This is a genomic window from Thalassospira australica, assembly GCF_000763295.1.
In the GTDB taxonomy this organism is placed as follows: Bacteria; Pseudomonadota; Alphaproteobacteria; order Rhodospirillales; family Thalassospiraceae; genus Thalassospira; species Thalassospira australica.
The window spans coordinates 230,687-288,357 of record NZ_JRJE01000031.1 but is presented as its reverse complement, the minus strand read 5'-3'; the positions used below and the strand labels follow the sequence as shown (position 1 = coordinate 288,357).

The following is a 57,671-nucleotide window of genomic DNA, read 5'->3' as shown; positions in this document are numbered from 1 at the left end:
TTTTGCTCGGCGCGAGTTCATATAGCCGATTACGAAGGTTAAGCGCGTTGTCATAGATTGAAAAGGCACCCGCTTGAACATAGATCGATGACGGGGCAACTGGCGTTACTTCGACAACAGCCGCCTCCTCAACCACACCATCAAGCGGCTCTGCCTTGACACTGGCTGAAGATGAGGGTGGTGCTAGCTTGACCTGCGAGGTTGTTGGTGTGCTACTTTCGGTCGGGGGTGCATCATCGAGACGAACCGTTTCAACGACATCACGCGGTGCGGCACTGACCGTGTTTTGTTCCGCAACAGTTACTGCCGGTGCGGCCTTGCCCTGAGCGATAGCGGCAATCTGGCGACTTTCGGCCTCAATAACTTCGACCAGAACCTTGGCGGTTCCTTTGCGTTCAAACCCTAAAAGCTGAGCTGCACGGCGTGACATATCGATGATACGGCCATGTGCAAATGGTCCACGATCATTGACGCGGACCTTAAGCGATTTGCCATTTTCCAGATTGGTTACCCGAACGATGCTGGGCAGTGGCAAGGTACGGTGCGCCGCAGATACTTCATACTGGTCGAAAATCTCGCCATTTGCGGTTTTCTTGCCGTGGAACTTCGGACCATACCAAGACGCGATGCCGGTTTCGGTATATTCGTAATCGACCGCCGGGTAATACCACTGACCGGCGATTTCGTATGGATTGCCGATCTTGTAGTTTCCGATTTGGGTCGGCTGGGCCTGACCGCCCAGCCGTTTAACGCCATGGACTGCAAGCTGCGTTTCCGCACAACCCGCCAGCAGCAACCCCAAGGTTGCGACCACCATTGCAAGGCGACCTTTGGTCTGCAAATGTGCGAACGCACTTTTTCGTGGTTTGGGCATCAAGGTGTCCCCGTTGCTAGATGCTCTGTCCATGCCGGTTCAGGTTAACGGACCCTTTCCGAACTTTCTTGTTTAACGGCCCGCAATCGCATCTGCCAGTGTGCCAACGGCAATCGCGAAATAGGTCGACCGGTTCCAATGCATGATGGTGTGGAAGTTCTTATAAACCATATACGCAGGACCTTCACCGTCATTTACGATGACAATTGATGCATCCATATCAGCCGATGGCAAATCAGCACCGTTTGGCATCCGAATACCAATCTTTTGCCATTCAGAGATTGGTTTGCGGATATCGCGACCTTCCAGTTCGGAGTCAAACCCATCCGGAAGGCTGACTTTGCGGCCCCAACGCTCATCCGCATGCCACCCAACGGAGGACAGATAATTTGCCGCGGATGCAAACACGTCTTCCTTAGCCCCCCACAGGTCAATTTTACCGTCGCCATTCCCATCGTGGGCATAATTCAGGAAAGTGGACGGCATAAATTGCGCTTGTCCCATTGCCCCGGCCCAGGACCCGGACATCTTTTCCGGCGCAATATGACCGGCATCAATAATGGTCAACGCGTTCATCAGCTCTTTGCGGAAATATTCTGCGCGGCGGCCCTCAAATGCCAGGGTGGCCAGCGAATCAACAACGGAATAGCCGCCGGTAAAGCGGCCAAATCCGGTTTCAATCCCCCAGAAAGCTGTCAGATAGTGGCCGGGCACACCGAACTTCTTGGCCGCCGCGTCGATGATGTCGCGGTTTTCAGCGTATTTGCGGCGACCCTCATTGATGCGTGATTGCGGAACAACACGCTGCAGGTATTCCTCAAAGGTCAGTTTGAATTCTGGTTGGCTGCGATCGTATTCGATGACCTTCGGGATGGGTTTTGTATTGGCAAAGGCAACGTCCAGCGTTGCTTCGGAAATGCCTTTGGTTGCGGCTTCTTTCTTGAATTCAACGAGCCATTCGTCAAACCCTTCAGTCGTGAACTCTGGAAGTTTCTCGTCAGTTTGGGCGAAGGCCGGTGCATTTGCCGACATCACGGCAACTACAGAGGCAGCGGCAAGCAATTTCCAGAATTTCATCAAAGCCTCATCCAATTAACTATTCAATTTTCAGTCCCCGGCGCACTTGGCCCAGGAAACCATGCATCTGTTCGGCCAGTCCAATAATAGGCTGTCAAACCAACCCATTCTCGCAAAGCACGACCTAAACCTTTGATACCGCCAGAGACGTTAAGACTTGCTAAATGGAGGGTGTCTCGGGTGAATCTGTCGACAGGATATGGAACCACATTCCAGCCCGCTTGTCGGAAAGCGCCAACGGCGCGTGGCATATGATGGGCAGAAGTGATTAGAACCCAAGGCTTTTGTGCAAGAGCAGGCCAATCACGATAGACCATCTCCATCGACTTGACGGCATTCTCGTGCGTGTTGCGTGATGCCTTCTCGAAATACATATTCGACGTTAGAAGGGCCGAATCGTTAAGCCATTCTTCCAGAACGGCGGCTTCGCTAAAACCGCGTTCAGTCAAATTGCCATCTCCGCCAGTGAAAAGAACCGGTTTTTCTGGGAATTTGTTGGCAAAACTTAGCATCGTGAAGATCCTGTCAGCTGATGCGCCAACATGCATTTCACCCCGTTTCAGGTAACTGTAGGGATCAAGGCTGCCCGCCAAGGTCACTGCACCAACAAATTCTGTGATATCAAGGTCCGGTTTCTCAAATCGGGTTTCAAGTGTTTGGGACAGCATCGCACCCACCGGAACGACCGTTATCAACAGGGATGCAGCAGTTACAAATACAAGTCCGCCCAGCGCGAATTTACGTGTCCTTTTCAGAATCAGCAGCCCAAACAGGATTGCAAGAAGAAGGCCATGCATGAAAGCTGTATTGATCAGAACGCCAAGTGTTTTTGATAAAAAATAGAACACGCTTGAAATGCCCGAAAATGAGAGAAACTGTGACTGTCATAACCATACTGAATTCACTTAAATTCACCAGCATTCACTGAGATAGTGGATTGCCCTATTGACAGGTTGTCATCGCCAATTTATTGAAGGCGCCCAGAGCAAAGAGCTCCAACCACATTTGCGGAGAGGTGGCAGAGTGGTTGAATGCAACGGTCTTGAAAACCGTCGTGCCTTTACGGGTACCGTGGGTTCGAATCCCACCCTCTCCGCCACGCCTTCTTATCATCACAGCAGCCGTTCTATTCTCGCGAATTAGCCTGATTGTGGCGCGTAAATCGTATCCGCTGTGAGCTATCAATTCGCAGAAAGAACCGTGATATGAGCGAACTACCGCCTTGCCCCAAATGTGAATCGCCCTATAGCTACGAAGATGGTGAATTGTTGATTTGCCCGGAATGTGCACACGAATGGTCTCCTTCGGGAAATCAATCGGATGAACGCACCATCTGCGATTCCAATGGCACGCCTCTTTCTGATGGCGACACGGTTTCTGTGATCAAGGACCTTAAGGTCAAAGGATCATCGTCAGTAGTAAAAGTGGGAACCAAGGTCAAAGGCATTCGCCTTGTTGACAGCGATCACGATATTGATTGTAAAATCCCCGGCATTGGTCAAATGGGCCTCAAATCCGAGTTTGTTAAAAAGGTTGCTGAATAAGCAACCGGACTAACGATGGAAAAGAAAAAAGCGCACCAGATCAGATCGGTGCGCTTTTGTCATTTCGGGTCTGCGAGGTACGCTTAGTCAGCGCCCCCGGTACGGAAGGTTGATCCCGGCTTAGGTTTAAGGACGCGTTGGATAAACAGCGTACCAACCGCGACGCCAATGCCGATCAAATCGGTAATCAGCCCGCCAGAGATCATGAACAGGGCCGCAACGATTAGCAAAGCGCGCAGGAACCAGACAGCCGCACGGCCAAGGAACCAGCCCTGTACGCCCGATGAAAGCAGGAATACCCCGACAACCGCTGTGACAAGTGCCTGTCCAATCTGCAGATATGTCCCATCCATCAAGATGGAAGAATTGTAGAAGAACATGAATGGCACGATGAAGGCTGCAATCCCGATTTTGAACGATGCAACCGATGTTTCCATCGGGTTGGCCCCGGAAATCCCGGCAGCGGCATATGATGCCAGTGCCACCGGCGGTGTGATCGCCGAAACAACGGCAAAGTAAAACACGAAGAAGTGGGCCGTAAGCGGTTCAATTCCAAGGTCAATCAGACCCGGCGCAACCACAGACGCCGCTACGGCGTAAGCTGCGGTCGTTGGCATCCCCATCCCCAGAAGGATGGCAATCAACATCGCAAAGACCAGTGCAAGAAGTTGCGATGCCTCTGCCAGTCCCAACAGCAAGTTGGAGAAACGAGCACCTACGCCGGTCAATGCAATCACACCAACAATAATGCCGGCACAGGCACAGACCGCGATAATCTGGATCGACATGCCACCGGCCAGTTCAAATGCCTTGGCAACCGAACGCGCCCCAACACGGTTGGGGGTTAGCCAGCTGACGACAACGGCAGCGACCGTTGCAAGCGTCCCGGCGCGGATCACAGAATAGCCCATGAACAGCGCAATGATCAGAATGATGATCGGTAAAAACAGGAAAACCTTTTTGATCATCACATCAAAGCGCGGCAGTTCATCTTCGCGCATGCCGCGCATACCAAGTTTTGCCGCTTCGAAATCAACCATGAAATAGATCGATACGAAATACAGGATCGCCGGAATAACGGCCGCAATCGCAATATCGGTATAAGGAATGCCTGTGATTTCAGCCATGATGAAGGCACCCGCCCCCATGATCGGCGGCATGATCTGACCACCCGTGGACGCTGCAGCTTCAATCGCGCCGGCAGTTTTTTTGTGATAGCCAACCTTTTTCATCAGTGGAATGGTCAGCGACCCGGTGGCAACAACGTTGCCTGCCGAGGTGCCATTAATCATGCCCATCAGGCCGGATGCGAAAATCGCCACCTTTGCCGGCCCGCCGCGGGCACGGCCTGCGACCGAGAAGGCAAAGTTAACAAAATAATCGCCAACTTTTGAAGCCTGCAGGAAGGCTGCGAAAATGATGAACAGGATGATATAGGTCGAGGATACGGCCGTCGTCGGGCCGAGGATACCGGCATCGGTGTAAACTTGGCTAAAGAAGCGCTGCCAGGTGATGGCCGGTGACTGAAGGAATCCTGGCAGGAATTCACCAACGAAGACATAAATGAGAAAGATCGTTGCGATGATAACCAGTGCCAAGCCTGCGACCCTGCGGGTCAATTCCATGATCAGCAAAGTACCGGCAACGGCGGCAATCGAAATCCCGATCGGCGCAAACGGCGTCCCGGTTGAGTTGCGCATCAGTGTGCCGTAAATCGTGATCAGATAGACCGCAACCGCAAAGCCGCACACGCAAAGGACAAAGTCCGGGGCGGAATATTGATTGCGCGCCGTCTTGTGGAACCAGGACAGGACGATACCGCCAACGGTCGCGACCATAAGCGGTGCACCAAACAGCCAAGTTTCATTGAACTTCATGGTGGCATCAATGCCGTTCCACATGACACCGCCCTGGATGTCAAAGGCAAAGCTGATCGCCATGCCCGTTGCGACAAAGGCCGGAACCAGAAGGATATAAGACAGATACCCAAGGAGCGGTGTTGCCGTACCGGGTTCATCGTTAAATTTATTGGCCGAATACCACAAAAAACCAAGTGCAAGCGCACCTGCAACGTGGACAATTCGGAAGTTCCAGGTTTCGAGCGGAAAGTCAGGGAGAAGCGGCAGATCAACGATCCCGAACGTCATGCCCGACAGGGAAACACCATTGAGTGCCAGCATATGGAAGGCTGCGTAAATTGCCGCAGAAATTGTGATGAAGGTCAGTCCCCTGCCCTCAAACATGCGCCGGTTATGTTCGACGGGTTCTTCGTCGACACCATCGGCAATAAGGTGTGCGTCTTCCACCTGGCTCTTATCGGTCATGTTTTTCCCCACACTCACGCAAGTTTGTTATTGGCCTTATTAGGGTCAGTTTATAAGCAAGCTGGCAATCAAAATATGGCGGATCGTCCATAAGAACGATCCGCCCTCTTGGATTTTTTGCAGAACGATATTAGTTGATCATGTCTGCCGGAATGGATGCACCATTCTCGTTAAACCATTTGGCAGCACCCGGGTGCCACTTCATGACTTTGTTCTTGTCCCAGTTTGCCGGAACAGTCGAACGTGCTGCACGATGGATCGAAACCATCCGGTCATTGTCAGACATCACAACATCGGTCGCTGCGTAGACAAAGCTTTCGGGCAGATCACAGTTGGCAATAGCGAAGTTCCACATCGAAACCGAACGCGCCGGTTCCGTCAGCGTGGTGTATGTGTCGGCCGCAATGTCAAACTGGGATACCGGGAAGGCATCCATGATTTGCGCCTGCTCTTCTTCGGTAAACTCGATGATGTTCACGTCAGTCTGGACTTCAAGCTGGCTAACAGCGGGAACCGGAACACCTGCTGCGAAGGCAATAACGTCAAGCAAGCCGTCCTGCAACTGACCACCAAGGTCGGACCAACCACCGTTACGACGTTCAAAATCGACACCGAGCTCTTCAAGCATACGCGGGAAGTAGGTATCGGACGTTGAACCTGCCGGGCCAAAGCCGATTTTGGCACCAGCTGGAATGTCAGCAACAGAACCGATGCCCGAAGACGACAGCGCCGTGATCGAGAACGGCGTCTGATACATCGGGAACATTGCACAGGCATTGGTCATTTGAAGACCCGGTGCAATCGGGTTTGTCCCAGCAAGGGATTCCGCAGCCGGACCCATTGTGGTCATGCCAAAGGCAGCTTCACCCGTGTGAACGAGTGCCATGTTCTGCATCGGGCCACCGGTGACTTCGCCGCCGCCCGAAATGCCAAGTTCTTCAGCAACAAGGTTTGCCCAGCCTGAACCGTATGCGAAATAGGTGCCGCCCTGTGATGCCGTGCCAACGGTGAAGCTTTCCGGCCAACCGCTGCGATCCTGTGCTACAGCAGCCGTGCTCCCAAACGCGAACGCGACAGCCATCCCTGCAAATAATGCACGTTTCATCAATTTCCTCCGTTTATCGGTATTTTGAGAATTCGCCACAAATTCTTCCCTCATATGGGAAAAGTAGAGGTTGATGGCAATGTGGTACTTAATCAATAGCGAAAACGGAAATAAATCATAGTGATGTCGTTCTCTTATGTTCTTCAACTTTAGTTGTAGTGCGTGCAGAAATATTCCGTTTGGAAATGCTTGGTTGTACCGTAAGCCACTTATCGACAAGGCCAATCAAGTAACGGGTTGTAAAAGCCGAAATGGAACACACTTGTAATAGTTAGTTCATTGTTTTCGGGGGGATGCGTGGATGTCGTTGAATATCGGTAGTCGGATACTGCTTGCTGCGGCAATGATCGTTGTCGCAACTTTTTTAGCTTTCATCTTGTATTTTGATTTTCAACAGCGGAACTCAATCCAATCGGCCCTGCAGTCAAAGTTGACAGAAAGCGGGGCTCTTGCCACAGCCGGGATTTCCAACTGGCTTGACGGTCGCCGCCTTTTGGTCGAGAGCCTGGCAAACAACATCGCACGCGACAGTTCACCAGCCACTGTTGCTGAAGTGGCAAGCGGCGAAGCTTTGGCTGAGTCATTCATCTTCTCGTATTTTGGCAGTGCTGACGGCGTGATGACGATGTATCCGTCAGAAGAGCTTCCGGCAGACTACGATCCACGCAAACGCCCATGGTATTCTGATGCCGTATCAGTTGGCGATAGCACGCTGACTGAACCATATACCGATGCATCCACCGGCCAACTGATCGTCACCGCGACCACACCTGTTTTTGATGGTTCAAACCTTCTTGGCGTTGTTGGGGGCGATATCGACATCGGTATTCTGGGCGATCTTGTACGCAGTATTGATCTTGGCGGCATCGGGTACGGTTTTCTTGTGAATGATCAAGGGACTGTCCTTATTCATCCAAATGCCGACTTCACCCTGAAGCCCATGGCAGAAGTTTTTCCTGACAACACACCAACCGTTGCCGAAGGCATGGAAAATGTAATGTCAGGTGATGGTGAGCAGCTCTTTACCTTCTTTAAGGTGAACGGCCTGCCTTCCGTTAACTGGTATCTGGGATTTGCGCTTGATCGGGATGCGGCCTACGCATCCCTTAGCGAATTTCGTTATACCGCGATCATTACGGCAGTGATCGCTGTATTGGCGATTATGGGGTTAATGGGAATTCTGGTTCGGACGTGGGTTTCCCGCCCTGTTTTGAGCATGACATCGGCAATGACGCGCCTTGCCAAGGGTGAGAAAGACGTCGAAGTCCCGGGCACAGAACTTAAGGACGAAATTGGTTCAATGGCAGCGGCAGTGTTGGTGTTTAAAAACAATGCAGCTGAGGTCGACCGACTTGCCCGCGAAAACGAGGAAGCGACAAAACGCGCCGCCGATGAACGCAAACACGCGCTGGATCAGATGGCCGATAACTTTGAAAAAAGTGTCCTGTCGATTGTAGAAACCGTTGCCGACGCTGCTGAAAAAACGCAGACAGTTGCAACACAGCTCTCGGCCAATGCCGAAGAATCAACGACCCGTGCGGCGGCCGTTTCTAGTGCTGCCAACCTGACGACAGAGAACGTACAAGCCGTTGCCTCCGCGACTGAGGAGCTTTCTGCGGCAATTCGTGAAATCGGCGCGCAAGTCACGCAATCCATCGAAGTTGCCACCGAGGCAGTTGACGGTGTCAACAATACAACCGCCACTGTTACCGAGCTTGCAGAAGCCGCAGAACGGATTGGAAAGGTCGTTGGTCTTATTCAGGATATCGCCGGGCAAACAAACCTTTTGGCCCTGAACGCTACCATCGAAGCCGCCCGTGCAGGCGATGCCGGTAAAGGCTTTGCTGTGGTGGCAGGCGAAGTAAAGTCACTTGCCAACCAGACAGACAAGGCAACGGGCGATATTCAGATTCAGGTAGACGGCATTCAGGGATCATCAACCCGTTCCGTTTCGGAAATAGGGTCGATCTCCGGCACGATCGAACGGATCAATGAGTTCTGCAATGCGATTGCAGCGGCCGTTGAGCAACAAGGTGCTGCAACACAGGAAATTGCAGACAGCGTTCAACGCGCCGCATCAGGAACCCAGGAAGTGTCCCAAAACGTTTCAGCTGTTTCGGATGCTTCCAACATGGTCAGTCAAGAAGCCAATTCACTTTTGACGTCATCGCGTGAAATGCGGGAACTTGCACAACGCCTTCGTGAGGAGGTGTTGGGCTTCCTGAGATCCGTGCGCGATAACGATTAACCGTCCATAAGAATGCAGGGCAAAGCCAAAATTGGCGACGCCCTGCACTGCTTTGGAGGGAATCAGAAATACGTCTGAACCAGTCCTGTGTCGGTATTTCGTAAATACCGAAATTTCCAAGTAGTTTTTTATTGCGTAAAATCCCTTACTGCTGCACGATTTGTGCGATGCGGTCGCAAACGATGACGTGTAACCACCTGAAACCGCAGGTTTCTTCATAAAACTGCAAAATATCAGTGGAAATACTCCTGTTTGACAGGCAATTATTGACGCCATGAGAGGCGCTTTCGGCGTGTCTTGTGGGGGAGCATTCACATTTTGGATGCTAAGGCGAAGAAAAGTTACTGACTCTCAACAGGGAAATTTTTAACTCGATATGAGCAAAAACATACCCGCCCTGGAAGTCGAAGGGATGTTCAAAAGCTTTGGGGATCATGAAGTCCTCAAAGGCATTGATCTTACGGCGAATACCGGGGACGTTATTTCGATTATTGGCTCGTCCGGTTCTGGTAAGAGTACGTTTCTGAGATGTATCAACCTGCTTGAAACGCCAAACGCAGGAAAAGTTCACGTCAAGGGTGAGCTTATCAAGATGCAGACGCTTAAGGACGGATCACAAGAACCTGCTGACAAAAAGCAACTGCGGCGGATCCGAACCAAACTGGCCATGGTTTTTCAGAGCTTCAATCTCTGGAGCCATCTGACCATTCTGGAAAACGTCATTGAAGCGCCGATCCATGTTCTTGGTGTTCCCAGGAAAGAGGCGATAGAGCGCGCAGACGCATTGCTGCAAAAAGTCGGCATGTTTGAAAGACGGGATTATTACCCCGGTCATGTATCCGGAGGACAGCAACAGCGTGCTGCGATCGCCCGGGCGCTTGCGATTGAGCCGGATGTTCTTTTGTTCGACGAACCGACTTCAGCACTGGACCCGGAATTGGTCGGTGAAGTGCTTAAAGTGATGACAGACCTTGCAGAAGAAGGTCGCACGATGCTGGTGGTGACCCACGAAATGGGATTCGCCAAGGGCGTATCAAGCCACGTAATGTATTTGCATCAGGGCCGGGTTGAGGAATTTGGCAATCCGACTGATGTATTTGAGAATCCAAAATCGGATCGTATGAAGCAATTTCTTCAGCGCGATTTCTGATTTCGGCAGATCAGGGCGTGGTGTGTCCTGATCGCAAGAATGGCAGCACGTCGTTGCTCGCCATTCCAATCAACAAGGGAGACTATGAATGAAAAACTGGATCAAGGTTGCATCTGCCGCAGCAGTTGGCATTGCACTGAGCGCATCGGCAGCAAATGCTGCATGGGATAAAGTTGTTATTGCGACCGAAGGCGCCTACCCTCCGTTTAACGAAATTGATGCCAATGGCAACCCTGTCGGGTTTGACGTTGATATCGCAAATGCGCTTTGCGAAACGGCGGAATTGAACTGCGAAATCGTTACACAAGACTGGGATGGCATGATTCCGGGTCTTCTGGCGAAGAAATATGATGCGATCATCGCCCAGATGTCGATCACCGAAGAACGCAAACGCTCCATCGACTTCACCAATTATTACAGCGCAAGCCCGGCCGTCTTCGTCGGCAAGGAAGGCATGGAAGTAAGCGCCTATTCCGATGGCGAAGTTGTTGATGGTGCCCTTGATGGCATGGTTGTTGGTGTTCAACGTTCGACCACGCACTCTTCGTTCCTTGAAGATAACTTTATGGACACCGAAATCCGTCTTTATGACACCCAGGACAATGCACTTCTTGACCTGGTTGCTGGTCGTATCGACGTAACGCTTGCTGATTCCGGCGTTTTGCTGAAATGGGTTCAGTCGGAAGACGGCAAAGGCTTTGCTTTCGTATCTGACGCATTCGCTCCGGAAGAATGGTTCGGTGCAGGCGAAGGTATTGGTATTCGTCAGGAAGATCAGGACCTTAAAGAAATCTTGAATACGGCGCTGGCAGAAATCATTGCCAATGGCACCTATGAAGAGATCAATAAAAAGTACTTCCCGACCATTGATCTGCATTCGCGTTGATCAAAGTGCTTTCGGGGGCGGCATTTGGTTGCCGCCCCTTCCTTTTTCTGCTGGTCCCGGTCATGGCATCACGGAATGCGAATGACCTAAAGGCTTGCTGGAGACACCATGTTTGATTTGTATGGTCGCGGTTGGCAAATGCTTGAAGGCGGACTGGTTACAATCCAGCTTTGCCTGACCGTTCTGCCGTTGATGATTGTTATCGGGCTTTTGGGGGCATCGGCGAAATTATCGCAGTTCCGCAGCCTTAGAATTATTGGGGAAAGCTATACGGTTATCATCCGTGGCATTCCCGAACTTTTGATTATTTTGTTGATCTATTTTGGCGGCACGATAGCCGTGCAGAACTTTGTGAGCTGGTTTTCCGGCGAAGAAGTGCGTGTCGATATTCCAGCCTTCTGGTCTGGTGTTGCTGCCCTTGCACTCGTTCAGGGGGCGTTTGCGTCAGAAGTATTCCGGGCTGCAATGCAATCCATCCCGGTTGGTCAGATTGAAGCCGCAACAGCTTGCGGTATGACACCCGCCCAGATTTTCTTGCGCATTAAATTGCCGCAGCTTTGGCGTTTTGCACTGCCGGGGCTGAACAACCTGTTTCAGGTTCTGATCAAGGATACGGCACTTATTTCTGTCGTCGGTGTTGAGGAAATCATGCGTAAAGCAGCCATTGGTGCAGGGACCGAGAAGGCACCGTTTACCTTCTATCTGGTTGCGATGCTGATGTTCCTTGCGTTTACCACGGTCTCTCTTTTTGTGTTCAACCGGTTGGAAAAGCGGGCAGCCCGCGGGATCGCGAGGGCATAAAACATGTTTGAAGATTTCATCTATGTCCTGACAAAATACGACGTGTGGCTGTGGCGTGGTTTTCTTTTGACCATACAGCTTCTGGCGATATCGGTTGTGCTTGGCACGATACTGGCTATCCCGCTTGCTGTGGCCCGTGTTTCTAAAAATGTCTGGGTGCAAGCCGTTCCCTTTGGTTTTATCTATCTTTTTCGTGGAACGCCGCTGATCGGCCAGCTGTTCATGATGTACTATGGTGTTGGTCAACTTGTTGCCGATATTGATGGTATTCAAGATCACTGGTCTTGGGCATATCTGCGCGACCCATATTGGTATTGTCTTTTAACGTTTGTTTTGAACACCGCGGCCTATGTTGCTGAAATCATGCGAGGTGGCATTCAGAACGTTCCAAATGGCGAAGTGGAAGCCGCACGCGCATGCGGCATGAGCCCGTTTACGACATATCGCAGGATCATTTTCCCGCGCATGTGGCAAATGATCTGGCCTGCGTATACCAACGATGTCATTTTCACACTCAAGGCAACATCGCTTGCATCGACCGTAACCTTGATTGAATTGACCGGCGCAGCCCGCAAAATTGTCGCAAGAACCGCCCTGCCCTATGAAGCCTTCATCTCGGCGGCAGTGATTTATCTGATCATTGTCTACAGCCTGACACTGGCCTTCAAGGCAATCGAAAAGTACCTTCGTCGAAGCGACAAGCGTGCTGACAACGTGCAAACAAAGGCCAAACCTGTTGTTCCCTGACCCGCGAAAAATTCCATAGACGACAAATTGGGGAATGGTGCCGCGACCAAAACACACGGTTGCAAGCAACAGTCCGTTTGGAAGTTTCCATATTCTGATTGAAACTGTGTTTTGAGACGGATCGATTGATTGCGGGAACAAGGTTGGATACCTTTCTGTGCGATTGATTGATCCGTTTTATTTTCAGTGCCACTTGTTGTCACCGCATTGGCTTGATGACCTACCGACCCTAACTGCGCACCGCGCATTGCAAGGAATGCTTGATGTTTGATCCGAAATCCGTCTCCGAGATTATTTCTGCTGCCAAGGATAAGGCTGTGGCAGATGCGGATACCGCGCGCCGCGCCATTTCTGTTCTGGATTTGACCAGTTTGAACGATGATGACACGCAAGAGGTCATTGAAGCCCTTTGCAAGCGGGCACAAACCCCGGCGGGAAACACTGCTGCTGTATGTGTTTATGGCCCGTTCATTGAAACGTCCTGGCGTGCGCTTGGGCAATCGGGCGTGAAGACGGCGACGGTCGTGAACTTCCCTGACGGTGGCACGAACGCGCAGCGTGTTGGTGACGAGACCGCCAACTTCGTCTCCAAAGGTGCTGATGAGATTGACGTTGTTTTGCCCTACAAGGATTTTATTGCTGGTGACACGGCCATCGCAGCAGACGTTCTGGACGCCACGCGTATGGCATGTGGTTCAATGACCACCATGAAAGTAATCCTTGAAAGTGGCGCGTTTGATGATCTGACAAAGGTTTATGAAGCTGCCCGCCTTGCCATCAAACATGGTGCGAACTTTGTGAAGACATCGACAGGAAAAGTTCCCGTCGGCGCGACACCGGAAGCCGCCGTTGCAATGTTAACCGCCATTCGCGACGCACGCGATGAAGATGGCATTGAGGCCGGGTTCAAGGCATCGGGCGGCGTTAAAACCACCGAAGATGCGGCCCTGTATATCGCACTTGCCGACCACATCATGGGTGATGGCTGGGCCAAACCGGAAACCTTCCGCTTTGGCGCAAGTGGTGTTTTGACAGCATTGCTTGAAACATGCGGTGTTTCATCTGATGGCACTGCCGGTCCGACTGGCAACTACTAGAATTTGTGACTATCTGCGGGTAAGGCGAGTACCCGAGATCAGGTTTGAAGGATTACATTAATGGCACGTGCCATCATCATCGTTGCAGACAGTTTTGGAATTGGATCGGCACCGGATGCCGCGAAGTTTGGCGATCAGGGTTCAGATACACTGGGCCATATCGCGGAGCATTGCGCGAAGGGATTGGCGGATAGCGATATACGCAGCGGGCCGCTTAATGTGCCGAACATGGTCGCACTTGGCCTAGGCGAAGCTGCAAGGGATGCAACGGGGCGTGTCCCACCCGGGCTTGATCACGGCGGGGCAATGGTCGGTGCATTCGGCCATGCCAAGGAGATATCGCGCGGCAAGGACACCCCAAGCGGCCATTGGGAAATTGCTGGTGTGCCGGTTGATTTCGATTGGGGATATTTTCCTCAGACCGTGCCAACCTTCCCGGCAGAACTCACCGATGCCCTGATTGAACAGGCCAAATTGCCCGGTATCCTGGCCAACTGTCACGCATCAGGTACAACGATCATTGCTGAGCTTGGGGAAGAACATATCAAAACCGGCAAGCCGATTTGCTATACCTCGGCCGACAGCGTTTTTCAGATTGCTGCACACGAAGAACATTTTGGGCTGGATCGACTTTACGAGGTTTGCGAGATCGCCTTCAAACTGGTTGAGCCATACAATATCGGTCGCGTGATTGCCCGTCCATTTGTGGGTGAAACCCCTGCTGAGTTCAAACGGACGTCCAACCGGCGCGATATTGCCGTTCCGCCGCATAAACCAACGCTGCTTGATCAGTTTAGCGGAGCCGGCGGTACTGTGATTTCTGTTGGTAAGATTGCAGATATCTATGCCCATCGCGGGATCGCAAAAAAGGTCAAGGCATCTGGTAACATGGCGTTATTTGACGCGATGATGAACGAAATCGCCGAAGCACCTGATAACAGTATTGTGTTCACCAACCTGGTGGACTTCGACATGGAATACGGTCACCGTCGTGATGTCGTTGGTTATGCCAATGCGCTTGAGGAATTCGACAAACGTATCCCCGAGTTGCGCGAAGCACTTAAACCCGGTGATCTGGTGATTATCACTGCTGATCACGGGTGTGATCCAACTTGGCGCGGGAATGACCATACGCGCGAGTTCGTGCCCATTCTCGCCTTTGGGCCGGCGATTGCGCCGGGCCCGTTTGGTTTGCGTGATACCTTTGCCGATATCGGACAAACGGTTGCCGATCACCTTGGGATCGTGCCATTGGCAGTTGGTACGTCTTTTTTGAATGGATAATCGAATGAATTGGCCGTTAGGACAAAGTGAACCTTCCATGTCCCCCATCAGGATCGAGGCAATCGTCGATACGATTTGTCCGTGGTGCTATATCGGCAAGAAGCGGCTGGAAAAGGCTTTGTCGCGCGAAAAGCTCGACAACATGATCATCCATTGGCGCCCGTTCCTGCTGAACCCCGATATGCCCAGTGGCGGTATTGACCGCAAATTGTATCTGTCAGCCAAGTTCGGTGGATCAGAAAGTGCTGAGCGGGTCTACAAGGCCATTGAAGACGCGGGTGCGGCTGTTGGCATTCCGTTTAAGTTCGATCAGATCAAGGTTACACCGGATTCAACTGACTCACATCGGTTGATCTATAAGGTTTGTGCGGAGCGCCCGGCTGTTGGCAACGCATTGGTTGAAGATTTGTTTGTTGCCTACTTCCTTGAAGGTCAGGATATCGGCGACTTGGAACTTCTGGCTGAAATTGCTGTGCGGCACGGAGAAGACCGAACCGAAATTCTTGAATATCTGGCCGGTGATATGGACCGTGATTTTGTCGGACAGGAAAACCGTGTTGCTCATCAGATGGGTGTTACCGGTGTGCCGTGCTTCCTGTTTAACAGTCGTCATGCCCTGTCGGGGGCGCAGGAACCTGATATTTTACAACGCATGATCCGTCTTGCACGGCAGGAAGAAACTCCGGCTTGATCTGCGATGCATGGGAATCCAAAAAAGGCGGGATAACAATTTGTTACCCGCCTTTTCTTTATGTTTTGACTGCAATATCAGACAGTCTTTTTATAAGCCGCTTAAGCCCTTCAAGACGGTCTGTTGGGCCATCCCAGCCTGCAGCATAGACGATTTTGTGATCCGGGCGCAGGCGGGCCACGCCAACCTGTTGCTGGATAAATCCGATCAAGCCTCCCGGGTTCGGAAACTCGTTGTTTCGAAGCGTAATCAGCGCACCTTTCGGTCCGGCATCAAGCTTCTCGATATTGGCGACACGACACCATTGTTTGATCGTGACCACATCAAGCAGGTTTTCAACTTCCTTGGGTAGCTTGCCAAACCGGTCAATCATTTCAGCGGCAAACTGGTCAACTTCTTCGCGCGATCGCAATTCGGAAATACGGCGATACAGGCCAAGGCGCACCCCAAGATCAGGCACATAACGATCCGGAATCAAAACCGGCATGCCAATATTAATTTGCGGAACGAAGCTTGCTTCTTCAGATGCATCGATTTCGCCTTTGGCTTCTGCCACGGCCTCTTCGATCATCTGTTGATACAGTTCAATCCCGACTTCCTTGATATGGCCTGATTGCTCTTCACCCAGCAGATTGCCTGCCCCGCGAATATCAAGATCATGACTGGCAAGATTGAACCCGGCGCCAAGACTGTCGAGTGTCTGCATGACTTCAAGGCGCTTGAGCGCGGTTGCCGTCAATTTCTTGCCGTTCGGCAACGTCATATAAGCATAGGCGCGCTGCTTTGACCGCCCGATACGACCGCGCAACTGATAAAGCTGCGCCAAACCAAACATATCGGCACGGTGAATGATCATTGTATTGGCATTGGGTACATCGATACCCGATTCAATGATGTTCGTCGCCAGCAACAGGTCAAACTTGCGATCGGTAAAGTCAGTCATCACCTGTTCAAGGTCACGCGCACCCATTTGACCGTGTGCCACGTCAAACTTGATTTCCGGCACAAGCGCTTCGAGTTCTTTGGCAACCCGGCCAAGTTCATTGACACGTGGGCAGACATAGAAAATCTGTCCGCCACGATGGCGTTCGCGCAAAATGGCTTCGCGGACAACAACCGGATCATATGGCGTGATGTAGGTGCGCACGGCCAAACGGTCGACCGGCGGTGTCGCAATGATCGACAGTTCCTTGACCCCGGTCAGCGCCAGTTGCAACGTTCGTGGGATCGGCGTGGCGGTCAGGGTCAAGACGTGAACGTCTGATTTCAGCTCTTTCAAACGTTCCTTGTGTTTGACGCCGAAATGCTGCTCTTCATCAACAATCAGCAGGCCCAGATCCTTGAAATGGACCCCGTTCCCCAGAAGCGCATGCGTGCCACAAACGATATCAACATGACCGCTTTCAATGTTCTCTTTTACCAGCTTGGCATTCTTGCCCGTCACCAGACGTGACAATTGTTCAACCCGAACTGGCAAACCTTCAAACCGTTCCTTGAAATTCAGGTAATGCTGGCGGCACAACAATGTGGTTGGCGCAACAACAGCCACCTGTTTGCCCGACATCACGGCAGCAAAGGCCGCCCGCATGGCGACTTCAGTCTTGCCAAACCCGACATCACCGCAAACAAGCCGATCCATTGGCTTGCCTGCTGCCAAATCATCAAGCGTGTCACGAATGGCACGTGCCTGGTCCTCTGTCTCGGCGAATGGGAAACCGGCGCAGAATTCATCATAGCTGCCTTCCGGTGCCTGAAGCGTAGCACCTTTGCGTAAGTGACGCTGGGCGGCAACCTTGATCAGCTTGCCTGCCATATCGCGGATACGTTCACGCAGCTTGGCCTTCCGGGCCTGCCAGGCAACACCGCCAAGCTTATCAAGGATCGATATGCCCTCGTCCGAGCCATAGCGCGACAGAACTTCAATATTCTCGACTGGAACAAACAGTTTGTCACCGCCGTCATATTCAAGTTCAAGGCAGTCATGGGGCGCATCCCCGGCGGTCACCGTTTTCAGGCCCAGATAACGGCCAATCCCATGTTCCAGATGAACGACAAGATCGCCGTCAGAAATTTCGGATGCTTCGCGCAGGAAATTATCCGCCTTGCGGCGGCGTCCACCCGGGCGGCTCATCCGGTCGCCGAGAATATCCTGTTCAGTAACGAACCAAAGACCTTCGCGGCGAAAGCCACGTTCGATGTCAAGGATAACGACACCGACATGCTGATGGGTCAGGTCATCAGTGATGTCTTCCCAACATTCACAGGTAACGACCTTGCCAACGCCATGTTCACGCAGAAGCGATACCATCCGGTCACGAGATCCATCGGAATAGGCCGCAATGACGACCTGGTTTTCCTTGCCACGCTGGGTCGTGATGAAATCGCGTAATTCTTCGTAAAGGTTGGTGTCAGCCCGTGCACGCACATCGCCAAAATCACGCCCTGCCCGCGCCCCAAGATCATAAATCCCGCGTTCCGGGTTCTCGTCATCATAATAGGGCGAGAATTCCAGAACCGGTCGGTCTGACAACATGCGGTCAAATTCCGCTTGATCCAGATAAAGCCGCTCCGGTGGGACCGGCTTATAAACGTTGTCGCCGGAAAGCCCGCCACCCTTGATATTAAGGCGCGCCTGATAGTAATCGTCGATCATCTCAAGACGATTTTCAATCACCTCGCCATATTGATGATCAAGACTGACCACGGTTTCCGGCAAATAGGCAAAGATCGTATCAAGCCCGTCATGGAACAAGGGCAACCAATGTTCCATGCCACCATATTTCAGGCCGTTCGAGATCGACTCATAAAGCGGATCAGTTTGCGACACTGCGCCAAACAGTTCACGGTAACTGCCGCGGAACCGCGAAATGCTGTCCGGATCCAGATAGACTTCCCCCACCGGCAGAAGGGAGATTTCCTTTACCTTGCCGACCGTGCGCTGGGTTTCGACATCAAAACGGCGGATGCTTTCGATTTCGTCACCAAAGAAGTCAAGCCTGACAGGCTCTTTCATGCCCGGCGCAAAGATATCAACGATATCGCCCCGCACCGCGTAGTCACCCGGTTCCATAACCTGTTCAGCACGGTTATAACCCATGCGCTCAAAATACGCGGTCAGGTCTGCACGGTCGTATTCGCTACCGGCTTTGAACGCCAGTTTCCCTTTGCGCATGACCTCGACTGTTGGCACACGCTGCATCGCCGCCGCGGCAGTCGTCAGAACAATCCGGCCGTTTCCGAGGCGTGAGTCTTTACCATCTGCCAACGTCGTCAGCGTTTCAACGCGACGGGACGTGACTTCTGTAATTGGCGAGACCCGGTCATACGGAAGGCAATCCCACGCAGGCAGGGTGAGGACTTCTATTTCACCTGCAAAGAATTGCAGAGCCTCGGCAAGTTGTGCCATGCGCTTGTCATCACGTGCGATATGCAGCACGGTCTGGTTTTTACCAGCGGCTTCGAGAAGTTCACGTAAAATAAGCGCATCTGCCCCTTCCGGAACACCGCCGACCCGTTTTCGACCATTGGTCGATATGATTGTTTTGATTTTGTTCAATGTCTTATCAGGCGTTGCTGAGTTCCCGGATCATGCGCAGAACGTCACTGTCATACTGCGCAGGCGCGGCTTCCTTACCCGTTGCCCATTTAAAGAAATCGGCATCAGGCACTTCGTTGATAAGGGTTTCGAATGTATCAAGCTGTTCTTCGGTCAGGGTTGCCAGATGCTTGTCCATGAAGCGGCCCATCAGGATATCATTTTCCTTTGTGCCACGATGACTGCCGCGGAAAAGCAGTTTCTTGCGGCGCATTTCAATATCCGAAGGTGTATCGGTCATTCTACGATCTCCTGACTTCCTTTGCAGCACCCGGCGGGATGGGTGCAACAGCCTGTTCTGTGGCATGGTTTGTACGGCAAAACACCTTACGGGTCCATGATGTGATCGGGTCATTTTGCATCAAATGATGACTTGATGGTTGTCGCACGATACTTTTGTTGTATACCCACGCCATAAACGCAATTGTTCTATTAACGTTCTCATCAAAAGTTTCAACGAAAACCGACATGCGCCCGGAAATCCTGTTCCCGCTTTTTGCTGAAATTGATACTTTGACCGGCATCGGACCGCGTTTAAAGCCGCTGGTTGCGCGTCTGATCGGTGGCGAACATGTTGCGGATCTGCTGTGGCATTTGCCATCCGGCATCATCGACCGCCGCTTTTCGCCCGATCTTTCGGAAACCATTGATGGATCTGTCGTGACGATGGATGTCTGGGTCGAACGACACGATCCGCCTCCAAATCGCCGGCGACCCTATCGCGTAGTCTGTAAAACGGAAAGTGGGACGCTTGTGCTGGCGTTTTTCAATGCGCGCGCCAAATACCTTAATGATGTTCTGCCGGTTGGCGAGAAGCGCATTGTTTCAGGCAAGATTGATCATTATCGCGGCGAATATCAGATCACCCATCCTGATCGCATCGGCACAGAGGCGGAACGCACAGAAATCCAAACAGTTGAGCCGATCTATCCCATGTCGGCCGGTGTCACCGGCAAGACATTGACCAAGGCAACGCGCGCAGCCCTTGCGACACTTCCGGACCTGCCGGAATGGCATGACCCTGCCCTGATGGCGCGCCATAAATGGCCCAGTCTTTCCCAAGCTCTGCACACAGTTCACAACCCACAAGATGAAGCTGACCTGTCACCGGATCATCCGGCACGCAAACGGCTTGCATATGATGAACTTCTTGCCAATCAGCTTGCCCTGACATTGATACGCGCCAAAGTGCGCACGCTTGGGGGGCGCATTACACAGGGTGACGGACACCTTCGCAAAGCATTGGCCGCAAACCTGCCCTTTGCCATGACAGGGGCACAGGAACGCGCACTTTCTGAAATCTATGACGATATGGCCAGCGAAGGTCGGATGCTGCGCCTGCTGCAAGGCGATGTCGGATCGGGCAAAACCGTTGTGGCCTTGATGGCGATGCTTAATGCCATTGAATGCGGTCGTCAGGCGGCCTTGATGGCGCCAACCGAAATCTTGGCCCGGCAGCATTTTGAAACCATTTCCCCACTGTTGGAACAGATCGGCATTAGTTGCGCGATCCTGACTGGCCGGGACAAGGGCAAGTCACGCAAAACGGCCCTTGAAGGTTTTGCCAGTGGCGAAATTCAAATCGCGGTAGGCACCCATGCGCTGTTTCAGGATGATGTCGTCTTCAAGGACCTTGCCTTTGCCGTTGTTGACGAACAGCACCGTTTTGGCGTGCACCAAAGATTGATGTTGGCGGGCAAAGGTCAGGCTGTTGATGTGCTGGTGATGACAGCAACCCCTATTCCACGCACACTGACACTGACAGCATTCGGGGATATGGAAGTTTCCCGCCTTGATGAAAAGCCACCCGGTCGTAAACCTGTCGATACCCGCGTTCTCCCGATCGACAAGGTAGATGATGTCATTTCAGGCATTGGTCGCGCGATGCGCAGCGGCACCAAGATTTATTGGGTTTGTCCGCTGGTCGAAGATTCCGAAGTTCTTGATCTGCAAGCCGCCGAGGAACGCTATCGCGTGCTGGTCGAATTGTTCGGCGATGCCCGCGTTGGCCTTGTTCATGGCAAGATGAAGGGCAAGGAAAAAGACGACGTCATGGAAAAGTTCGCCCATGGTGACACGTCGATCCTTGTCGCAACCACGGTGATCGAGGTTGGCGTGAACGTGCCAGAAGCCACCATTATGGTGATCGAACATTCCGAACGGTTTGGATTGGCTCAACTTCACCAGCTCCGCGGCAGGATCGGCCGGGGGGACGCTGCTTCGACCTGTTTGCTGTTATACGGCAATCCGCTTGGGCAGATATCAAAAGCCCGCCTTAAAATCATGCGTGAAACCGAAGACGGGTTCGTGATTGCAGAAGAAGACCTGAAGCTGCGCGGTGCCGGCGAAGTTCTTGGCACGCGTCAAAGTGGCCTTCAGGAATACCGGCTGGCCAACCTTGAACTACACGGCGATTTGCTTGCGATTGCCCGTGATGATGCGCGCCTGATCGTGGAACGTGACCCGGACCTTAGAAAGGCGCGCGGGGATGCCTTGCGATTATTGCTTTATCTTTTTGAACGCGATGAAGCGGTTCGCTATTTCCGATCAGGATAAACAACCAAGGGCGCACCATAATGATGCGCCCTTTTTATCTGCGGGATCACGAAGACGATAACGCTTATGCGTCTTCGTGTGCTTTGCCGTCTTTTTCCTGTGGATCTGTCGGCTCCATACGTGCCGGAATGTCGCGCGAAACAAGGATCGGTACGTTTTCCTTTTCACGCAGCGTATCGACGTCTTCGTAAGTTTTTGCAGAAACCTTTGGCTGCTTCTGTTCCTCGACCGGGCGACGATCCGGTGGCGTCACAATACCGCCTGACATCACCATCTTGATCGCTTCCTCGACGGTCATATCAAGGATCACCAGGTCCCGTCGGGGAACAAACAGCAAAAATCCCGATGTTGGGTTTGGCGTTGTTGGCAGGAAGATATTGATCACCGTATCTTCGGTAAGATGTTGAACTTCACCTTTTGTATCACCGGTGATAAAGCCGATCGCCCACATCCCGCGGCGCGGATATTCCAGTAATACAGCCTGACGAAAGGCATTTGACTGATTGGCCAGGACGGTCTCAAGAATTTGCTTGATAGCGCTATAGATGCTGCGAACCGCCGGAATGCGACCCAGAATGCGTTCATAAAGCTTGATCAGCGCACGGCCGGCAAAGTTGGTTGTAAACCAGCCAACAATGGTGATGAAGACAAGCACAACCAAAAGACCAAATCCCGGTATGCCATACTCTTCATAACCGACCGGGAGATAGGATTCCGGGTTGTAATGAGCCGGTATCAGCGGGATGACCTTGCTGTCGACAAAATCGATGAACCACCAAGCGAGGCCGAATGTGATGGCAAGAGGCGCACTGACAAGCACGCCGGTCAGAAAATAGGCTCGCGTGCGGGCAAAAAGGCCCGGTTTTGATATTACGTGGCTCGAACCCTGGTCTTCCGAATTATCGCTGTCGTCGCGCTTGGCGTTCATTGATCACCTGTGTTGAAAAACCATATCTCAAAGCCATTGCATATTATTAGGCTTTAGCTTTTAGTCATTGTACGTGAGAATATGGCAAAGCTGGGACTTAAGGTTGGGTTCTTTCCCCTGGTCAAAGTGATAGCAGCATTCAAGTTTGCGGTGCAACCAACAAACCGTAATTCGCAAATTCGAATTAGTTTGGAGATGTTTTGCAGGTCTGGATTGTTGAATATATCTACGATGATGATGGCTCTGTCGGAATTAAGACCGCCAAAGTCCGTGCACCGGATTATGAGACCGCGCGTCAGTTTGCAATCGGTGATGCGCCAAGCAGTGATTTTGTAATGTCATTGCATCCCGAATCTGAAGATCAGTTTCTAGGAACGCCAAGTATTCGCGCCCGTGAAATGACCGGCAAGGTTGTTCATGACGTCCCCGACCCCGATGATGATTTGGAAAATGATGATGACGATATCTGAACTTGACGAACGAAGCTTCCTGCCACGACCACTTGTTGGCGTGGGGGCTGTTGTTTGGCATACGGATCATGTTCTTTTGATCCAACGGGGCAAGGAACCACATGCAGGCAGCTGGAGCTTGCCCGGCGGTGCACAGGAACTTGGTGAAACCGTTCGCGAAGCGGTCTGCCGGGAGGTCCTTGAAGAAACCGGGGTGAAAATTTCAAGCCCGATCCTTGTCGATACCGTGGACATGATTTCCAGGACTGAAGATGACAAGGTCGAATACCACTACACCCTGATCGATTTTGTTGCCGTCGCCCTTAATCCCGACATTACGCTTGGTGGTGATGCGGCTGATGCCAAATGGGTAAATGTCAAGGAAGTCACGCAATACAACCTTTGGAATAAAACGGTCGAGATGATCGCCAAGTCACGGGATGTTTTGGCAAAAACCTAAGTTCCTGACCAACATTGCAGAATCCAAAAAGGCGGCCCGCATGGAGCCGCCTTTTCATTTGGTGGATTAAAGCGTGTCAAGCCGCAGAATGTTGGGTCAGGACGCTTTCCTGAATTTTCTTGAACGCACGGGCTTCAAGCTGACGAACACGTTCACGACTGACACCAAAACGCTCGCCCAGTTTTTCAAGCGTAATCGGGTCATCGCTCAGGAAGCGGGCCTTGATGATTTCCTGTTCGCGTTCTGGTAGTTCACCCAAAGCGTTTTTCAGCATACCATTGTGCAAGACACGTTCTTCCGCATCGGCAACAAGTGCTTCCGGGCTTGGCGCCTCGGACGACAGGGTATCAAGATATTCCATCCCATCGTCTTTTGGCATCGGTGTGTTGAGCGAAAAATCACGCGCTGCAAGGCGACGGTTCATTTCAAGCGCTTCCCGGCCGGTTACACCAAGCTTCTCGGCAACCTGATCAGCTTCATCTGGCGATAGTTCGCCATTGTCATAAATATTAAGCTGACGCTTGGCTTTGCGCAGGCTGAAGAAAAGCTTCTTCTGTGCTGCCATCGTGCCAAGTTTGACCATCGACCAGCTTTGCAGAATGTATTCCGTAACAGCTGCACGGATCCACCACATTGCATAGGTCGACAGACGGAATCCGCGTTCAGGGTCAAATTTCTGTACCGCACGCATCAAACCCGTATTGCCCTCGGCAACAAGGTCCGCCATCGGCAGGCCGTAGCCGCGATAACCAAATGCAATCTTTGCAACGAGGCGCAAGTGGCTGGTAACGAGTTTATGGGCTGCCGCAGTGTCATCATGATCCTGATAACGGTGGGCAAGCATGTATTCCTCATCCGCTGTAAGCATGGGGAATTTCCAGACTTCACGGAGATAGCCGGAAAAGCCTTCTTCCTGGGAAACAGCAGGTAATTTAATGGCGCTCATTTCATGTCCTCCTGAGAGGTCTACGCGTGGACATCTGATGTTGGTACGGAGTCCGTCACAGAACAGATGACGCGCAAACACTATCGGTTGTGAATTAATTCACTGGACGACCGGAACCCTTCCGGAGAAGCAATTGAATTCCGGTCGTATCTCGTTCCAAAGTCACCTATGGAAGAGGACAGCAGACGCTAATAAGAAGTTCATTCATGGTGTCTCATCCTTACATGAAGCAAATCGACAATTTACATGTCCGCCAATTGGCCGGACGTTGATCCGGCGGTGCCTTTGGGCCCCCACCCGCATTTATTAATATATCTAAACCCGACCAAATTCGTCAAGAACTTCTGACCCGTGTTTCAGTTATATTAATCTTCCAGCATCAGCATTTTACAAAGCATAGCCGACAAAAACAGTCAGGTACTCCAAATGCTGATAATTCACGCTAAAATCGATATGCGGCAAAACAAAGGCAGCTCAACCATTTTGGGGAATTTTGATGACTAAAGGTCATATAGGCGCAGCCAAGGTGCGGAAAAGGTATCTGTCAACGGTCGCAAGATGGCATCCGCAAAGGGTATGCTATATGTTCACTCCATTCTGACAATTGATTGAAGTAACCATGACTGCCGTGACTGCACCTGCAACATCCCCCTGCCCATGTGGCAGCAGCAATACCTATCATACCTGTTGTGGAAAATATCATTCCGGCACAGCACACGCCGAAACGGCCGAAAAGCTGATGCGTTCGCGGTATTGTGCCTTTGTGTTGCGAGATAGCGCTTATTTGACGACAACACTCGCAGAAGAGAAGCGCATCGAATTTAACGCAGAAAGCATTTCGAGCGATCCAACGGAGTGGACGGGGCTTGAAATCGTCGAATGCGTTGCTGGTGGTGTTCTTGATCAAACCGGCAAGGTCGAGTTTATCGCGCGCTTCATCGAAAATGGTGAAACACATCAACTCCATGAGCGATCAAACTTTGAACGCCGGAATGGAAAATGGGTCTATGTCGATGGGGTGTTTCCCGGATCGAAGCATTCCACGTCTTCCGCCCGAAATGATAGCAAAGAACACATCGCGGTGGTCAAGGTCGGCAGAAACGATCCCTGCCCTTGCGGATCGGGGAAGAAATTCAAGAAGTGTTGCGGTTAATTAGCGGACGAATTCAAGCGCCCAGCGATGAAACTGTCGCAAGAGGCTGTTGTGGGCTTCATCAAGCGGGATCCAGATCAGTTCATGATCATCGTCAATTGGTGGGCCCAGTTTTTCGGTCAACTCGCAGGCAAAGAAGGTCGCACGTTTCAGGCGATAGCGCCCTTTGACAGCATTATTCACATACTGCGAAGCAAAACCAAGACGTGACAGGATACGCGCCTGATAACCAGATTCTTCATAGGTTTCACGGTATAGGGCATCACGTTCGCTTTCGCCATCTTCAACGCCACCACCAAGCAACACGATTCCCTTTGGCGTGCGCGCGACCGCGACCTTGCCATCTTTGCGTTTTATGACGGCATAAACGCAATCCTGAACGTTGTAGCTTTGCCCCATCCGCGGGGTTCCAAATATTGGACCGACCAAGTGGCCTCCCTAGGCTGCGGGTAGTACCCTGCGTATCTTAAAGCAGATTTTACCATGTATTTATAGTGTCATAGAGCCAATTACGCTGACTTCGGGTGAATCTTTGTCCGAGCTACCAATCTCACACCATCCAGATACAAAAACACCCCGAAACATAAATAATGTTCCGGGGTGTTGCTTTTGATGGGGTGTTCTTTGGATCAGAACGGGATTTCATCATCAAGGTCTGGTGCCCCGGACGGAGCCGATCCGCCACCTGACGAACCACCATTGCCCCAGCCCGCGTCAGAGCCGCCGCCGAAGCCGCCGCCACTATCCTGTCCGCCGCCATAGCCGCCACCAGAGGATGAACCACCACCCATACCGCCGCCATCGCCGCCGCGACTATCAAGCATGGTCAGGTTGGAGTTGAATCCTTCAAGCACAACTTCGGTCGTGTAGTTGTCCTTGCCGTCCTGCCCCTGCCATTTGCGCGTACGCAGCTGACCTTCGATGTAAAGTTTGCTGCCTTTTTTGACAAAGCGCTCAACCACATCTGCAAGGCCTTCGTTGAAAACAACGATGCGGTGCCATTCGGTACGCTCGCGGCGCTCACCAGACTGACGGTCACGCCACTGTTCGGAGGTTGCAATGCTGAAATTGGCGATTTTTTTACCAGCCTGGGTAAACCGGATTTCAGGGTCGCGACCGAGGTTCCCGACGAGAATGACTTTATTGACACTGCCAGCCATGGGTTATCTTCCAAAGTTTGTGTTGTCCGCTGCCCCGATATATCGGGACTTGTGGGTTATCATTGCGCAAAAATGCGCTGCATTAAAGTTTCAAGTGCAATGCGATCCGTTTCATCGAACGAATTTGGCTCGACACTATCGACGTCGAGCACCGCAATCAACTGTCCATCCGCATTGATTACTGGCACGACGATTTCCGAATTGGTTCGGCTGTCACAGGCAATATGGCCCGGAAACGCATGAACATCTTCGACGACCTGCGTTTCACGTGTTGACGCAGCCGTTCCGCATACACCACGCCCAAACGGGATGCGAAGGCAGCCCAATGTGCCCTGATACGGGCCGACAACCAATTCATTTTCCTTTGTTGGATCAACATTATAGAAACCGGTCCAGAAGTAATAGTCGAACTTTTGTGCCAAGATGCAAGAAACGGTCGCCATCAGGGCGGTCACATTCGTCTCGCCTTCGGTGATGCTGATCAGTTCTTTTTCCGCTTCTTCGTACAGCGCTTTTTTCTGGTCGGTCTGCATGTTGAACTCCTTAACTTTCGCGCATAGGAACTACCGCGTTCGCAACGTTCGAGACAAGCGTAAAGTGCCCGTAACCACAAACAAAAAACGCCTCTGACAAGATCAGCCTGTCAGAGGCGTTTGAAAGTCGGGTTATCTTTTGAGATCAGAGACGCTTGCCGCTTTCGATATCAAACAGATGAATTTTGTCGACCGGTACCGAAAGGCTGAGTTTTTCGCCTTTTTTGAACTGATGGGTTCCCTGCAGACGCAAGGTCACATTGTCTGCATTTGCGCCGAAATCAAGGTAGGCCAGGGTTTCGGCACCAAGTGATTCCACCATGCGAACCCCTGCATTGATGCGCCCTTCGCCGTCCTTGAGAAGCTCCAGATGTTCCGGGCGAATACCTACCGTAACGTCACGTCCGGCCTCTATGTCATGATCAAGGTCAAGCATGACGCCATCGCCAACCGTGACATGCTTTTTATCGTCAGAAACCTTGCCTTTAAGGAAGTTCATTGCCGGCGACCCGATGAAGCCAGCGACAAACTGGCTTGCCGGTTTTTCATAGATATCGATCGGAGTGCCGATCTGTTCTGCGACACCCCCGTTCATAACGATCAAACGGTCGGCAAGCGTCATGGCTTCGACCTGGTCATGGGTAACATAGACCGAGGTGATCCCAAGACGTTGCTGCAGGTTCTTGATTTCAAGGCGCATGTCAACACGTAGCTTGGCATCAAGGTTCGACAACGGTTCATCAAACAAAAAGACTTTTGGCTGACGAACGATGGCCCGTCCCATGGCAACACGCTGGCGCTGCCCGCCGGAAAGTTGGCGTGGTTTGCGGTCAAGGTGATCTTCAAGCTGAAGAATACGGGCCGCCTCGCGGACCTTGGTGTCAATCTCGGCCTTGCTATAACCGCGGTTCTTAAGGCCATAGGCCATATTGTCGTAATTATTCATATGCGGATAAAGCGCATAGTTCTGGAACACCATCGCGATATCACGATCAGCAGGTGCGACCTTGTTGACGACCTTGTCATCAATGCTTATTTCACCGTCGGTGATGCTTTCAAGCCCCGCAATCATGCGCAGCAATGTGGATTTACCACAGCCCGACGGCCCGACAAGAACAGTGAACTCGCCATCTTCGATTTTAAGGTCAATACCATGAATGGCCTTAAAGCCGTTGGTGTAGGTTTTCTGGGCCTGATTAAGCGTTACAGTTGCCATCTTAGTATCCTGTATGCGGATCGGTTGTTTTCAATTCAGCGGGTGAGGGAGACGGCATCATTTCTCCGTCTCGACCAGGCCCTTGACAAACATGCGCTGGAAGATCACCACCACCAGAACCGGCGGGATGGTTGCCATGATTGTCAGTGCGAATGCCTTAGGGAATTGCGGGATCTGCCCGCCTTCATAAAGCGAGTTATAAACCTGCTTGATCCCGATCACGATGGTATAGAGCTGATCATCTGTGGTCATAAGAAGCGGCCAGAGATACTGGTTCCAACCGACCACGAACATGATGATGAAGATCGCGGCAATCATCGTGACCGACAGTGGCACAAGGATATCGATGAAGAAACGAATTGGCCCTGCCCCATCCAGACGCGCAGCTTCAAGCAACTCATCCGGGACCGATCGATAAAACTGCCGGAAGAAGAAAGTGCCCGTGGCTGATGCAATCAGCGGCAAGATCAAACCGGTATAGGTATTGAGCAGACCAAGGTTTGCAACCACTTCGTAGGATGGCACGATACGCACTTCAAGCGGCAACAACAGGGTTGCAAAAATCACCCAGAAAAGCGGCACGGCCAGCTTGAAGCGGAAATAAACAATCGCATAGGCCGCCATCATCGAAATGATGACTTTGCCAATGGCAAAACCAAGGCCAAGGACCATGCTGTTAAACAGCATCTCGATGGCGGTCACCCTGCCCTTTGTTGCCGACGCATCAAACAGGATCGCGCCATAATTTTGGAAAAACTCTGCGCCCGGCCAGAACTGCAAACCGTTCTGGAAGACGTATTCGCGGGTATGGGTAGATGACGCAAAAGCAATCCAGACAGGCAGGATCATAAACAATGCGCCAAGAATCAGAATGGTATGATTGGAAAATACACGCCACTTCGATTGATACATGATGACGTCCCCCTAGTAATGCACTTTGCGTTCGATGAAGCGGAACTGGAACACGGTCAAAACACTGACCATGATCATCAGAAGGACCGACTGGGCCGCACTACCGCCCATATCCGCACCAAGGAAACCATCGACGTAAACCTTGTAGACAAGTGTTGCTGTCGATCCGCCCGGTGCGCCCTTGGTCGAGACGTCGATGATCCCGAACGTTTCAAAGAAGGCATAGGTCAGGTTGATTACCAGCAGGAAGAAGGTTGTCGGTGCGAGCAACGGGAATGTGATGGTCCAGAACCGGCGTTCGGGGCTTTTGCAGTCAAGCGTTGCAGCTTCCTGAACTGATTTCGGAATGCCCTGAAGGCCCGACAGGAAGAAAATAAAGTTCACACTGACCTGTTTCCAGACCGCAATCAGGATGACGACAAAGGCCGCGTCATTCGCATTCTGGATGTGGTTGAATTCAAACCCGAAGCTGTTGAAGGCCATGTAAAGGTCGCCCATCAGCGGGTTGAACATCATGTTGCCAAGCAGGCCTGCGACCGGCGGAGCAACGGCGTACCCCCACATCAGCAATGTCTTGTAGGACTTTGCCCCACGGATCACTTCATCTGCGCGCACAGCAAGAAACAATGAAATCGCGATGGAAAGGACCGAAACCAGGACAGAAAATACAACGGTGAAGATTGCAGACCGTGTCCAGGAACTGCTCGACAGGACGTCTTCAAAATTGCGGAACCAGACAAACTGCGAAGACAGCCCAAAAGCGTCCTCCAGCAGGAACGACTGATACAGCGCCTGTGCCGCCGGCCACAGGAAGAATATGGAAATAATCAGAATTTGCGGTGCGATGAAAAGATAAGGCACCGCGCTGTGTTCAAATTGTACGCGCTTCATTGTGAACGCAACCTCAAGGCAAAACCGAAAAATGCAAAACAGGGCGACCAAGGATTTGGCCGCCCTACTTTTGCGAAAAGCAGATTAGTTCGAATAGGTATCGTTGAAGCGTTTCAGAAGACCGTTTGCTTCTTCTTCGATCGTTGCGAAAGCAGCATCAACGGTTTCTTCGCCGTTCATGATCTTGTCGACTTCACGATAGATGACTTCACGGATCTGAACGTAGAAGCCAAGGCGATAACCTTTGGTCCACTCGCCACCTTCTTCGGAAAGCTGCGTAATACCAACTTCGGCATCCGGGCTTTCGTTGTAGTAGCCATCTTTTTTGGCAAGGTCATAGGCCGCATTGGTGATCGGCACATAACCGGTTTCTTTGTGCCAGTAGTACTGGGTTTCCGGTTTGGTCAGGAATTTGAAGAATTCCGCAACGCCGGCATCCTGTTCAGCATCATGACCGGCAAAAGCGAACAATGCCGCACCACCGATGAAGGTTGATTTCGGGGCATCACCAACGTTTTCCCAATACGGGAGTGTCGAGGTGCCGAAGTCAAACTGAGCTGATTTACGAAGACCGCCGAACGAACCGGATGAACCGATCCACATGGCAACCTGCTGCTGAACAAATGCGTCCTGGTTTGCACCCCATGCACGGCCATAATAACCGTAGTAGCCCGCATCTTTCCAATCCTTGACGTGCTGCCAGTGATCTTTCAGCGCGTCGTTGTTGTAAAGGATTTCTGCATCGGTGCTGTCATAGCCGTTGTTGGCGGTTGCCATCTGCAGGTTGTGACGGGACATGAAGTTTTCAAAGAAAATCCACGGGCTGTGCGACTGTGCAAGCGCGGTGTAGCCAGCTTCTTTGAGCTTCGGTGCAGCGGCTTCGAAATCCTGCCAGGTTTTCGGAACGTCAACACCGGCTTTGTCGAGAGCTTCTTTGTTGTAGTAAAGAAGCGGGGTCGAGCTATTGAACGGCATGCCGATCATTTTGCCGTCTGAGTCGGCATAGAAGTAACGCACACCCGGGATATAATCATTGATGTCAAATTTGACGTCATTGGCTTCAAGCAGGTCCTGAACCGGCTTTACAGCACCCTTTGCGTTAATGATGGTCGCTGCGCCAGCATCGAAGATCTGAATGATGTTTGGCTGGTTGTTCGCGCGAAACGCAGCGATACCCGCAGTCATTGTGTCTTCGTAGCCACCTTTGTTGACGGATACGAGTTTATATTCGTCCTGGCTTGCGTTGAAGTCTTCGGTGATCTGGTTAACAACGTCACCAAGTGCGCCATCCATTGCATGCCACCAGGTGATTTCAGTTGCAGCTTCTGCGGTGTTGCCCATGGCAAACATGGCAGCAGCAGCCATCAGTGTTTTACGGAACATGGTTGAGTAACTCCCTATTGAAAACTTGGCCCGGAACACCGCCTGCAGATCGGTGGCCGGCTAGCCATAGGTTTTCATGTCGGGAGGTGTTTTTCTCAAGTGACAGTTTTCGGAAATTTACTTTTTGAGCGTATAAATGATCAATATCGCAACGTTATTCGCGGTATTTAGTATCGATATGACGTGTGAAAATATTCATATGAACACCACGAAAACTACATATTGAGCATATTTCAAGTAGAGCCCGCTTTTCATGTTCCATAAATTTCGCAGGACAACTTTCTGATAAGTATTACATTTGTGTGTCTATTATGTTTCAATGCCATATTTACGTAATGACTAGTGGAAGCATGTTTCTGAGCTAAAATCAAAAAGGGCGGCACGAATGCCGCCCTTTTCATATTGTTCATTTACGAAGTGTTTTGCTTTGATCAACTTTTCTTGTCGCGTTGGACAAATACCGACAGCAACGCCAACCCGCCCGATACCAACATCAAAAGCAATGACAGCGCATTCAGCACTGGCGTTGACCCCTGTTTCAATCGATCAAACATCGCGATGGTTAAAGGGGCATCCGATCCAACCAACATCAGGGTCGTATTGAAGTTTTCAAAGGACATTAAAAAGGCAACGATCCCCGCCCCGATCAATGCGGGCTTCAGGAAGGGAATCGTGATGGTCCAGAGTGCCGCCCGGCGCGTTGCTCCCAGGTTCAAGGCGGCCTCTTCCAGACTTACATCAAATTTCCGAAGCCGCGCGGATATCACAAGCGTTGTAATCGTCGTGATAAAGGCAAATTGGCCAATGATCACCAGAAACAGCCCCGGACGCAGGAATTCAAGATCCCAGCCAATAGCTTCTTCAACACCGTTGGCGATGAAATTTGAAAATACCAGGATCGAAATACCCAGGATCACACCAGGGATCACCAAAGGCGACAGCGAAACGATGTAAAGAAAGTTCTTTCCCGGGAACTGGCTGCGTTCAAACAAAAACGCGTTGCAGGTTCCGACCGTTACCGACAGGACCGTTACCCAAAAGGCGACAAAGGCCGAGACCCCGACACTTTCCAGAAGCTTGCTGTCGTTGAAAATCCCGATATAGGGATCGCTGTCACCAAAGAACCAAGCCAGCGTGCCGCCTTCCCATGGCATGGATGGGAAGAGACTGTCATTGAAGGCAAACACACTGACCACAATTAATGGTGCGCTGAGATAGATGAAAAACAGTGCGATATAGCCCGCATAAAGGTGCTTGTAGAATTTGGGCTGTGGAATACTTGGAATCATGATCTCCCCCTATCCCACCGTTTGCGAAAGTGTTTGCTTGCTGAGCTTAAGACCAACCCAGACAATCACAGATGACAAAACCAGCAATAGGAAACCAAAGGCCGAGCCTGACTCCCAGTTGAAACGGGTAATGAACTGGGTATAGATCTGCTCAGTGAACCACAAACTGTCTTTGCCGCCCAAAAGGTTCGGCGTCAGATAGTTGCCAAGTGTCAGCATAAAGACAACGATACAGCCGGAGGCAATACCGGGCATGGCATGTGGAACAACGATATCGCGTGTAATCGTAAAGGCATTGCCACCCAGATCGTAGCCCGCCTCAATCAAGCTGTCATCGAGGCTATCAAGAACAGAGACCAGCGGCACGACCATGAACAGCATTGATGTATAAACAAGGCCGACCATGATTGCGGCATCGTTATACAGCATCTCAACGGGACCATCAGCAACACCAATCCACTGCAAAAGGTTGCTGATCACACCACTTTCACGCAGCAGGATCATCCAGCCAAAGGTGCGCACCAGTTCTGATACCCAAAACGGGATCAAACACATCAGGAACAGGGCATTCTTGCCCTTTCCGCGTATGACCTTGGCAATATAGTACGAGACGGGGAAACCGATAATCAGTGTCAACACCGTGGCAAAGATCGACATCACTGCCGTGCGGACATAGGTGTTCCAGTAAAGCGGTTCGGTGAAGAATTCGACATAGTTAATCAGGCTGAATTCATACTTCCCGTAGGAAATCCGTTCACGCAACGAAACCAACAGCAGATCGATATGCGGCAAGATCACCAGCAGGAACAGCCAAAGCAGCAATGGCAATGCCAGCAACAGCAATCCAAGCCGAAATCCGCCGCTTTTCACAGCAGCCGAGTTGCTCATACCCCTGCTCCATTCCCGTTGGACGCAAAGCAGCGAGTTTGTTCAACACTCCAGCCAAGATTAATCTCATCGCCCTCGCGAACAGAAGCAAACGCCCCCGTCTGAGGCAAGGCCACTGTCATTTCATGACCGGTCAGGCTTTCTCGAACCTGAAGGCTGCTCGCAGCACCGTTAAACAGAACGTTTTCGACCTTGGCCGAAAGTTTATTTTCAAACGAGCCGGCGTCATTGATCTCAATTGCTTCGGGGCGCACAAACACGTCAACCGACTGACCATCGGTAATGTGGTTGTTCGCGTCGCGTTTTGCGAAAACCCTACTGCCACTGGCAAGTTTGATTTCGACTTGCTGATCATTGCCGCCATTGACAATGCCGGTCCAGCGGTTGCTTTCGCCGACAAAACCGGCAACGAAAGAAGTCTGTGGATTATAGTAAAGGTCTTGCGGGGCGCCGACCTGCTCAAACCGTCCGGAATTCATCACCGCAACCTGATCAGACATCACCAAGGCTTCGGATTGGTCATGGGTGATATAGACAAACGTGGTGCCGATTTCGTGCTGCAGCTGCTTGAGTTCGACCTTCATATGCTCTCGAAGCTTAAGATCAAGCGCACCAAGCGGCTCATCAAGCAGCAGGACGGTCGGATCAAGTACGAGGCAGCGGGCAATAGCAATGCGCTGTTTTTGCCCGCCTGAAAGCTGGCTGATCTGCTTTGGACCAGAATCGGGCAAACCTACACGCGCAAGCGTTTCATTGACCTTTTTGGTGATGGTTGCCTTGTCAACGCCGCGGCGCTTAAGGCCATAGGCAACGTTTTCGGCAACATTCATCATCGGGAACAAAGCCAGATGCTGGAACACCATATTCACCGGACGGCGGTTTGGCGGAACCCCCAAAACCGAGTTCCCCTTGATCAGAATGTCGCCTGATGTCGGTGCCTGAAATCCCGCAAGCATACGCAACAATGTGGTTTTGCCACAGCCACTTGGTCCAAGTATGGAAAAAAACGATCCCTTTGGAATGGCCAGTGAAATGTCATTCACGGCAACAAATTGATCAAAGGTTTTGACCACGTTCCGGCATTCAAGGTCAAATTGGTCAGCCATGTGCGCCCTGTTCACTTAATTCTTTGTTGGTGGAGCTGATTGAACGAACGTCGCCGTTCTAAAAAAGCAGAATGTCCCCGGCACAAACCAGCGCCGGGGACAGAATATCTGGAAACCAAGGTGTTCCTTAGTTCGACTGTGCGGCTTTCACACGGTCAAGGGTCTTGCCTTCAAGAACTTCAAGGCCAGCCGGAACGGTCGGATACCATTTGATGTTATCAAGATCTGCCGGCGGGAAGCTGCCCTGGAACTGCGCTTTGAGCGTGTCATCGGCGAACTCGTCCGCACCTTTTGACGCGGTGAAGTTACCTGCGTTTGCGGTGATCTTTGCTGCGATTTCCGGCTGCATTACGAAGTTGATCCACTTGTAGGCGGCATCATCATTCTTGGATTTACGCGGAAGAACAAAGGTATCGATCCAGCCGAGCGCACCGGATTTCGGCGCAACAAAGGTAATGTCAGCATTATCATTGTTAAGCTTCCAGCCGCCGGTATCCCATGCCATCGCGGCAACAACTTCACCCGAACGTACCAGGTTCAGAAGCGCATCACCGCCTTCCCAATAGGTTTTGACGTTGGATTTACAATCGATCAGCTTGGCTTCAACCGCATCAAGGATTTCCTGGTACTTGGCTTCGTCGCCATATGCTGCGAACGGATCAAGCCCCATGGAATATGCAAAACCGATCAGAGTCGGGCGTTTCAGACGGTAAGAGACCTTACCGGCAACTTCCGGCTCACAAAGGTCAGTATAGTCAGCAACGTTCGGGGCCTTGGTCTTGTCAACGATCAGGCCACTGGTGCCCCAAACGTGCGGGACTGCATAAACTTCGCCGTCAACGGTCGTATTTACTTTGGTAGACTCAAGCATTGATGCGATGAACTTGTCACCATCAATCTTCGAAAGATCGATCGGCTTGTAAATACCGTACTCAAGCTGTGCACCGGCGATACGGTCCTGAGACGGCTGTGCAAGGTCAAACCCGCCGCCACCGGTAGCCCGGAGCTTGGAAATCATGTCTTCGTTGTTCGACAACGTCACTTCAACATCGATGCCGGTTTCTTTTTCAAACAGCTCGACAACTTCGTCCGGAGCGTAGCCGCCCCAGGTCAACAGGCGAAGCTCTTCAGCCTGAGCGGCCGAAACAATCGAGACCATTCCTGCAATTGCCGTAAGGCCGAGCAAGGAACCACGCAGTGCGCCGTGTTTCTTAGACATTTTGAATCCTCTTATAAACGTGATGGCTTTTCCCTGTGTCCGGATTGATGCTTTAGGCATTTTGTCAGCTTCCGGCACAGGCAGTATCGCAAACTTCGGTGTTGATACGAAAGGAAAAACGAACATTTTTTTTTCTTTCGAAAACATCGAGGTTATTTTTGCGCCAGCCCCTGCCAAGGACAAGTTAAAGTTCTGCAACAGTTTTCTGATCGTGCAGGGACGCATCACACATAAAATCAAAAAGGCGCCGCAAAGGGCGCCTCTTCTGAAGTTTATCATGTGCTGAGGGTGGGTTTATTTATTCCTCTGCACTGAATTCAGCAGGGTAATCGACCTTCACAAAGGCCTTGCCATCGCCATCAAACAGATGCGCAGCCCCTGCCGGAGCGGATGCGGTAACCATATCACCAATTTTGATCCGGCTATGCCCAGGTGCGCGAACCGTCACACGGTCCCCATTGGCAAGCTTGATATAGAGATATGTCGAGTCACCAAGCTTCTCGACCACGTCGACTTCACCATTGACGCTTAGGGTTTCCTCATCCCCCGGAGCCAAATGTTCCGGGCGGATGCCAAGTTCGACTATTTTTCCAACTTCGGACTGTGGCACTTCAAATGGCAACACCGATTTAATGCCACCAGGCGCGGAAACGGTTACTTTGCCCGGCGCGACGGCATCAATCCTGACATTGGTGAAATTCATCGCTGGCGAGCCAATAAAGCCTGCAACAAAACGGGTTTCAGGATGATGGTAAAGTTGCATCGGTGAACCGACCTGCTCAACATTGCCACCGTTCATGACCACGATCTTGTCAGCCAGTGTCATGGCTTCCACCTGATCGTGAGTGACATAGACGATGGTGGATTTCAGGTCCTGATGCAGCTTGGCGATCTCAAGCCGTGTTTGCACACGAAGAGCTGCATCCAGATTGGAAAGCGGTTCATCAAACAAGAACACCTTCGGCTGGCGCACGATCGCACGGCCAATCGCAACACGTTGGCGCTGACCACCGGAAAGTTCGGACGGACGACGGTCCAGCAATTGATCAAGTTGCAGGATGCGGGCGGCTTCACGTACACGCGCATCAATCGCAGACTTGTCTTGCTTGTCGAGCTTCAAGCCAAAGGCCATGTTCTTGTAAACAGTCATATGCGGGTAAAGCGCATAGGACTGGAATACCATCGCAATACCTCGGTCCCGTGGGCTTTTGGTATTGACCACATCACCATCAATCATCAATTCGCCGCCGGTAATTTCTTCCAGACCGGCAATGATGCGCAGCAATGTCGATTTGCCACAGCCTGACGGGCCGACAAACACAACGAACTCGCCATCCTTTACATCCAGATCGATACCATGCAGCACATCTACCGCCCCATAGCGTTTGCGGATCTGGTCAAGTTTCAAGTCAGCCATTTATTCAAGCTCCTATCAGCCAACAGTTACTTCACCGCGCCAGACGTCAGGCCGCGAATGAGTTGTCGGGAGAAAATCAGATAAAGGATCAGAATCGGAATGATCGCCAGGCTCAGCGAAGCCAGAACGGCGTTCCAGTCCGTAACGTATTGTCCAATGAACTGTTGCACACCCAGTGTGATGGTTTGCTTGCCATCACCGGGGGCCAGGATCAGCGGGAACCAAAGATCATTCCAGATCGGGATCATGGTAAACACCGCAACCGTTGCCACGGCAGGCCGGATCAACGGCAAAATGATCGCAAAGAAGATTTTGAATTCCCCGACCCCGTCACAGCGTGCTGCTTCTTTCAGATCCTTGGGGATTTGATGCATGAACTCGGTCAGGATAAAGATCGCCAGCGGAAGTCCCTGCGCGACATAGACCAGAACCAGTGCGGTCAAGGTGTTGACCAAGCCCAAATCAACAATCAGGTTCAGGATTGACACCGACCCGAGACGGATCGGGACCATGATCCCAATCGCCAGGTAAAGCGCCAGTGCGGTATTACCGGGGAATTTGTATTCCGACAGGGCCCATGCGGCCATTGACGCCAAAAGAAGGACAATCACGATGGTTACAATGGTGACCGTGAAGCTGTTATAGAAAAACAGTTCGAAATTGGATTTTGCCAGAACTTTAGTGAAACCCTCGATACTGAAGGTTTCAGCGTTGGGCAGCCCCATCGGATCACGGAAGATCCCCTTGCGGGTCTTGAAGGCATTGATCACGATCAAAAATATCGGATACAGCGCAACCAAGGTGTAGGTCAGCAGGATCGCATGCACGATAACGGCGCGGCTGGCGTCTTCCCTGCGAATATTTGAAAAACTCATGTTCGCCCCCGACTACATCTGATAGCGCGCCAAGCGGCGCTGAATGGCAAACAGATAGAACAGAACACCGCCCAGAATGATCAGGAACATCAGGGACGCAACTGTGGCCCCCAGATGCGGATTACCGAGCTGCAACTGATAGCCAAAGAATGTGCGATAGAACAACGTCCCCATGATATCGGTGGAGAAATTCGGCCCTGCGAGCGCACCCTTTACGGCATATATCAGGTCGAATGCATTGAAATTACCGACAAATGTCAGGATCGACACCATCGCCACGGTCGGTAAAACCAATGGCAATTTGATGTGGATGAAGACTTCAAAATGCGTAGCACCGTCGACAACGGCGGCATCAACCAGATCATCGGGGATCGCCAGAAGTGCTGCATAGATCAGCATCAACGGAATGCCTACCCACTGCCACACAGAGATAAAGGACAGCGTGATTAGCGCGCTAGCTTCCTTGCCAAGCCACGGCCCGAACAGCGACTTAAGACCGACAATATCAAGCAGGTCTGCACCAACACCCCAAACCGGGCTCAGGATCAACTGCCAGATGAAACCAACGATCACGACTGAAAGCATGGTCGGCATGATCATCATGGTGCGATAGGTATTGCGGAAACGAAGCTGTGGCAGGCTCAGAATACCGGCCAGTGCAATCCCGATCGGGTTTTGCACCAACATGTGGACAGCAAAGAACTTCATGTTGTTCCAGAAGCTGTTCCAGAAGACAGAAGCCCAATCCGGATCGGCCAGAATGGTTCGGTAATTATCCAGGCCGACAAAGGCCGCCTCGCCGCCACTTGGCGTCGCATAAAAACTGAGACGGATGGAATCGAGCAACGGATAGATCATGAACAATGTGTAGATGATCGTCGCTGGAGCCAGAAAGGCAATCACAGGCAGTTTTGCCTTGCGCCAATCGGTCATGGGGCCGGAATGCGCCATACCATGTCCTGTATTTCCAAGATTAAAGACTGAAGGTCACGTAAGCCTTCGAATGTTATCGACCGCGTATTTATCTGGCGATCAGCAGGGAACCTGTTGGCTACAAACCGTGCCCCTGTCAGGCAATTGAATAAGGATGGCAGAAACCAGACGCTCCTGCCATCCTTTCAATGTCTTATTGATGCGGTGCATACCACTTGGCTAGACCGGCTTCAGCTGCGCTGGCAGCTTCTTCCGGGGACAGCGTCTCGTTGATGACCTGAGCCGAAAGGTTCCACAGTTCATTTTCAAGGTTTGGCGTGCCACGCGAAAGGATCTGATACGAGTTACGAATGGTAGACTCGCATTCCTGACGCCAGCTTACGAACTCGCTTGCGACCGGGTCGGTGACTTCGACCTTATGGTTCGAAAGCGAGAAGAACCCAGGCAACGCGTTGGAATAAAGTTCAGCGAACTCGGAACCCGTCATCCATTCGAGGAACAGCTTGGCTTCTGCGGCATTCTCGGAGTTCGCATTCAGGCCAAGGGCAATATCCGTGTGGTCACTGATGTAGCAGGTGTCCGCACCTGCTGCCGCGGGCGGTGGGAATGCACCGAACTCAAAATCTGCCTGATTGTTAAACAGGGAAATATCCCATGAACCAGCCGGGTAAACAGCGGCACGTCCCAAGGAGAACAGGTTCTGCGCATCCGGATAGGAAATGGCTTCAAAGCCACTTGGCAGATAGTTCTTCCAAGTTGCCAGTTCCTTGAAGGTATCGACATAGGCGGCATCGGTGAATTTACCGCTGCCGTCAATCAACGCCTTGCGACCAGCTTCGCCGTTCCAGTAGTTTGGGCCAATGTTCTGGAAGCCCATGGTTGCTGCTTCCCACTGATCAGCAGTCCCCATCGCCATCGGAATGTAGCTACCGTCTTCCTTGATCTTATCCAGTGCCGCATAGAATTCTTCACGCGTGTTCGGAACATCAACGCCGACTTCCTCGAAAGCTTCCTTGTTATAAATGAAGCCGTGGATAACCGATGCCATCGGAAGGCAGAAAGTTGCCGAACCATCGTCAGTCTGCCAGGCAGATTTGGCAACGTCAGAGAAATTATCCATCCCGTTGAGGTCATCAAGCGGCGCGAGGTTGCCTTGCTTGAAAAGCTCAAGCGATGCGTCAAACGGACGGCAGGTAATCAGGTCACCTGCGGTGCCGCCAGCAAGCTTGGCATTGACCGATGCATTGTACTCGGTTGGTGGGGTCGGTTTGAACGACACCTTGATGTCGGGATGTTCTTCGTTAAATGCCGGAATGATTTTATCGTTCCAGATATCAATATCATCGTTACGCCAGCTCTCGATTACGAGTTCACCGGCAGATGCCAGCATCGGAACCAGGGCGACACTTGCCGCCAGGGCCCCGGCCAGGCCTTTTGCTAAGACTTTATTCGACATTTATGCCTCCTCTGATCAATGTCGGCGGACCGGCATCCTTGGATGATGTCAGTCCCTGTACTCCAGCGCTGCCCGGAGATTTCCATTAGACAGTGCAAGAATTTCCTGTGCCCGCGCCGGCGCGTGGCCCTTGACCACCAAAACGGCCGAGCGAATATCAAATTTTGATTTTTCAAGTGCTGCTTTGGCCTGTGCTTCGTCGCAGGATGCAATATGCACCACGATGCGGATTGCACGTTCATGCAGCTTGATGTTTTCGGCGCGCATTCCAACCATCAGGTTATCAAACAGGCGCCCAAGCTTGTTCATCACAAGCGTAGAAAGGATATTAAGCGCAGATTTTTGGGCGGTCCCTGCTCCCATTCGGGTCGAACCCGCAACGACTTCAGGTGCGCTTTCAAGATAGATTCCGCATTCTGCAATATCCAAAATCTTGCCGTCCGGATTGTTGCAAATGCCAACCGTATATGCGCCGCGTTCACGTGCCTTTTCTATCGCGCACACTGTATATGGTGTTGCGCCGCTCGCCGCCATCCCGATAACCGCATCTTGTTCAGTGATATTGTGCTGGGCAATCTCGTCGCTTGCGAGGTCGGCGTCGTCTTCTGCACCATTGAAGTCTTTTGGTTTGCTTTGCAGGCCACCGGCAAGCATTACGATTGTATGCTCTTCAGGCCAGCCAAAGGTACCGCCGAGCTCCTTGGCGTCCTGCCATGCAACAGTACCAGACGTCCCAGCGCCGACATAAACGAGACGCCCGCCGCCAGCAAGGCGACGCGCTATCCCGTTTGCCGCTGTAGCCAGATCCCCCAGGACCGGACCAACCGAGGCCACAGCGCGCATCTGACCTTCCCACAAGGCCATAAGGAAGTCGTCGTCGGACCATTGATCCAACCCGGCAAATCGCGAATCAAATTCTTCTGTGCGTGATGCCATTTTTCGTCTCCCTCTTCAAATTAAATACCATTGTGATACCAGCGACGCAAGCCACTTGATGAACATTTTACTGAAATGCCCCATTAAAACCCATAAAATGCCGATAAATCAATTAGTTAATAGATATTTTTCTCTGCTCTTTATGGCTTTATGTAAACTTACTGACACCAAACACAGACCATTTTCGGATTCATTGGAATTATATTGGTATTGCTTTTTAAGATACCACTCTGCTATGCTTCTTCCATAAACAGGAAGGCGGTTATCCAGATATGACAGACGAGCGGCTTTATCTTGGTGTCGACGGTGGCGGAACGCGTAGCCGTGTACGGATTGCGACAGAGTCCGGCAAGGTATTGGGCGAAGCTGTCCGTGGGGGTGCCAATACCCGATTAGGGATGGATCATATCTTTGGTGAAATAACCGCTGCTGCTGTTCAGGCGCTGATCGAAGCAGGCCTTGACGAGTCCCGAATTGGCGACCTGCATGCCGGCCTCGGTCTTGCAGGGTTGCCGCTTGAACGCGAGCGCAAGCTGATCGAAGCCTATCCTCACCCGTTTGCCAGTATTTGCTTTGCAACCGATGCCTACACCGCATGCCTTGGTGCACACAATGGTGAGAACGGCGCAATTCTCATTGTTGGTACTGGCACCTGTGGGCAGGCAATTATCGACGGCAAGGAGTTGTCGGTCGCGGGCTGGGGCTTTGAAATCTCAGATATAGGCAGCGGCGGCCGAATTGGGCGCGCCGCGATTGAAGCCGCCCTGCTCGCCCATGACGACTTGGCAGAGCAAACAGATCTTACCCGTTCTGTCATGGCGAAATTCGAACATAACCCTGAAAACATTGTTACCTTCGCCGAAACGGCGCGTCCGGCCGAGTATGGCGCGTTTTGCCCTATGGTCTTTGAGGCCGAGGCAAATGGAGATGTGGTAGCGACCAGCATCATCAATCATGCAGTCGCAGCAAACCTGAAGATTTTGCGCAAACTTGTGGCATTCGGGGCGCAACGCGTGTCGTTGATGGGCGGGCTTAGCGAACAAATGACCAGACGCATGCCAACTGACATTCAGAATCTGATTGTGCCTGCGAAATTTGATGCAATGCATGGCGCCATCCTGATGGCAAAGAATCACGAAAGAAATGCAACATGACAGCCACTCAGGACGTTATTGCAAATCTTAAAATACGTGACATTGAAAACACCGGAAACGGCCCCCTTTACCGTCGCCTGCAAACGGCATTAAAGGCCGTTATCGATGATGGCATTCTTCAGGTTGATGATGCCTTGCCCAGTGAACGTGATCTGGCTAATGAACTGGGTATTTCGCGTGTGACTGTGCGCAACGCCATGCGATCACTTGTTGAAGAAGGCGTTCTTGTTCAACGCCATGGCGCGGGAACATTTGTTGCTCCGCGTGTTGAACAGGCATTATCCAGGCTGACATCGTTTACCGAAGACATGATCACGCGCGGCATGGACCCGGGTGCAGTTTGGCTTGAAAAAACACTGGGTCATGCATCTCCGGAAGAAGCCATGGCACTTAACCTGTCGCCAGGAACAGAAGTCACCCGGCTTAGGCGTTTGCGCACAGCCAACGATAAACCAATGGCGCTTGAATATGCTGTGATCCCGCGTGCGTTCTTACCCAGCCCCGATGACGTTGACAAATCACTGTATGACGCGCTGGCCAAATACAACAAGAAACCTGATCGCGCCCTGCAGCGCTTACGCGCAGAACTTTTTGATGGCGAAACCGCCAAAATACTTGGCGTACCCGATGGCAGTGCCGCGCTTTATATCGAGCGCCGATCATTTCTGGCCAATGGGACACCCGTCGAATTCACCCGGTCTTATTACCGTGGTGACAGTTATGACTTTATTGCCGAAATGCAGGTCGATGCCCGCTGACGGCACCAGCGGGTACAAGTAAAAACTGAGGGAACACTGGACATGACAACAACTTGGCGCCCGAAAACACAGATGGGCCGCGAACTGGCGGAATCCCCGAAAGTTGTTGCGACACAACTGGACACCAACAGGGATGCGATCACCAAACTTGCTGAGGACCTTCGCGCCAACCCGCCAAAGTTCGTTGTAACCTGTGGCCGTGGCAGCTCTGACCACGCGACGCTTTATGCCAAATACCTGATTGAAAGCCAGCTTGGCATTCCGGTTGTCTCTTGCGCCCCGTCTATTGTGTCGATCTACAACCGCTCAATTGCGACCAGAGATGCACTTTTCATTGCCGTTTCCCAATCGGGAAAAAGTCCTGATCTGGTGGTCAATGCAGAAGCGGCACGCGACGCAGGCGCGCGCACTGTGGCCCTGGTCAATGTGGTGGACTCTCCGCTGGCTGACACCGTTGATCATGTCATCCCGCTGATGGCAGGTCCGGAAACGAGTGTTGCCGCAACCAAATCCTATATCGCGACCCTGACAGCCATCGCGCAGATCGTTGGTGCATGGACAGGCGATACGGCATTTAATGACGGCATTGCTCAACTTCCCCAATCATTGGCAGCAGCCCTTGATCAAGACTGGATGGGCGCGACTGAAACCATTGCCAAGTCAAGAGGGCTTTATGTTATTGGTCGTGGCCCGGCATTTGCGATTGCTCAGGAAGCGGCACTTAAATTTAAAGAAACCAGCAGCTTGCACGCCGAAGCTTTCAGCGCGGCTGAAGTAAAGCACGGACCAATGGCGCTTGTGACGCCGACGTTTCCGATGCTGGTGTTTTCCCAACAGGATGCTTCACGCGATAGCGTCGAAGGGTTTCTAAGCGACATGCGTGCAAAAACAGACAATCTGCTCGCCGCAGAAACAGGGTTTGCCGATATAAAGGGCCACCTTCCGGTGGTCGAGGATATCCACCCGCTTCTTGCCCCCATCGCGATGATCCTGACATTCTACACTCTGGCTGAAAGTGTTGCTTTGGCCCGTGGCTGCAACCCGGATGCGCCACCACACCTTTCGAAAGTCACGGAGACCCGCTAAATGTCTGCTTTTGCCATTACAAACGCCCGTCTTTTCGACGGAACAAATTTTCAGGAAGGCAAAGCCGTTGTCGTTCGCGATGGCAAGATCGACGCGATCTGCAACGCAAGCACCCTGCCCGATGATATTGAAGTAATTGATGGCATGGGCCAAACACTGGCGCCTGGCCTGATTGATGTTCAGGTCAATGGCGGTGGTGGCATATTGCTTAATGATCGGCCTGATATTGATGGCATACAGGCCATTATGGCAGCCCATCGCAAATTTGGCACGACGGCAATGCTGCCAACCTTGATCACGGATTACCGTGACAAGATGGAATCTGCCATCAATGCTGTCCAACAGGCAATCGACGCAGGTGTGCCCGGCATTGTCGGCATTCACCTTGAAGGTCCGTACCTGAACACCGAACGCAAGGGGGTGCATTCGGCTGACATCATCCGCCCAATGGAAGATGACGCGATAAACCTTCTGACCCGCCTGTCAAATGGGCGGGTTTTGGTGACGATGGCACCGGAAAGGGCCGCAAAAGGCACGATCCAATCACTAGCGGACAAAGACGTTCTGGTGTGCGCTGGTCATACTGCAGGCACCTATGACGACATTCAGGCTGCTATTGGTGAAGGCATGCGGGGTTTCACCCACCTGTTTAACGCCATGAGCCCCATGACACATCGTGAGCCGGGTGTTGCCGGGGCTGCGATGGCTGATGACAACACATGGTGCGGCCTGATTGTTGACGGCTATCACGTGCATCCGGCTGCTTTGAAAATTGCAATAAACGCCAAGGCAAGCGGCAAGATTATGCTGGTGACCGATGCCATGCCAACTGTCGGTGCAGCTAATAAACGCTTTACCCTTGGTGGTGAGGAAATCGTCGCAACAGATGGTCGTTGCGCCCTTGCCGACGGTACGCTGGCCGGTTCGGATTTGGACATGATCTCTGCGGTCAAGAACTGTGTCGAAATGGTGGGCATCGAACTTGGCGAAGCGCTGCGCATGGCGTCACTTTATCCGGCAACGTTTCTTAGGCTTGATGATCAGATGGGCCGGATCGCTCCGGGGTATAATGCCGATATCATCTTGTTTGATGGTGCATATAATGTGACACGCAGCTGGATCAACGGCGCGGAATAACAAACACAATCAATTATTTATCAGAATTTCAGGAGGCACCTAATGAAGCCGGTTCGTATTCTAGTCGTTGGCTTGGGCAATATGGGATTGTCCCACGCAAAAGCCTATCATGCGCTTGATGGATACGAGATCGTTGGTATTTGCGCCAGATCCCCCATTCCGGCCGAACGACTTCCTGATGGCTTTAGCGATTATCCACAGTTCACCGATTATTTTACCGCACTCGCGGAAACCAAGCCGGATGCGGTTTCGATCAATACCTACACCGAAACCCATGCTGAATTTGCGATTGCAGCGTTCGAAGCCGGGGCGCACGTCTTTATTGAGAAACCTCTTGCAGCCACGGTTGAAGATGCCGAACGGGTTGTCTCCGCCGCAAAGAAGCATGACCGTAAACTCGTCATTGGCTATATCCTGCGTCATCACCCGTCTTGGGAAAAATTTGTCGAAATCGCCAAGACGCTTGGCAAACCGCTTGTCATGCGCATGAACCTGAACCAGCAAAGCAGTGGTGCCTTCTGGGAAACCCATAAACGCTTGCTCAACAGTGTTTCACCAATTGTCGATTGCGGGGTTCACTATCTTGACATTATGTGCCTGATGACAGGTGCCAAACCGGTTTCAGTCAATGCGATGGGGGTTCGCCTGTCAGACGATGTTGCCCCGGACATGTATAACTACGGTCAACTTCAGGTCCGTTTTGATGATGGATCGATTGGCTGGTACGAAGCTGGCTGGGGGCCAATGATCAGTGAAACAGCGTTCTTTGTTAAAGATGTGATTGGCCCAAAAGGCAGTGTTTCAATTACCGATGTTGAAGAAAAAGGCGCTGGTTCGGCCGATATCGACACTCACACCAAAACAAACGCGCTAAAACTTCACCATGCTGCCACAAACAGCGCCGGAGAATTTTCACATTCTGACGAGATCATTCGTACGGACGATGAGCCCGATCATGACGCCCTGTGTCTGCGCGAACAGCAATTTTTCCTAAAGTCTATAACAGAAGAACTTGACCTGACGCAGCATATGGAAGATGCATTGGGCTCTTTGCGGATTGCCCTTGCCGCGGACCAATCGGTTCGCACGGGGGTACCTGTTTTACTCTGACCCCCAGGAGGAGTACCCACATGCCTTCCGTTAAACCCGGTGTTGTTACCGGTGCTGCCTATCGTGAACTCGTCGCTGCCTGTAAGCAGGACGGTTACGCCCTCCCCGCTGTGAACATCACATCGTCAAGCACGATGAATGCCGCACTTGAAGCCGCTGCAAATGCCGGTTCTGACATTATCATTCAGCTTTCGAATGGTGGCGCACAGTTCTTTGCCGGCAAGGGCATCAAGGACGCCGCTGCTGCCCGCGTTTTGGGCGCTGTTTCGGCTGCACGCCATGCTCAGCTTCTTGCTGAACATTATGGTGTGGCTGTTGTCATGCATACCGACCATGCGAACCGTAAGTTCGTGCCTTGGGTCGATGAAATGCTGAAATGGAGCGAAAAGGCCTATGCCGAGACTGGCAAGGCGCTTTACAGCTCTCACATGCTTGATCTTTCCGAAGAGTCCGTTGAAGACAACCTTGCAACTTGCGAGACTTTCCTGAAACGGATGTCTGCCATTGAGATGAGCCTGGAGATCGAACTGGGCGTCACCGGCGGCGAAGAAGACGGTATTGGTCAGGAACTTGATACCTCGGTCGAGGAAATTGATCCGCGCCTCTACACCCGTCCGGAAGAAGTTGAAGAAGCCTATCGTCGCCTCTCCCCGTTGGGACATTTCTCAGTCGCAGCAGCGTTTGGTAACGTTCACGGCGTCTATAAGCCGGGCAACGTCAAACTTCGCCCGGAAATTCTTCTGGAAAGCCAAAAATACGTTGCCGAGAAACATGGTCTTGAAGGCCGTCCGCTCGACTTCGTATTCCATGGCGGCTCGGGGTCGGAAAAAGAGAAAATCGAAGAAGCCGTCAGTTATGGCTGCTTCAAGATGAACATCGACACAGACACCCAGTTCGCCTACGCCCGACCAGTTGGTGAATATGTCGAAGCAAACGATCGTGCCTTCAAGTATCAGGTCGATCCGGAAACCGACAAACCGTATAAAAAACAATACGATCCGCGTGTCTGGATCCGTGAGGCAGAATTGTCCATGGCAACCCGCCTGGAAGAGGCCTTTAAAGACCTTGGCGCAACGGGACGTTCCGTCACCAAAGGTTAAGACTGGACTGGGTTATCTGACCCTGACAGTCAAAAGATTTATGAAGCCCGCCGGACTTGTTCGGCGGGTTTTTTCGTGGCTCCATCTCCGACGGGATTGAGAAATGACGGTCTCCTGACAAATACTGACAGGAACTGTCAGGGGGTTGCTTGCGTATATGGTATTGCTCCTCTATACAGACTTCGAACAATTCAGGAACAAAAGGCCCGACATGCTGACGAAAATCACCGTTCACGGCGCAAAAGAACATAATCTTCAGAACATCAATGTTGAGCTGCCGCGCGATTCCCTTGTGGTGATTACCGGGCTGTCTGGGTCTGGCAAAAGTTCGCTGGCATTTGATACAATCTATGCCGAAGGCCAGCGCCGCTATGTCGAAAGCCTGTCGGCTTATGCCCGCCAGTTCCTTGAGTTGATGCAAAAGCCAGATGTCGAATATATCGACGGCCTGTCTCCGGCAATCTCGATCGAGCAAAAAACCACGTCACGCAATCCGCGCTCGACCGTCGGCACCGTCACCGAGATTTATGACTATATGCGTCTGTTGTGGGCGCGCGTTGGCATCCCCTATTCGCCTGCCACAGGTCTTCCGATTGTCAGTCAGACTGTTTCGCAGATGGTTGACCGTGTGATGGAGATGGAAGAAGGTACGCGTCTTTACCTTCTGGCGCCGATCGTGCGTGGCCGGAAAGGCGAGTACAAAAAGGAATTGCGTGAACTCCGTGCGCGCGGCTTCCAGCGTGTCAAAATAGATGGCGAAATGTATGACATCGACGAAGCACCGGAGCTGAATAAAAAATTGAAACACGACATATCGGTCGTGGTTGATCGACTGATCGTCAAGGATGGCATTACCACACGCTTGGCCGATAGTTTTGAAACCGCCCTTGAACTGACCGATGGCATTGTGCTGACCGAAGATGCCAAAACCGGTGACACCACCGTGTTTTCAGCAAAGTTCGCCTGCCCTGTTTCGGGTTTCACGATTGAAGAAATCGAACCGCGCCTGTTTTCGTTCAACAATCCGTTTGGCGCCTGCCCGGCCTGTGACGGCCTTGGAACCCAGATGGAGTTCGATCCCATGCTGGTTGTGCCTGATGAAAGCAAGACGCTGGAAGACGGGGCCGTTGCACCATGGGCCAGCACCACGTCAAAATACTATCTGCAAACCCTGAAATCGGTCGCAAAACACTTTGGGTTCAAAACCAATGTCGCTTGGGGAAAGCTGCCCAAGAAAGCACAGGACATCATCCTGCATGGCTCTGGCGAGGAAGAAGTCACCGTCACCTATGATGACGGTTCACGCAGTTATAAGGTGTCGCGCCCGTTCGAAGGCGTCATTCCCAATATGTCACGTCGCTGGCGCGAAACCGACAGCCAGTGGGCCCGTGACGAACTTTCCAAATACCAGATGGTATCAAATTGCCCAACCTGTTCTGGCAAACGGTTGAAACCCGAAGCATTGGCCGTCAAAGTTGATAATTGCGACATTTCGCAGATCACGAACCTGTCGATTGCCAAAGCGGGTGACTGGTTCCTGGCACTCGAAGAGAAACTCAGCGCCAAAGAAACCGAAATCGCCCGGCGCATCCTGCGCGAAATCAATGATCGCTTACGCTTTCTGCGTGATGTCGGGCTGGATTATCTTTCAATGTCTCGGACCTCAGGCACCCTGTCGGGTGGCGAAAGCCAGCGTATTCGTCTCGCGTCCCAAATAGGGTCTGGCCTGACCGGGGTCCTGTATGTGCTTGATGAACCGTCTATTGGTCTGCATCAGCGTGATAATGACCGGCTGCTTGAAACACTGAAACGTCTGCGCGACCTCGGCAACACGGTCCTTGTCGTTGAACATGACGAGGACGCCATTCGCGCGGCCGATTATGTTGTTGATATGGGCCCGGGTGCCGGTATTCATGGCGGCCGCATCGTTGCCGAAGGCACCCCCGATCAGATTCAGCAAAACCCAGACAGCCTGACCGGAAAATACCTTGTTGGTGTTGAACAGATTGCTGTGCCAAAGGAACGCCGCAAGGGCAATGGCAAAGCGATTTCCATCAAGGGGGCCACGGCCAACAACCTTCAGGGGGTTGATGTTGATTTCCCGCTGGGCAAGTTCATCTGCGTAACCGGGGTTTCAGGTGGCGGCAAATCAAGCCTTGTGATTGAAACGCTCTATAAGGCGCTTGCCAAGCGTATGCATAATGCCCGCCATCACCCGGGTGCGCATGATGAGATCACCGGTGTCGAGTTAATCGACAAAATTATTGACATCGACCAAAGCCCGATTGGCAGAACGCCACGTTCCAACCCGGTCACCTATACCGGGGCCTTCACGCCGATCCGTGAATGGTTCGCACAATTGCCCGAAGCAAAGACACGCGGATACAAGCCGGGCCGTTTCTCATTCAACGTCAAAGGCGGGCGTTGTGAAGCATGTCAGGGCGATGGTGTGATCAAGATCGAAATGCACTTCCTGCCAGACGTTTACGTCGAGTGCGATCAGTGCAAAGGTCATCGCTACAACCGTGAGACGCTTGAAATATCTTTTAAAGGCAAATCGATATCCGACGTTCTTGACATGACAGTCGAGGAAGGCGCCGACTTCTTTAAGGCAGTTCCTTCGATCCGCGACAAGATGGAAACACTAAAACAGGTTGGTCTGTCCTATATCCATCTGGGGCAGCAGGCCACGACCCTTTCGGGTGGCGAAGCCCAGCGCGTCAAGCTTGCCAAGGAACTGTCTAAACGTGCGACAGGCCGGACGATTTATATCCTTGATGAACCCACGACGGGTTTGCATTTCCACGATATTCGCAAATTGCTTGAGGTGCTTCATACCCTTGTCGATCAGGGCAATACGGTCGTCGTGATTGAACATAATCTTGATGTCATCAAAACCGCTGACTGGATCCTTGATATTGGCCCTGAGGGGGGTGACGGCGGTGGTCAATTGGTTGGCACAGGCACGCCCGAAGACCTAATGGCCAATGAACGCAGCTATACCGGCCGGTATCTTAAGCGCCATCTTGGTCTGGAATAGACGCCAAAAGGGCAGCATCACGCTGCTCTTTTATTTCTTGCTTTGTCTCGTCCTGAAATACGTTGTCACCTACAGGAGCTGACAATGTCGACTTCAGGAACAGCGCGCCGTAAGCGCACGCAACGTGATTACAATATGGGCTTTAAACTGGCTGTCGTGGATCAGGTCGAAAAAGGCGAGATGACCTGCAAGCAGGCACAATCGCGCTATGGCATTCAGGGACGCAGTACAGTCCTGAACTGGTTGCGCAAACATGGTAAGCTCGATTGGTCCATAACGAGGCAACCAACCATGTCCCCATTGAAAGAAACACCTGAACAGAAGATCAAGCGCCTTGAAAGGGAGCTTGAAGACGAACGGATCCGCGTCATGGTGATGGATGGCATGATCACCATCATGGATGAGGAATATGGAGCGGGCCTGCGAAAAAAGTACTTATCCGAACTGCGAGAACATTACAGGCGCAAGGGCAAGTCAGTCTGAGCCGGATCTGTCGCTGTTTTGGCCTTTCCAGGCAATCGGTTTACCAGTTGCTGCAACGTCGTCGCCTGCGGAAAGAACAGCTCGCACCACTTTATGATTGTGTCATGCGCCTGCGCCAGCACATGCCCCGGATTGGCGGGCGTAAACTCTATCATTTACTGCAAGAGGATTTGCACCGTCTTGGCATCAAAATGGGGCGAGACCGGCTGTTTGACTGGCTCAGGGAATACCGTCTTCTGGTGCGGCCACGAAAGAACTATACCAAAACCACCTATAGCAAACACTGGATGAGAAAGCATCCGAACCTGTTGGCAGGGTACAAGCCAAGCCGTCCCGAGCAAGTGTTTGTCAGCGACATCACCTATGTCGAAAGTGATGAAGGTGTGCATTATCTGTCAATGGTGACAGACGCCTTCTCGCGCAAGATCATGGGGCATGTGTTGAGCTACAGCATGGCCGCTTCTGAGGTTGTCGGAGCCTTGAAGCAAGCAATCAAAAACCGGATCACCAAAGAGCCGCTGATCCATCATTCTGATCGGGGGCTCCAATATTGTTCAGGCTGCTATCAGAAGGTTCTAAGAAAACATCAAATCACACCGTCAATGACCGATGGCTATGATTGTTATCAGAATGCCTTGGCCGAGCGCATGAACGGTATTCTTAAGCAGGAGTTCCTCTTGCATCGGTGCAAAACCTTCGAGGATCTCCGCAAACTGGTCAAGGAGGCCATCGATACTTACAATACCATGCGACCGCACATCGCTTTGGGGATGCAAACACCAGAAAATGTGCATCAAAAAGCCAGCGGATGATCATCCGCTGGCTCACTGAAAACCGTCAACCTATTTTAGGACGGCACACTTGTCGTCACCCGGGGCTGCTTACCCTGTCCTCTACCCGCTTGACCAATGCGGTACTCAGCCGTTCGCTAAACCCGGACAGGAACGCGAAGACCAGCACGATCGAGATTTGTTGACCTGCCGCTGCGGAGTTGCCGATTTGATCAAGGTCATCGAGCTTATGCAGCTCATCAAGTGGAATTGGCAGAATACCTGCACGTAGTGCTAATAAAACCAGCAACGCAAAACAGAACCCCATGCAAGGTCGGAACAGGAAATTAAAGAATACGGATGCGGGTTCCATTTCGTTCCAAGGGATATCCTTGCCCAATCGCATCATCATGCTGGTCAAGGCACCAATGGCACCAAAACTGCCGACAACAAACAGAAGGTCGTAACTGAACCCGAACAGCTTGCCGCTGCCGGTACTGATAATGTTGTCGACCTGGATAAACAATAAAACAGAGAAGATCAGAACGATTGGCGATAACGCCAGTGCCAACGCAGCGATGCGAAGGCTTTTGTTAAACGCCTTCTCGACCGGATTAGTTTCAGGTAACAGCTTTGGGCGTTCTTTCTGATCGTGCCTGATGTCGTGAAGGTATCCTTGCACAAATCCGTCTCGCCCTTGATTAAGGGCTAACAACATGATCACGGCATCTGATTTCTTGCGCTCGAGAAACACTTCGGCCTGTGGATTGTTCGTCGGGTGGGCCAGATCTTCACGCCACCATCGCAAGAAAGACCGCATAACCAGCGATGATCGCCATCCCTGACGGGTGGCAACGACATACTCGATCATGCTTTCGATATCTGCAGGGCTAGACGCCCCCTCACCCAAACCGCCAAAGGGAAAACCGAGGCGACGCTCCTTGATTTCCGCCTGATTTTCAGACACCTCGGAATAATCGACTTCCCTGTCCTTCCTGCACTCAGGCTCAGACACGTGCCGCCTGCGTGGCACAAGTGAAATCACCGGACAGTGCGTAGGATCGTAACCATAGGGATGATGCGGGTAACTCATGGGGTGCCATCTTCGCGTTATCGGGACAGAACGGCTCTGGCCTTTAAGACGTTGTGGATGTGGCGATGTGAAAAATTTGCTTCATGATCATTGTCCTAACTCTGCGCATGCGCAATTGACTTGAAATCTGCCCCCTTGCACCGCTATGTGTGTGCCAAGTTTTCAAATCCTATTTGGCGAGGAGTTCGCACACGTGAGTACGGTCAAGCCTGTTCATATTATTGGCGCCGGTCTGGCTGGCAGTGAAGCCGCTTGGCAACTGGCAGAGGCTGGCGTTCCTGTCATCATCCATGAAATGCGCCCGTTTCGTCCGACAGATGCCCATCACACGGATAAATGTGCCGAGCTGGTTTGTTCGAACTCATTCCGTTCGGATGACAAGGAATACAACGCGGTTGGCCTGATTCACGATGAAATGCGTCGTGCCGGGTCAATCATCATGCGTTGCGCCGATCAGCACAAGGTGCCCGCAGGCGGTGCACTTGCAGTTGACCGCGAAGGGTTTTCCCAAGCCGTGACCGAAGCGTTGGAAAATCACCCTTTGATAACGCTGGAACGTGGGGAAATTGACGGCCTTCCGCCGCAAGAATGGGGAAACACCATTATTGCTACCGGACCTCTGACATCCGGCCCCCTCGCCGAAGCCATTCGGGCAGCAACCGGTGAAGAAAGCCTTGCCTTCTTCGATGCCATTGCGCCGATTGTCTATAAAGACAGCATTGATTTCGATAAGGCTTGGTTCCAGTCACGTTACGACAAGGGTGACGGGAAGGATTACATCAACTGCCCGATGTATGAGGCAGAATACAACCGCTTTATTGATGCCCTGATCGAAGGCGAGAAAACCGAATTCAAGGATTGGGAAAAAGACACCCCTTACTTTGACGGATGCCTTCCAATCGAGGTTATGGCAGAACGCGGTCGCGAAACCCTGCGTCACGGGCCAATGAAGCCGGTTGGCCTGACGAACCCGCACAATCCGACTGAAAAACCGCGTGCGATTGTCCAATTGCGTCAGGATAATGCCCTTGGCACGCTTTACAACATGGTCGGCTTCCAGACCAAACTGAAGTATGGCGCCCAAGTCGAGGTATTCCGTACCATTCCGGGGCTTGAAAACGCTGAATTTGCGCGCCTTGGCGGCATTCACCGAAACACGTTCCTGAATTCCCCACGCCTGCTTGATGGGACATTGCGCCTTAAATCACGCCCGGACATTCGCTTTGCCGGGCAAATCACCGGATGCGAGGGTTATGTCGAAAGTGCTGCTGTCGGCTTGATGGTTGGACGTTTTACTGCTGCTGAGAAAGCAGACAAGACACTGCCGATGCCACCCCTGGCGACAGCTATGGGGGCGCTTCTTAATCACATCACCGGGGGTGCTGATGAAAGCACGTTCCAGCCGATGAATGTGAATTTTGGGTTATTCCCTGATCTTGAACTCACCAAACGGGTCAAAGGCCGCGATCGCAAAAAACTTTATACAGACCGTGCGATCCCGCTGTTTGATGAATGGCTAAGCGAAATATCTGCTGCCTGAACACGACAAAAGCCGCATATCAAATGCGGCTTTTGTCGAATGGTGGACTATTTAAATGATCAGTAGCGGTCGGGTTGCCGGCTTAGTTTCCCGGTAACGTCACGAATTTGTTTGCCATCACGGAACCGGCTAAACACAAGATTGAGGTCGCCGTTTTCGTCAAGCGTACGCTCATAGACCTGCATTTCGTAGCCGCCGACGTCATTGATATAAAGGGCATTGATGGTCAGGGTTTTGTCTACAATTCGCGCCCAAAAGAACGGCTCCCCCTTTAGCGGATCATTTGGGATGCGCTTTCCAAATAGCCCCGAACGCATGGCACTGCCATAGATATCCTGGCGTTCCGTGGCATAGAATTCCACAGCAAGCGAAACCGCCTTTTCACGACCATCGGACTTGTGAATAACCGTCGACCAATCGATGACGAAACCGCGATCCGTTTTCTTGATGACAACATCAAGGTCACGTGCCTGCAGCTCGTTCTCAGCGTGTTCGATTGTGGTCCCGTGATAGGAACCAACAAAGGGGTCGATGTTTGCTGCTTGCGCTTGGAATGCCGCCAACAGGCATACTACACAAAGCACCCCGACGAGCATCAAGGTATTCTGCAAGAGCTTGCAAGAGATCGAAGTCGAATTTGTCATCGGTCCTCATCTCGGGCCTAATGCCCATCACGCACCAAGCATCAAATCGTTATCAACGCTAACACGGCCCTGTCTAAACTGTCCTGACCTTTATCATCTTATTTAAGTGATATTTCCGCAAATTGCATGTGGGAAACCACAGCGGATCAATATCTCTTGAATAAACCATTTAATGTCAAACGCCCACTCGCGGGTCTTGCCAATCCAAAAGTGGCTGAAAACGGATCAAATTCAGCCTTTTGCAATTTTCCAAGGTACCCATCCGCAAGAACCACAGGAAGCGCAGCTGCATGCGCACGTTTGGGTAACGCTTTGCGGTGCTTGCGTGCTTCTTTGATTCGCGCACGGGCCAGTGTTGCCATTTCGTGGATAAGGTCGCGAATTTCAGGCTTGTTGCGATACTCAAATACGTCACCCTGTGCGACGCTGAAATGGGCCATCCTGTCTTTGGGGAGGTAAAGGCGTTTGGAACGCCCATGAAAAACAATCGCCCGCATAATTCCGACAAGTCCATAAGCATTACCGGCAAGGCGTGCGGCATTCTCGGCATCTTCGCCTGATGCCCCCAGCAATCTGGCAGATGACACAGCAAGTTGGCCTGATGTCTGATCAATATATCGGTCGAGTTCACCCTGATTTTCGGGCTGGCGATCCTCGAGGTCAAACTCGCGTGCGACAATGATCGCTTCAAGCTCCTGGATACTCAAAAGTCCCTGTTGCACGAGTTCAGCCAGCGGTTCGACCACTTCGTGCTTTCGAACCTCGCCCTTGCCAATCTCGTTTAGGGTATCGCGCCACCACTGCAACCGGATATGGCCCAGCATGACTTCGCTGACCATTTCACGGGTTTTTGAGACTTCCTGATTGAAGGCGTACAGCGTAAAGAGCGCTTCACGCCGTTCTGGTGCAGCAAACAAGGCACACAGGAAACGGTCGCGGTCATGACGCCTGACATAGTCGGCACAATGGGAAAGCTTGGGAGTATCGGTCATTTATCCTATCCGATCTTACGTTCGGAACGCTGATCGTTTTTTGGGGTGGCAGTAATTTCAGGCATGCTTTCAACATAAAGTGACTGCGACGGGAAGGCGAAAGCAGCGCCCTCTTCTTCGACAATGCGTTTGAAGGCGATGATGTGTCGATTTCGGATATCACGCCATGTCACCCAATCCGTAGTGTTGGTGAAGTAATAAAGATCAATATTGATCGAACTGGCGCCAAAGTCGGAAAGATGGACCATCTGTGCGACATCCGTCTGTGCGACATCGTCATCGTTTTTCAGAAAATCACGCAGCTTTTCAACGATCGCTTCCATCTGTTTGGCTGTTGTTCTGTATTCCAGACCGATTGCCATCTTGATTCGCCGATGGGTCATGCGCGACCAGTTGATCACAGGAGAATCAACGATCTGTGCATTGGGCATTGTTACCAATGCCTTGGCGAAGGTACGCACCTTGGTCGCCCGCAGGCCAACCACTTCAACAGTTCCTTCCAGATCCGGCGTTTCGATCCAGTCGCCACGCTTATAAAGGTTGTCGGCAAAGATCGTCAGGCCGCCAAAGATGTTGGCGACTGAATCCTTGGCCGCCAATGCAACCGCCATCCCTGCCAAACCAAGGCCACCGAG

51 protein-coding genes and 1 tRNA gene (2 of these 52 running past the window's edge) are annotated in these 57,671 nt (G+C 51.9%); 23 read left to right on the top strand and 29 right to left on the bottom strand.

Annotation, left to right across the window (positions count from 1 at the left end; all coding sequences use genetic code 11):
* From JF44_RS0114495 to JF44_RS0114485, 3 genes are all read right to left on the bottom strand, one after another.
* Positions 1-874: the 5' portion of a septal ring lytic transglycosylase RlpA family protein gene (locus tag JF44_RS0114495; protein WP_052065944.1), read on the bottom strand. The gene continues 170 nt to the left of window position 1, outside the view; 874 of the gene's 1,044 nt are visible here — the first part of the coding sequence; its start codon is at positions 872-874; the stop codon falls past the left edge of the window.
* A gap of 72 nt (positions 875-946) precedes the next feature.
* Positions 947-1,951, bottom strand: a complete 1,005-nt coding sequence (locus JF44_RS0114490; protein WP_052065942.1) for a lytic murein transglycosylase — start codon at positions 1,949-1,951, stop codon at positions 947-949.
* A gap of 23 nt (positions 1,952-1,974) precedes the next feature.
* Entirely contained in the window at positions 1,975-2,799 is an 825-nt protein-coding gene (locus tag JF44_RS0114485) for a YdcF family protein (RefSeq protein ID WP_033069676.1), read from the bottom strand.
* A 161-nt stretch (positions 2,800-2,960) separates the two neighbouring features.
* Here JF44_RS0114485 and JF44_RS0114480 point away from each other — a divergent pair.
* Positions 2,961-3,050 (top strand) — tRNA-Ser (locus tag JF44_RS0114480).
* Positions 3,051-3,156: 106 nt separating this feature from the next.
* Positions 3,157-3,495 (top strand): zinc ribbon domain-containing protein YjdM, encoded by a 339-nt coding sequence (locus tag JF44_RS0114475; protein ID WP_033069675.1) that lies wholly within the window; start codon positions 3,157-3,159, stop codon positions 3,493-3,495.
* Positions 3,496-3,578: 83 nt separating this feature from the next.
* On the opposite strand, the gene JF44_RS0114470 is transcribed toward JF44_RS0114475, so the two are convergent.
* Positions 3,579-5,819: a TRAP transporter permease gene (locus tag JF44_RS0114470; RefSeq protein WP_033069674.1), complete on the bottom strand. Its 2,241-nt coding sequence runs from the start codon at positions 5,817-5,819 to the stop codon at positions 3,579-3,581.
* A 130-nt stretch (positions 5,820-5,949) separates the two neighbouring features.
* Complete coding sequence (locus JF44_RS0114465) at positions 5,950-6,924, bottom strand: TAXI family TRAP transporter solute-binding subunit (protein ID WP_033069673.1); 975 nt, start codon at positions 6,922-6,924, stop codon at positions 5,950-5,952.
* Between the two features lie 301 nt (positions 6,925-7,225).
* On the opposite strand from JF44_RS0114465, the gene JF44_RS0114460 reads away from it, so the two are divergent.
* The 8 genes from JF44_RS0114460 to JF44_RS0114425 all read left to right on the top strand — a co-directional run bounded on the left by JF44_RS0114460 (position 7,226) and on the right by JF44_RS0114425 (position 15,828).
* Positions 7,226-9,172: a methyl-accepting chemotaxis protein gene (locus JF44_RS0114460; protein ID WP_033069672.1), complete on the top strand. Its 1,947-nt coding sequence runs from the start codon at positions 7,226-7,228 to the stop codon at positions 9,170-9,172.
* Between the two features lie 376 nt (positions 9,173-9,548).
* Positions 9,549-10,322 carry an ABC transporter ATP-binding protein gene (locus JF44_RS0114455; RefSeq protein WP_033069671.1) on the top strand — a complete coding sequence of 258 codons (774 nt, stop codon included), beginning with the start codon at positions 9,549-9,551 and terminating at the stop codon, positions 10,320-10,322.
* A gap of 88 nt (positions 10,323-10,410) precedes the next feature.
* On the top strand, positions 10,411-11,208 hold the full coding sequence (locus JF44_RS0114450; protein WP_033069670.1) for a transporter substrate-binding domain-containing protein: 798 nt from the start codon (positions 10,411-10,413) through the stop codon (positions 11,206-11,208).
* A gap of 108 nt (positions 11,209-11,316) precedes the next feature.
* Positions 11,317-12,009 carry an ABC transporter permease gene (locus JF44_RS0114445; protein WP_033069669.1) on the top strand — a complete coding sequence of 231 codons (693 nt, stop codon included), beginning with the start codon at positions 11,317-11,319 and terminating at the stop codon, positions 12,007-12,009.
* 3 nt (positions 12,010-12,012) lie between these two features.
* Positions 12,013-12,756 (top strand): ABC transporter permease, encoded by a 744-nt coding sequence (locus JF44_RS0114440; RefSeq protein WP_033069668.1) that lies wholly within the window; start codon positions 12,013-12,015, stop codon positions 12,754-12,756.
* A 263-nt stretch (positions 12,757-13,019) separates the two neighbouring features.
* Positions 13,020-13,853 carry a deoxyribose-phosphate aldolase gene (gene deoC, locus JF44_RS0114435; RefSeq protein ID WP_052065940.1) on the top strand — a complete coding sequence of 278 codons (834 nt, stop codon included), beginning with the start codon at positions 13,020-13,022 and terminating at the stop codon, positions 13,851-13,853.
* 60 nt (positions 13,854-13,913) lie between these two features.
* A complete protein-coding gene (locus JF44_RS0114430; RefSeq protein WP_033069667.1) occupies positions 13,914-15,137 on the top strand; it encodes a phosphopentomutase in 1,224 nt (407 codons plus the stop codon).
* Positions 15,138-15,174: 37 nt separating this feature from the next.
* Positions 15,175-15,828, top strand: coding sequence for a DsbA family oxidoreductase (locus JF44_RS0114425; RefSeq protein WP_238318462.1), 654 nt, complete (start codon positions 15,175-15,177; stop codon positions 15,826-15,828).
* A gap of 58 nt (positions 15,829-15,886) precedes the next feature.
* Here JF44_RS0114425 and mfd read toward each other — a convergent pair whose 3' ends face one another.
* Both mfd and JF44_RS0114415 read right to left on the bottom strand, forming a co-directional pair.
* On the bottom strand, positions 15,887-19,384 hold the full coding sequence (mfd, locus tag JF44_RS0114420) for a transcription-repair coupling factor (RefSeq protein WP_052065935.1): 3,498 nt from the start codon (positions 19,382-19,384) through the stop codon (positions 15,887-15,889).
* Positions 19,385-19,391: 7 nt separating this feature from the next.
* Positions 19,392-19,664: an FAD assembly factor SdhE gene (locus JF44_RS0114415; RefSeq protein WP_033069666.1), complete on the bottom strand. Its 273-nt coding sequence runs from the start codon at positions 19,662-19,664 to the stop codon at positions 19,392-19,394.
* A 227-nt stretch (positions 19,665-19,891) separates the two neighbouring features.
* Here JF44_RS0114415 and recG point away from each other — a divergent pair, with 227 nt between their 5' ends.
* Entirely contained in the window at positions 19,892-21,979 is a 2,088-nt protein-coding gene (gene recG / locus JF44_RS0114405) for an ATP-dependent DNA helicase RecG (protein WP_033069664.1), read from the top strand.
* Between the two features lie 64 nt (positions 21,980-22,043).
* Here the strand turns inward: recG and JF44_RS0114400 are convergent, their stop codons facing one another.
* Positions 22,044-22,907, bottom strand: coding sequence for a DUF502 domain-containing protein (locus tag JF44_RS0114400; RefSeq protein WP_033069663.1), 864 nt, complete (start codon positions 22,905-22,907; stop codon positions 22,044-22,046).
* Positions 22,908-23,107: 200 nt separating this feature from the next.
* On the opposite strand from JF44_RS0114400, the gene JF44_RS0114395 reads away from it, so the two are divergent.
* Together JF44_RS0114395 and JF44_RS0114390 are read left to right on the top strand one after the other, a co-directional pair.
* Positions 23,108-23,377 carry a hypothetical protein gene (locus tag JF44_RS0114395; protein ID WP_033069662.1) on the top strand — a complete coding sequence of 90 codons (270 nt, stop codon included), beginning with the start codon at positions 23,108-23,110 and terminating at the stop codon, positions 23,375-23,377.
* Complete coding sequence (locus JF44_RS0114390; RefSeq protein ID WP_033069974.1) at positions 23,364-23,816, top strand: NUDIX hydrolase; 453 nt, start codon at positions 23,364-23,366, stop codon at positions 23,814-23,816. Before JF44_RS0114395 ends, JF44_RS0114390 begins: the two co-directional genes overlap by 14 nt.
* 76 nt (positions 23,817-23,892) lie before the next feature.
* Here JF44_RS0114390 and rpoH read toward each other — a convergent pair whose 3' ends face one another.
* Positions 23,893-24,762: an RNA polymerase sigma factor RpoH gene (gene rpoH, locus JF44_RS0114385; RefSeq protein ID WP_033069661.1), complete on the bottom strand. Its 870-nt coding sequence runs from the start codon at positions 24,760-24,762 to the stop codon at positions 23,893-23,895.
* A gap of 619 nt (positions 24,763-25,381) precedes the next feature.
* On the opposite strand from rpoH, the gene JF44_RS0114380 reads away from it, so the two are divergent.
* Positions 25,382-25,915, top strand: a complete 534-nt coding sequence (locus tag JF44_RS0114380; RefSeq protein WP_033069660.1) for a YchJ family protein — start codon at positions 25,382-25,384, stop codon at positions 25,913-25,915.
* On the opposite strand, the gene JF44_RS0114375 is transcribed toward JF44_RS0114380, so the two are convergent.
* The 16 genes from JF44_RS0114375 to JF44_RS0114295 all read right to left on the bottom strand — a co-directional run bounded on the left by JF44_RS0114375 (position 25,916) and on the right by JF44_RS0114295 (position 42,129).
* The gene (locus tag JF44_RS0114375; protein ID WP_238318461.1) at positions 25,916-26,314 is read right to left on the bottom strand and encodes an NUDIX domain-containing protein; all 399 of its coding nucleotides are present in this window, start codon (positions 26,312-26,314) and stop codon (positions 25,916-25,918) included.
* A gap of 230 nt (positions 26,315-26,544) precedes the next feature.
* On the bottom strand, positions 26,545-27,075 hold the full coding sequence (gene ssb / locus JF44_RS0114370) for a single-stranded DNA-binding protein (RefSeq protein WP_033069658.1): 531 nt from the start codon (positions 27,073-27,075) through the stop codon (positions 26,545-26,547).
* Positions 27,076-27,134: 59 nt separating this feature from the next.
* On the bottom strand, positions 27,135-27,608 hold the full coding sequence (locus JF44_RS0114365; RefSeq protein WP_033069657.1) for a GAF domain-containing protein: 474 nt from the start codon (positions 27,606-27,608) through the stop codon (positions 27,135-27,137).
* Between the two features lie 145 nt (positions 27,609-27,753).
* Positions 27,754-28,824: a sn-glycerol-3-phosphate import ATP-binding protein UgpC gene (locus tag JF44_RS0114360; protein WP_033069656.1), complete on the bottom strand. Its 1,071-nt coding sequence runs from the start codon at positions 28,822-28,824 to the stop codon at positions 27,754-27,756.
* Positions 28,825-28,881: 57 nt separating this feature from the next.
* The gene (ugpE, locus tag JF44_RS0114355; protein WP_033069655.1) at positions 28,882-29,736 is read right to left on the bottom strand and encodes a sn-glycerol-3-phosphate ABC transporter permease UgpE; all 855 of its coding nucleotides are present in this window, start codon (positions 29,734-29,736) and stop codon (positions 28,882-28,884) included.
* Positions 29,737-29,748: 12 nt separating this feature from the next.
* Entirely contained in the window at positions 29,749-30,627 is an 879-nt protein-coding gene (locus tag JF44_RS0114350) for an ABC transporter permease subunit (protein ID WP_033069973.1), read from the bottom strand.
* An 84-nt stretch (positions 30,628-30,711) separates the two neighbouring features.
* Positions 30,712-32,010, bottom strand: a complete 1,299-nt coding sequence (locus tag JF44_RS0114345) for an extracellular solute-binding protein (protein ID WP_033069654.1) — start codon at positions 32,008-32,010, stop codon at positions 30,712-30,714.
* 431 nt (positions 32,011-32,441) lie between these two features.
* Positions 32,442-33,299 (bottom strand): ABC transporter permease, encoded by an 858-nt coding sequence (locus tag JF44_RS0114340; protein WP_033069653.1) that lies wholly within the window; start codon positions 33,297-33,299, stop codon positions 32,442-32,444.
* A gap of 9 nt (positions 33,300-33,308) precedes the next feature.
* On the bottom strand, positions 33,309-34,187 hold the full coding sequence (locus tag JF44_RS0114335) for an ABC transporter permease (protein WP_052065933.1): 879 nt from the start codon (positions 34,185-34,187) through the stop codon (positions 33,309-33,311).
* Positions 34,184-35,293 (bottom strand): ABC transporter ATP-binding protein, encoded by a 1,110-nt coding sequence (locus tag JF44_RS0114330; protein WP_033069652.1) that lies wholly within the window; start codon positions 35,291-35,293, stop codon positions 34,184-34,186. The genes JF44_RS0114335 and JF44_RS0114330 overlap by 4 nt, the downstream gene beginning before the upstream one ends.
* Before the next feature lie 127 nt (positions 35,294-35,420).
* Positions 35,421-36,512 carry an extracellular solute-binding protein gene (locus JF44_RS0114325; protein WP_081944454.1) on the bottom strand — a complete coding sequence of 364 codons (1,092 nt, stop codon included), beginning with the start codon at positions 36,510-36,512 and terminating at the stop codon, positions 35,421-35,423.
* Between the two features lie 298 nt (positions 36,513-36,810).
* Complete coding sequence (locus JF44_RS0114315) at positions 36,811-37,929, bottom strand: ABC transporter ATP-binding protein (protein WP_033069650.1); 1,119 nt, start codon at positions 37,927-37,929, stop codon at positions 36,811-36,813.
* A 26-nt stretch (positions 37,930-37,955) separates the two neighbouring features.
* Positions 37,956-38,804, bottom strand: a complete 849-nt coding sequence (locus JF44_RS0114310) for a carbohydrate ABC transporter permease (protein ID WP_052065930.1) — start codon at positions 38,802-38,804, stop codon at positions 37,956-37,958.
* Between the two features lie 12 nt (positions 38,805-38,816).
* A complete protein-coding gene (locus JF44_RS0114305; protein ID WP_156111699.1) occupies positions 38,817-39,755 on the bottom strand; it encodes a carbohydrate ABC transporter permease in 939 nt (312 codons plus the stop codon).
* Between the two features lie 175 nt (positions 39,756-39,930).
* On the bottom strand, positions 39,931-41,193 hold the full coding sequence (locus JF44_RS0114300; protein WP_033069649.1) for an ABC transporter substrate-binding protein: 1,263 nt from the start codon (positions 41,191-41,193) through the stop codon (positions 39,931-39,933).
* Positions 41,194-41,241: 48 nt separating this feature from the next.
* Positions 41,242-42,129, bottom strand: coding sequence for an N-acetylmuramic acid 6-phosphate etherase (locus JF44_RS0114295; protein WP_033069648.1), 888 nt, complete (start codon positions 42,127-42,129; stop codon positions 41,242-41,244).
* 272 nt (positions 42,130-42,401) lie between these two features.
* Between JF44_RS0114295 and JF44_RS0114290 the strand changes: the two genes are divergently transcribed.
* From JF44_RS0114290 to JF44_RS20200, 8 genes are all read left to right on the top strand, one after another.
* Entirely contained in the window at positions 42,402-43,283 is an 882-nt protein-coding gene (locus tag JF44_RS0114290; protein ID WP_033069647.1) for a glucosamine kinase nucleotide-binding domain-containing protein, read from the top strand.
* Entirely contained in the window at positions 43,280-44,041 is a 762-nt protein-coding gene (locus JF44_RS0114285) for a GntR family transcriptional regulator (protein WP_033069646.1), read from the top strand. The genes JF44_RS0114290 and JF44_RS0114285 overlap by 4 nt, the downstream gene beginning before the upstream one ends.
* A gap of 42 nt (positions 44,042-44,083) precedes the next feature.
* Positions 44,084-45,127: an SIS domain-containing protein gene (locus tag JF44_RS0114280; protein ID WP_033069645.1), complete on the top strand. Its 1,044-nt coding sequence runs from the start codon at positions 44,084-44,086 to the stop codon at positions 45,125-45,127.
* Positions 45,128-46,264 (top strand): N-acetylglucosamine-6-phosphate deacetylase, encoded by a 1,137-nt coding sequence (gene nagA, locus JF44_RS0114275; RefSeq protein WP_033069644.1) that lies wholly within the window; start codon positions 45,128-45,130, stop codon positions 46,262-46,264.
* A 42-nt stretch (positions 46,265-46,306) separates the two neighbouring features.
* The gene (locus tag JF44_RS0114270) at positions 46,307-47,374 is read left to right on the top strand and encodes a Gfo/Idh/MocA family protein (protein ID WP_033069643.1); all 1,068 of its coding nucleotides are present in this window, start codon (positions 46,307-46,309) and stop codon (positions 47,372-47,374) included.
* Between the two features lie 20 nt (positions 47,375-47,394).
* On the top strand, positions 47,395-48,474 hold the full coding sequence (fbaA, locus tag JF44_RS0114265; RefSeq protein WP_033069642.1) for a class II fructose-bisphosphate aldolase: 1,080 nt from the start codon (positions 47,395-47,397) through the stop codon (positions 48,472-48,474).
* A gap of 211 nt (positions 48,475-48,685) precedes the next feature.
* Positions 48,686-51,514, top strand: coding sequence for an excinuclease ABC subunit UvrA (gene uvrA / locus JF44_RS0114260; RefSeq protein WP_033069641.1), 2,829 nt, complete (start codon positions 48,686-48,688; stop codon positions 51,512-51,514).
* An 84-nt stretch (positions 51,515-51,598) separates the two neighbouring features.
* A protein-coding gene (locus JF44_RS20200) for an IS3 family transposase (RefSeq protein WP_156111707.1) occupies positions 51,599-52,809 on the top strand; the annotation gives its coding sequence in 2 pieces (ribosomal slippage) (positions 51,599-51,938 and positions 51,938-52,809; 1,212 coding nt in all).
* A gap of 55 nt (positions 52,810-52,864) precedes the next feature.
* Here the strand turns inward: JF44_RS20200 and JF44_RS0114245 are convergent.
* Complete coding sequence (locus tag JF44_RS0114245) at positions 52,865-53,782, bottom strand: hypothetical protein (RefSeq protein WP_238318460.1); 918 nt, start codon at positions 53,780-53,782, stop codon at positions 52,865-52,867.
* Between the two features lie 271 nt (positions 53,783-54,053).
* Here JF44_RS0114245 and trmFO point away from each other — a divergent pair, with 271 nt between their 5' ends.
* Positions 54,054-55,400, top strand: coding sequence for a methylenetetrahydrofolate--tRNA-(uracil(54)-C(5))-methyltransferase (FADH(2)-oxidizing) TrmFO (gene trmFO / locus JF44_RS0114240; protein ID WP_033069638.1), 1,347 nt, complete (start codon positions 54,054-54,056; stop codon positions 55,398-55,400).
* Between the two features lie 59 nt (positions 55,401-55,459).
* Here the strand turns inward: trmFO and JF44_RS0114235 are convergent, their stop codons facing one another.
* The 3 genes from JF44_RS0114235 to JF44_RS0114225 form a co-directional block, all read right to left on the bottom strand.
* On the bottom strand, positions 55,460-56,044 hold the full coding sequence (locus JF44_RS0114235) for a hypothetical protein (RefSeq protein ID WP_052065928.1): 585 nt from the start codon (positions 56,042-56,044) through the stop codon (positions 55,460-55,462).
* Between the two features lie 146 nt (positions 56,045-56,190).
* Positions 56,191-57,036, bottom strand: a complete 846-nt coding sequence (locus tag JF44_RS0114230; RefSeq protein WP_033069636.1) for a phytoene/squalene synthase family protein — start codon at positions 57,034-57,036, stop codon at positions 56,191-56,193.
* 5 nt (positions 57,037-57,041) lie between these two features.
* Positions 57,042-57,671, bottom strand: the 3' portion of a protein-coding gene (locus tag JF44_RS0114225) for a mechanosensitive ion channel family protein (protein WP_033069635.1). The gene runs 543 nt beyond the window's last position; only the last 630 of its 1,173 coding nucleotides appear in the window; its start codon lies off the right edge, out of view; it ends in the stop codon at positions 57,042-57,044.

Bases quoted from the DNA above. Each gene is read 5' to 3' on its own strand.
- ssb (WP_033069658.1), bottom strand. From the start codon at position 27,075: ATGGCTGGCAGTGTCAATAAAGTCATTCTCGTCGGGAACCTCGGTCGC.
- JF44_RS0114310 (WP_052065930.1), bottom strand. From the start codon at position 38,804: ATGAGTTTTTCAAATATTCGCAGGGAAGACGCCAGCCGCGCCGTTATC.
- JF44_RS0114315 (WP_033069650.1), bottom strand. From the start codon at position 37,929: ATGGCTGACTTGAAACTTGACCAGATCCGCAAACGCTATGGGGCGGTA.
- JF44_RS0114465 (WP_033069673.1), bottom strand. From the start codon at position 6,924: ATGAAACGTGCATTATTTGCAGGGATGGCTGTCGCGTTCGCGTTTGGG.
- JF44_RS0114475 (WP_033069675.1), top strand. From the start codon at position 3,157: ATGAGCGAACTACCGCCTTGCCCCAAATGTGAATCGCCCTATAGCTAC.
- JF44_RS0114330 (WP_033069652.1), bottom strand. From the start codon at position 35,293: ATGGCTGACCAATTTGACCTTGAATGCCGGAACGTGGTCAAAACCTTT.
- JF44_RS0114460 (WP_033069672.1), top strand. From the start codon at position 7,226: ATGTCGTTGAATATCGGTAGTCGGATACTGCTTGCTGCGGCAATGATC.
- ugpE (WP_033069655.1), bottom strand. From the start codon at position 29,736: ATGTATCAATCGAAGTGGCGTGTATTTTCCAATCATACCATTCTGATT.
- JF44_RS0114335 (WP_052065933.1), bottom strand. From the start codon at position 34,187: ATGAGCAACTCGGCTGCTGTGAAAAGCGGCGGATTTCGGCTTGGATTG.
- JF44_RS0114290 (WP_033069647.1), top strand. From the start codon at position 42,402: ATGACAGACGAGCGGCTTTATCTTGGTGTCGACGGTGGCGGAACGCGT.
- nagA (WP_033069644.1), top strand. From the start codon at position 45,128: ATGTCTGCTTTTGCCATTACAAACGCCCGTCTTTTCGACGGAACAAAT.
- JF44_RS0114340 (WP_033069653.1), bottom strand. From the start codon at position 33,299: ATGATTCCAAGTATTCCACAGCCCAAATTCTACAAGCACCTTTATGCG.
- JF44_RS0114270 (WP_033069643.1), top strand. From the start codon at position 46,307: ATGAAGCCGGTTCGTATTCTAGTCGTTGGCTTGGGCAATATGGGATTG.
- JF44_RS0114365 (WP_033069657.1), bottom strand. From the start codon at position 27,608: ATGCAGACCGACCAGAAAAAAGCGCTGTACGAAGAAGCGGAAAAAGAA.
- JF44_RS0114230 (WP_033069636.1), bottom strand. From the start codon at position 57,036: ATGACCGATACTCCCAAGCTTTCCCATTGTGCCGACTATGTCAGGCGT.
- JF44_RS0114360 (WP_033069656.1), bottom strand. From the start codon at position 28,824: ATGGCAACTGTAACGCTTAATCAGGCCCAGAAAACCTACACCAACGGC.
- JF44_RS0114305 (WP_156111699.1), bottom strand. From the start codon at position 39,755: ATGGCGCATTCCGGCCCCATGACCGATTGGCGCAAGGCAAAACTGCCT.
- JF44_RS0114490 (WP_052065942.1), bottom strand. From the start codon at position 1,951: ATGAAATTCTGGAAATTGCTTGCCGCTGCCTCTGTAGTTGCCGTGATG.
- JF44_RS0114440 (WP_033069668.1), top strand. From the start codon at position 12,013: ATGTTTGAAGATTTCATCTATGTCCTGACAAAATACGACGTGTGGCTG.
- JF44_RS0114455 (WP_033069671.1), top strand. From the start codon at position 9,549: ATGAGCAAAAACATACCCGCCCTGGAAGTCGAAGGGATGTTCAAAAGC.
- JF44_RS0114350 (WP_033069973.1), bottom strand. From the start codon at position 30,627: ATGAAGCGCGTACAATTTGAACACAGCGCGGTGCCTTATCTTTTCATC.
- recG (WP_033069664.1), top strand. From the start codon at position 19,892: ATGCGCCCGGAAATCCTGTTCCCGCTTTTTGCTGAAATTGATACTTTG.
- JF44_RS0114325 (WP_081944454.1), bottom strand. From the start codon at position 36,512: ATGTCTAAGAAACACGGCGCACTGCGTGGTTCCTTGCTCGGCCTTACG.
- deoC (WP_052065940.1), top strand. From the start codon at position 13,020: ATGTTTGATCCGAAATCCGTCTCCGAGATTATTTCTGCTGCCAAGGAT.
- JF44_RS0114400 (WP_033069663.1), bottom strand. From the start codon at position 22,907: ATGAACGCCAAGCGCGACGACAGCGATAATTCGGAAGACCAGGGTTCG.
- JF44_RS0114345 (WP_033069654.1), bottom strand. From the start codon at position 32,010: ATGTTCCGTAAAACACTGATGGCTGCTGCTGCCATGTTTGCCATGGGC.
- JF44_RS0114415 (WP_033069666.1), bottom strand. From the start codon at position 19,664: ATGACCGATACACCTTCGGATATTGAAATGCGCCGCAAGAAACTGCTT.
- JF44_RS0114425 (WP_238318462.1), top strand. From the start codon at position 15,175: ATGTCCCCCATCAGGATCGAGGCAATCGTCGATACGATTTGTCCGTGG.
- JF44_RS0114280 (WP_033069645.1), top strand. From the start codon at position 44,084: ATGACAACAACTTGGCGCCCGAAAACACAGATGGGCCGCGAACTGGCG.
- JF44_RS0114285 (WP_033069646.1), top strand. From the start codon at position 43,280: ATGACAGCCACTCAGGACGTTATTGCAAATCTTAAAATACGTGACATT.
- rpoH (WP_033069661.1), bottom strand. From the start codon at position 24,762: ATGAGCGCCATTAAATTACCTGCTGTTTCCCAGGAAGAAGGCTTTTCC.
- JF44_RS0114295 (WP_033069648.1), bottom strand. From the start codon at position 42,129: ATGGCATCACGCACAGAAGAATTTGATTCGCGATTTGCCGGGTTGGAT.
- JF44_RS0114445 (WP_033069669.1), top strand. From the start codon at position 11,317: ATGTTTGATTTGTATGGTCGCGGTTGGCAAATGCTTGAAGGCGGACTG.
- JF44_RS0114300 (WP_033069649.1), bottom strand. From the start codon at position 41,193: ATGTCGAATAAAGTCTTAGCAAAAGGCCTGGCCGGGGCCCTGGCGGCA.
- JF44_RS0114390 (WP_033069974.1), top strand. From the start codon at position 23,364: ATGACGATATCTGAACTTGACGAACGAAGCTTCCTGCCACGACCACTT.
- JF44_RS0114430 (WP_033069667.1), top strand. From the start codon at position 13,914: ATGGCACGTGCCATCATCATCGTTGCAGACAGTTTTGGAATTGGATCG.
- JF44_RS0114380 (WP_033069660.1), top strand. From the start codon at position 25,382: ATGACTGCCGTGACTGCACCTGCAACATCCCCCTGCCCATGTGGCAGC.
- uvrA (WP_033069641.1), top strand. From the start codon at position 48,686: ATGCTGACGAAAATCACCGTTCACGGCGCAAAAGAACATAATCTTCAG.
- fbaA (WP_033069642.1), top strand. From the start codon at position 47,395: ATGCCTTCCGTTAAACCCGGTGTTGTTACCGGTGCTGCCTATCGTGAA.
- JF44_RS0114375 (WP_238318461.1), bottom strand. From the start codon at position 26,314: ATGGGGCAAAGCTACAACGTTCAGGATTGCGTTTATGCCGTCATAAAA.
- JF44_RS0114470 (WP_033069674.1), bottom strand. From the start codon at position 5,819: ATGACCGATAAGAGCCAGGTGGAAGACGCACACCTTATTGCCGATGGT.
- JF44_RS0114235 (WP_052065928.1), bottom strand. From the start codon at position 56,044: ATGACAAATTCGACTTCGATCTCTTGCAAGCTCTTGCAGAATACCTTG.
- JF44_RS0114450 (WP_033069670.1), top strand. From the start codon at position 10,411: ATGAAAAACTGGATCAAGGTTGCATCTGCCGCAGCAGTTGGCATTGCA.